The organism is Brevibacterium sp. FME37 (assembly GCF_014897485.1).
In the GTDB taxonomy this organism is placed as follows: Bacteria; Actinomycetota; Actinomycetes; order Actinomycetales; family Brevibacteriaceae; genus Brevibacterium.
In genome coordinates this window covers 230686-287271 of record NZ_JABUYE010000004.1, presented here as the reverse complement: position 1 = coordinate 287271, position 56586 = coordinate 230686, and the positions used below count along the sequence as shown (strand labels likewise).

53 protein-coding genes, 1 tRNA gene and 1 pseudogene (2 of these 55 cut by a window edge) are annotated in these 56586 nt (G+C 63.7%); 24 read left to right on the top strand and 31 right to left on the bottom strand.

The features are described 5' to 3' along the window. On the bottom strand, positions 1-841 hold the 5' portion of the coding sequence (locus tag INT29_RS07350) for an amidohydrolase (RefSeq protein ID WP_101574294.1). The gene continues 440 nt to the left of window position 1, outside the view; the window shows 841 of its 1281 coding nt (coding positions 1-841); the start codon lies at positions 839-841; the stop codon falls past the left edge of the window. A 176-nt stretch (positions 842-1017) separates the two neighbouring features. Here INT29_RS07350 and INT29_RS07345 point away from each other — a divergent pair, with 176 nt between their 5' ends. Both INT29_RS07345 and INT29_RS07340 read left to right on the top strand, forming a co-directional pair. Continuing rightward, complete coding sequence (locus INT29_RS07345) at positions 1018-1812, top strand: SGNH/GDSL hydrolase family protein (RefSeq protein ID WP_193071243.1); 795 nt, start codon at positions 1018-1020, stop codon at positions 1810-1812. Next, positions 1809-2579, top strand: coding sequence for an alpha/beta hydrolase (locus tag INT29_RS07340; protein WP_193071242.1), 771 nt, complete (start codon positions 1809-1811; stop codon positions 2577-2579). Before INT29_RS07345 ends, INT29_RS07340 begins: the two co-directional genes overlap by 4 nt. Positions 2580-2594: 15 nt before the next feature. On the opposite strand, the gene INT29_RS07335 is transcribed toward INT29_RS07340, so the two are convergent. The 4 genes from INT29_RS07335 to INT29_RS07320 are packed head-to-tail and all read right to left on the bottom strand — an operon-like array spanning position 2595 to position 5965. Continuing rightward, complete coding sequence (locus tag INT29_RS07335; protein ID WP_226831184.1) at positions 2595-3437, bottom strand: PaaX family transcriptional regulator C-terminal domain-containing protein; 843 nt, start codon at positions 3435-3437, stop codon at positions 2595-2597. A 47-nt stretch (positions 3438-3484) separates the two neighbouring features. Then, a complete protein-coding gene (locus tag INT29_RS07330; protein WP_101574383.1) occupies positions 3485-4405 on the bottom strand; it encodes a tryptophan 2,3-dioxygenase in 921 nt (306 codons plus the stop codon). A gap of 49 nt (positions 4406-4454) precedes the next feature. Next, entirely contained in the window at positions 4455-4844 is a 390-nt protein-coding gene (locus INT29_RS07325; protein WP_193071240.1) for a hypothetical protein, read from the bottom strand. Then, entirely contained in the window at positions 4841-5965 is a 1125-nt protein-coding gene (locus INT29_RS07320; protein ID WP_193071239.1) for a M4 family metallopeptidase, read from the bottom strand. The genes INT29_RS07325 and INT29_RS07320 overlap by 4 nt, the downstream gene beginning before the upstream one ends. Before the next feature lie 93 nt (positions 5966-6058). On the opposite strand from INT29_RS07320, the gene INT29_RS07315 reads away from it, so the two are divergent. Together INT29_RS07315 and INT29_RS07310 are read left to right on the top strand one after the other, a co-directional pair. Continuing rightward, the gene (locus INT29_RS07315; protein WP_193071238.1) at positions 6059-6670 is read left to right on the top strand and encodes an ArsR/SmtB family transcription factor; all 612 of its coding nucleotides are present in this window, start codon (positions 6059-6061) and stop codon (positions 6668-6670) included. After that, complete coding sequence (locus INT29_RS07310) at positions 6667-7011, top strand: hypothetical protein (protein ID WP_193071237.1); 345 nt, start codon at positions 6667-6669, stop codon at positions 7009-7011. The genes INT29_RS07315 and INT29_RS07310 overlap by 4 nt, the downstream gene beginning before the upstream one ends. Positions 7012-7027: 16 nt before the next feature. Here the strand turns inward: INT29_RS07310 and INT29_RS07305 are convergent. Then, positions 7028-8172 (bottom strand): annotated as a pseudogene (locus INT29_RS07305) (low temperature requirement protein A). A gap of 182 nt (positions 8173-8354) precedes the next feature. Between INT29_RS07305 and INT29_RS07300 the strand changes: the two are divergent. Together INT29_RS07300 and INT29_RS07295 are read left to right on the top strand one after the other, a co-directional pair. Further along, positions 8355-9629 carry an MFS transporter gene (locus INT29_RS07300; RefSeq protein ID WP_193071236.1) on the top strand — a complete coding sequence of 425 codons (1275 nt, stop codon included), beginning with the start codon at positions 8355-8357 and terminating at the stop codon, positions 9627-9629. Between the two features lie 122 nt (positions 9630-9751). Then, positions 9752-11767: an ABC1 kinase family protein gene (locus tag INT29_RS07295; RefSeq protein ID WP_226841710.1), complete on the top strand. Its 2016-nt coding sequence runs from the start codon at positions 9752-9754 to the stop codon at positions 11765-11767. Positions 11768-11788: 21 nt separating this feature from the next. On the opposite strand, the gene INT29_RS07290 is transcribed toward INT29_RS07295, so the two are convergent. The 4 genes from INT29_RS07290 to INT29_RS07275 form a co-directional block, all read right to left on the bottom strand. After that, on the bottom strand, positions 11789-12472 hold the full coding sequence (locus INT29_RS07290; protein WP_193071235.1) for a hypothetical protein: 684 nt from the start codon (positions 12470-12472) through the stop codon (positions 11789-11791). 250 nt (positions 12473-12722) lie between these two features. Further along, positions 12723-12798 (bottom strand) — tRNA-Thr (locus INT29_RS07285). Between the two features lie 145 nt (positions 12799-12943). After that, positions 12944-13816, bottom strand: coding sequence for a DsbA family protein (locus INT29_RS07280; protein WP_193071234.1), 873 nt, complete (start codon positions 13814-13816; stop codon positions 12944-12946). A 222-nt stretch (positions 13817-14038) separates the two neighbouring features. Next, the gene (locus tag INT29_RS07275; RefSeq protein WP_193071233.1) at positions 14039-16063 is read right to left on the bottom strand and encodes a serine/threonine-protein kinase; all 2025 of its coding nucleotides are present in this window, start codon (positions 16061-16063) and stop codon (positions 14039-14041) included. Between the two features lie 65 nt (positions 16064-16128). Here INT29_RS07275 and INT29_RS07270 point away from each other — a divergent pair, with 65 nt between their 5' ends. Continuing rightward, positions 16129-17676, top strand: coding sequence for an alpha,alpha-trehalose-phosphate synthase (UDP-forming) (locus tag INT29_RS07270; protein ID WP_101574368.1), 1548 nt, complete (start codon positions 16129-16131; stop codon positions 17674-17676). Further along, entirely contained in the window at positions 17673-18650 is a 978-nt protein-coding gene (otsB, locus tag INT29_RS07265; protein WP_193071232.1) for a trehalose-phosphatase, read from the top strand. The genes INT29_RS07270 and otsB overlap by 4 nt, the downstream gene beginning before the upstream one ends. A gap of 71 nt (positions 18651-18721) precedes the next feature. Here the strand turns inward: otsB and INT29_RS07260 are convergent, their stop codons facing one another. Beyond that, a complete protein-coding gene (locus INT29_RS07260; RefSeq protein ID WP_101574370.1) occupies positions 18722-19804 on the bottom strand; it encodes a LacI family DNA-binding transcriptional regulator in 1083 nt (360 codons plus the stop codon). Beyond that, positions 19801-20781, bottom strand: coding sequence for a LacI family DNA-binding transcriptional regulator (locus INT29_RS07255; protein ID WP_101574387.1), 981 nt, complete (start codon positions 20779-20781; stop codon positions 19801-19803). Before INT29_RS07255 ends, INT29_RS07260 begins: the two co-directional genes overlap by 4 nt. Positions 20782-21099: 318 nt before the next feature. On the opposite strand from INT29_RS07255, the gene INT29_RS07250 reads away from it, so the two are divergent. The 4 genes from INT29_RS07250 (at position 21100) to INT29_RS07235 (ending at position 25778) form a co-directional block, all read left to right on the top strand. Then, positions 21100-21807, top strand: a complete 708-nt coding sequence (locus tag INT29_RS07250) for an ABC transporter ATP-binding protein (RefSeq protein WP_226831157.1) — start codon at positions 21100-21102, stop codon at positions 21805-21807. 3 nt (positions 21808-21810) lie between these two features. Next, positions 21811-23079, top strand: coding sequence for a DUF4032 domain-containing protein (locus INT29_RS07245; protein ID WP_101574371.1), 1269 nt, complete (start codon positions 21811-21813; stop codon positions 23077-23079). Positions 23080-23268: 189 nt separating this feature from the next. Further along, positions 23269-24162 (top strand): SDR family NAD(P)-dependent oxidoreductase, encoded by an 894-nt coding sequence (locus tag INT29_RS07240; protein WP_226831155.1) that lies wholly within the window; start codon positions 23269-23271, stop codon positions 24160-24162. A gap of 116 nt (positions 24163-24278) precedes the next feature. Further along, the gene (locus INT29_RS07235) at positions 24279-25778 is read left to right on the top strand and encodes an amino acid permease (RefSeq protein WP_101574373.1); all 1500 of its coding nucleotides are present in this window, start codon (positions 24279-24281) and stop codon (positions 25776-25778) included. Between the two features lie 101 nt (positions 25779-25879). Here INT29_RS07235 and rlmB read toward each other — a convergent pair whose 3' ends face one another. Together rlmB and cysS are read right to left on the bottom strand one after the other, a co-directional pair. Next, positions 25880-26818, bottom strand: coding sequence for a 23S rRNA (guanosine(2251)-2'-O)-methyltransferase RlmB (rlmB, locus tag INT29_RS07230; protein WP_193071231.1), 939 nt, complete (start codon positions 26816-26818; stop codon positions 25880-25882). 78 nt (positions 26819-26896) lie between these two features. Continuing rightward, positions 26897-28348, bottom strand: a complete 1452-nt coding sequence (gene cysS / locus INT29_RS07225; RefSeq protein WP_193071230.1) for a cysteine--tRNA ligase — start codon at positions 28346-28348, stop codon at positions 26897-26899. 290 nt (positions 28349-28638) lie between these two features. Here cysS and INT29_RS07220 point away from each other — a divergent pair, with 290 nt between their 5' ends. The 5 genes from INT29_RS07220 to INT29_RS07200 all read left to right on the top strand — a co-directional run bounded on the left by INT29_RS07220 (position 28639) and on the right by INT29_RS07200 (position 34030). Next, entirely contained in the window at positions 28639-30282 is a 1644-nt protein-coding gene (locus tag INT29_RS07220) for a sodium-dependent transporter (protein WP_374701041.1), read from the top strand. 3 nt (positions 30283-30285) lie between these two features. After that, on the top strand, positions 30286-30390 hold the full coding sequence (locus INT29_RS07215; RefSeq protein ID WP_101574377.1) for a methionine/alanine import family NSS transporter small subunit: 105 nt from the start codon (positions 30286-30288) through the stop codon (positions 30388-30390). Positions 30391-30728: 338 nt separating this feature from the next. Then, a complete protein-coding gene (locus INT29_RS07210; RefSeq protein WP_101574378.1) occupies positions 30729-31820 on the top strand; it encodes an S-(hydroxymethyl)mycothiol dehydrogenase in 1092 nt (363 codons plus the stop codon). Then, entirely contained in the window at positions 31820-32491 is a 672-nt protein-coding gene (locus INT29_RS07205; protein WP_101574379.1) for an MBL fold metallo-hydrolase, read from the top strand. The genes INT29_RS07210 and INT29_RS07205 overlap by 1 nt, the downstream gene beginning before the upstream one ends. Before the next feature lie 228 nt (positions 32492-32719). Next, positions 32720-34030 (top strand): amino acid permease, encoded by a 1311-nt coding sequence (locus tag INT29_RS07200; protein ID WP_193071286.1) that lies wholly within the window; start codon positions 32720-32722, stop codon positions 34028-34030. On the opposite strand, the gene INT29_RS07195 is transcribed toward INT29_RS07200, so the two are convergent. The 4 genes from INT29_RS07195 to INT29_RS07180 all read right to left on the bottom strand — a co-directional run bounded on the left by INT29_RS07195 (position 34000) and on the right by INT29_RS07180 (position 36881). After that, on the bottom strand, positions 34000-34800 hold the full coding sequence (locus INT29_RS07195) for a hypothetical protein (protein ID WP_193071229.1): 801 nt from the start codon (positions 34798-34800) through the stop codon (positions 34000-34002). The two genes, INT29_RS07200 and INT29_RS07195, sit on opposite strands and share 31 nt — an antisense overlap. A gap of 208 nt (positions 34801-35008) precedes the next feature. Next, entirely contained in the window at positions 35009-35533 is a 525-nt protein-coding gene (gene ispF / locus INT29_RS07190; RefSeq protein WP_101574382.1) for a 2-C-methyl-D-erythritol 2,4-cyclodiphosphate synthase, read from the bottom strand. Next, a complete protein-coding gene (locus INT29_RS07185) occupies positions 35530-36387 on the bottom strand; it encodes an IspD/TarI family cytidylyltransferase (RefSeq protein ID WP_101574389.1) in 858 nt (285 codons plus the stop codon). The genes ispF and INT29_RS07185 overlap by 4 nt, the downstream gene beginning before the upstream one ends. Positions 36388-36398: 11 nt before the next feature. Next, positions 36399-36881 (bottom strand): CarD family transcriptional regulator, encoded by a 483-nt coding sequence (locus INT29_RS07180; RefSeq protein ID WP_009883639.1) that lies wholly within the window; start codon positions 36879-36881, stop codon positions 36399-36401. Positions 36882-37231: 350 nt separating this feature from the next. Between INT29_RS07180 and INT29_RS07175 the strand changes: the two genes are divergently transcribed. Further along, positions 37232-37813, top strand: coding sequence for a hypothetical protein (locus INT29_RS07175; protein ID WP_193071228.1), 582 nt, complete (start codon positions 37232-37234; stop codon positions 37811-37813). A 163-nt stretch (positions 37814-37976) separates the two neighbouring features. Here INT29_RS07175 and INT29_RS07170 read toward each other — a convergent pair whose 3' ends face one another. After that, entirely contained in the window at positions 37977-38660 is a 684-nt protein-coding gene (locus tag INT29_RS07170) for a response regulator transcription factor (protein WP_101573962.1), read from the bottom strand. Continuing rightward, the gene (locus INT29_RS07165; RefSeq protein ID WP_319020857.1) at positions 38657-40003 is read right to left on the bottom strand and encodes a sensor histidine kinase; all 1347 of its coding nucleotides are present in this window, start codon (positions 40001-40003) and stop codon (positions 38657-38659) included. Before INT29_RS07165 ends, INT29_RS07170 begins: the two co-directional genes overlap by 4 nt. Before the next feature lie 250 nt (positions 40004-40253). Here INT29_RS07165 and phoU point away from each other — a divergent pair, with 250 nt between their 5' ends. After that, a complete protein-coding gene (gene phoU / locus INT29_RS07160) occupies positions 40254-40916 on the top strand; it encodes a phosphate signaling complex protein PhoU (protein WP_193071227.1) in 663 nt (220 codons plus the stop codon). 10 nt (positions 40917-40926) lie between these two features. Here phoU and INT29_RS07155 read toward each other — a convergent pair whose 3' ends face one another. Next, positions 40927-41877, bottom strand: a complete 951-nt coding sequence (locus INT29_RS07155) for an EamA family transporter (protein WP_193071226.1) — start codon at positions 41875-41877, stop codon at positions 40927-40929. A 71-nt stretch (positions 41878-41948) separates the two neighbouring features. Here INT29_RS07155 and INT29_RS07150 point away from each other — a divergent pair, with 71 nt between their 5' ends. Next, a complete protein-coding gene (locus INT29_RS07150; RefSeq protein WP_193071225.1) occupies positions 41949-42893 on the top strand; it encodes a LysR family transcriptional regulator in 945 nt (314 codons plus the stop codon). An 8-nt stretch (positions 42894-42901) separates the two neighbouring features. Here the strand turns inward: INT29_RS07150 and INT29_RS07145 are convergent, their stop codons facing one another. Next, positions 42902-43645, bottom strand: coding sequence for a phosphoglyceromutase (locus INT29_RS07145; RefSeq protein ID WP_009883646.1), 744 nt, complete (start codon positions 43643-43645; stop codon positions 42902-42904). Between the two features lie 196 nt (positions 43646-43841). Here INT29_RS07145 and INT29_RS07140 point away from each other — a divergent pair, with 196 nt between their 5' ends. Then, entirely contained in the window at positions 43842-44921 is a 1080-nt protein-coding gene (locus INT29_RS07140; RefSeq protein WP_193071224.1) for a bile acid:sodium symporter family protein, read from the top strand. A gap of 2 nt (positions 44922-44923) precedes the next feature. Continuing rightward, a complete protein-coding gene (locus tag INT29_RS07135; protein WP_193071284.1) occupies positions 44924-45532 on the top strand; it encodes a GNAT family N-acetyltransferase in 609 nt (202 codons plus the stop codon). Between the two features lie 3 nt (positions 45533-45535). Here the strand turns inward: INT29_RS07135 and INT29_RS07130 are convergent, their stop codons facing one another. From INT29_RS07130 to INT29_RS07100, 7 genes are all read right to left on the bottom strand, one after another. Beyond that, positions 45536-45922, bottom strand: a complete 387-nt coding sequence (locus INT29_RS07130; protein WP_193071223.1) for an iron chaperone — start codon at positions 45920-45922, stop codon at positions 45536-45538. Positions 45923-45932: 10 nt separating this feature from the next. After that, positions 45933-46460, bottom strand: coding sequence for a YbjN domain-containing protein (locus INT29_RS07125; RefSeq protein WP_226841708.1), 528 nt, complete (start codon positions 46458-46460; stop codon positions 45933-45935). A gap of 31 nt (positions 46461-46491) precedes the next feature. Next, positions 46492-47943, bottom strand: a complete 1452-nt coding sequence (locus tag INT29_RS07120) for a glycosyltransferase (RefSeq protein ID WP_193071222.1) — start codon at positions 47941-47943, stop codon at positions 46492-46494. Positions 47944-47952: 9 nt separating this feature from the next. Next, positions 47953-48768 (bottom strand): alpha/beta hydrolase, encoded by an 816-nt coding sequence (locus INT29_RS07115; protein ID WP_193071221.1) that lies wholly within the window; start codon positions 48766-48768, stop codon positions 47953-47955. 21 nt (positions 48769-48789) lie between these two features. Then, positions 48790-49113: a DUF2516 family protein gene (locus INT29_RS07110; RefSeq protein ID WP_193071220.1), complete on the bottom strand. Its 324-nt coding sequence runs from the start codon at positions 49111-49113 to the stop codon at positions 48790-48792. A 169-nt stretch (positions 49114-49282) separates the two neighbouring features. After that, entirely contained in the window at positions 49283-49789 is a 507-nt protein-coding gene (locus INT29_RS07105; protein ID WP_193071219.1) for an AzlD domain-containing protein, read from the bottom strand. Further along, positions 49786-50634, bottom strand: a complete 849-nt coding sequence (locus tag INT29_RS07100) for an AzlC family ABC transporter permease (protein WP_193071218.1) — start codon at positions 50632-50634, stop codon at positions 49786-49788. The genes INT29_RS07105 and INT29_RS07100 overlap by 4 nt, the downstream gene beginning before the upstream one ends. Positions 50635-50699: 65 nt before the next feature. On the opposite strand from INT29_RS07100, the gene INT29_RS07095 reads away from it, so the two are divergent. Further along, positions 50700-51323, top strand: a complete 624-nt coding sequence (locus INT29_RS07095) for a helix-turn-helix domain-containing protein (protein WP_226841706.1) — start codon at positions 50700-50702, stop codon at positions 51321-51323. 12 nt (positions 51324-51335) lie between these two features. Here INT29_RS07095 and INT29_RS07090 read toward each other — a convergent pair whose 3' ends face one another. Next, a complete protein-coding gene (locus tag INT29_RS07090; RefSeq protein ID WP_193071217.1) occupies positions 51336-52484 on the bottom strand; it encodes an FUSC family protein in 1149 nt (382 codons plus the stop codon). An 84-nt stretch (positions 52485-52568) separates the two neighbouring features. On the opposite strand from INT29_RS07090, the gene pepN reads away from it, so the two are divergent. After that, the gene (gene pepN, locus INT29_RS07085; RefSeq protein ID WP_101573936.1) at positions 52569-55391 is read left to right on the top strand and encodes an aminopeptidase N; all 2823 of its coding nucleotides are present in this window, start codon (positions 52569-52571) and stop codon (positions 55389-55391) included. A gap of 237 nt (positions 55392-55628) precedes the next feature. On the opposite strand, the gene INT29_RS07080 is transcribed toward pepN, so the two are convergent. Beyond that, positions 55629-56586: the 3' portion of a C40 family peptidase gene (locus INT29_RS07080; protein ID WP_193071216.1), read on the bottom strand. 131 nt of this gene lie beyond the right edge of the window; 958 of the gene's 1089 nt are visible here — the last part of the coding sequence; its start codon lies beyond the right edge, outside the window; it ends in the stop codon at positions 55629-55631.

The window sequence follows — 56586 nt, the reverse complement described above, 5'->3', positions numbered from 1 at the left end:
CGGCAATGTAGTCAGCGATCTTGTGGCCCTCGGTGCCATGGTTGATGACAAGGCGGTAGCCGAACTCCTCGGACAGGCGGATGGCTGTGGCGATGTCATCGGCGCGGTGGCAGTGCTGGTCGAAGGCGAGCTTGCCGTCGAGGACATCCGCCAGGGTCTCTTTCACGAGGTCACGTTCGAAGGGTGTGCCTTCGGCTTCGGCGTGGGCCCGTTTCGCCTGGTAGTTCTGTGCATCGACGAAGGCATCGCGGAAGATCTTCGCGGTGCCCATGCGTGTGGAGGGGGTGACGTTCTTCTCGCCGTAGACGCGCTTCGGGTTCTCTCCCAGTGCGGACTTCACGGACAGGTCCTGCGTCACGAGCATCTCGTCGACGATCCGCCCCCAGGTTTTGACGAAGGCGGTGCGTCCGCCGATCGGATTGCCAGATCCGGGCTTGATGAGCGCCGAGGTGACACCTCCACGCAGCGCGTCCTTGAAGCCGAGGTCGCTCGGGTCGATGCCGTCGAGGGCACGCACGCCGGCACCGTTGGGATTCGTCATCTCGTTCGTGTCGTCACCGGACCAGCCTTCGCCATCTTCATGAACGCCGAGGTGGCCGTGGGCTTCGATGAATCCGGGCAGCACCCAGCGTCCCTCAGCATCAATGATCTTCGTTCCGGTGGGCAGATTCTGTGCTGTATCGTTGCCGGATGCCACCGAGGTGATCGTGCCGTTCGAGACCAGGATCGTACCGGATTCGATCGGTTCGACACGTCTGCCGTCGGCATCTGCGATGGGCAGAATCCGAGCATTGGTGATAGCGAAATCGGTGATCTCGGGAACCGGAACCGAACGATACATTGTGCTCCTCTTGCAGTGACCTTCAAGGACGAGATCCGTCTCGATGCGAGTCTACGCCAGGCGATCAGCACTGGTCACGACGCAGGGCCGCCCACATCTGCTGCGGTCCCACCTGAGCTCGACGAGGCCGGTTCAGTATAGTTCGGAGTCAGAGAATCAATGAGAGAGGGACACCGATGCTCGAGACCATCACGTCATATGTCGCGATCGGCGATTCGTTCAGTGAAGGGCTGATGGACCATGATCCCAACCAAGAGAACCGGTACTTGGGTTGGGCTGATCGTCTTGCCGGCAAACTCGTCGACTCCCCTATCGGCAGCCCCGAGCTCACCTACGCCAACCTTGCCATTCGCGGCCGACTCCTCGATCGGATCATCGATGAGCAGGTGCCCATGGCCCTCGATCTCAAACCCGACTTGGTCAGCTTCTGCGCCGGCGGCAACGACTGTCTGCGCCCGACGGCCGATATCGATGATCTGGCCGATCAGTTCGAACGCGCCGTCGTCGCCTTCCGCGAAGCCGGCATCGAGGTGCTCATGTGCAACGGCTTCGACACGGAGATCAGCTCACCTCTGATCCGCGCGGTGCGTCCACGCGTGGGTATCTACAACTCCCACCTGTGGTCGATTGCGCAGCGTCACGGCTGCCACATGATAGACGTCTGGGGTCTGCGCCCGCTCTACGCGGGCGACAATTGGGCCGATGACCGGATCCATCTCTCCCCCGAGGGCCACGACCTCGTCGCCGAGCAGGCATTGGCCACCCTGGAAAGCGGACACTCCCTGCCCGTGACAGGGTTTGCGATGCCGGCGAGACCGACGCGTCCGATCCGGAGCGCAGTCAGCGAGGAGTCGAAATGGGCTCGTGAGCACTTCGCCCCCTGGGTGGGTCGACGCCTGCGCGGTCAGTCCTCTGGAGACCAGCTCGACGCGAAGCTTCCCGATCTGACGCCCGTGCGCAAACCCGAATGAGTCAGGACGAACGCTTCGCAGCTCTCGGTGCAGCCGGTGCCGAGCTGGGTTCGAAGCGGACCGCCAACCGGCATGACTACGGACCCGAGCCCGATCAGTTCCTTGAGGTCCACGGCAACCCGAGCACCGCCTCGGCGACGGTGATCCTCATCCACGGAGGATACTTCCGTGAGCGCACCGATCTCGCCCATGCCCGGCCCATGGCCGTTGCCCTCGCCGAGGCGGGTGTGCTGTGCGTGCTCATCGAATACCGGCGCTCGGGTGGGCAGCCCAACTGTCTTAACGACGTCACCGCCGCCATTTCCTTCGCCTGCGGCTCGCTGAAGGAGTGGGGCGTGAACGCTGCGGCACGGAGCAATCTCGTCGTGACCGGCCACTCCGCCGGTGGCTGCCTGGTGCTGGCCTGGGCGAGCCATCTGAACGAAGACGGCCCCGAATTCCGGCTGCGGCCCCTGGCACCGATCACCGATCTGTTCCGGGAGGTTGCGCACGGCTTGGGTGACGGCGCGGTGCTCGACTACATGGGTGCGCCGCCGGAGACGGATCTGGCACCGTATCTGCGTGAGGACCCGCGCTCACGGGTGCTGCTCATTCCCTCTCGGGCGGATCTGCTCATCGTCCACGGGGACCTGGATGAGACGGTTGACATCAAATTCTCACGGACGTTCCCGGCGCGCGTCACCGTTGCCGAGGGCGCCGATCATGCGGACCTCGTCGACCCCGAATCGTCTTACTTCCCGCTGGTTGTCGAGACGCTGTTGGGCTGAGCTGGTCTGTGCGCATCAGGTGCCGGCGGCGACATTCCTGACGTGAGCGCGTGCAGGTTCTGAGTACGCGGCACGCAGACGTCCGAAGAGTGCAACGCTTCGCATGCCGGGCCAGTCTGCGGGTAGGGCGCTGGGCGGAAGGCCCGGATCGACATAGGGGATCGTCTTCCAGTCATCGACGCAGCGCAGCCACAGGACGAACGCCTCCCAAGGTCCGCAGGCCGACTGCCGTGCTGAGCCGTCGTAGCCGTCGTAGCCGTCGTAGCCGTCGTAGCCGTCGTAGCGGTCGTAGCGGTCGTAGCGGTCGTAGCGGTCGAGGAATTCTTCGTGTCGAGCGGCCAAGGTGTCCAGTTCCCACCATTTAGCGGCCGCTTGGGCGAAGGGTTCGGCCGTCAGCGGTGTCTGCGTGATGAAGATCGTCGCTCGTTCTCGGACGCCGAGGGTCTCCAGGGCGTCCTCAGCCTCAGGTTGCAGATGTCCGGGCGCGATCCACAGCCCGTCGGTGACCGCTCCGAAGCCCAGGCCGGTGAGTTCTCGGCGCAGCTGAACTCGTTTGGGCCGATCCACCTCGGGCAGGGAGTAGGACACGAGGCACCAGGGTTCGTCATCTCTCTGACCGCGGTAGGTGAAGATGCGCCGATCGCCGCGCTCCAGGTCAGTCACGGCGGCAGGGTCCAAACGATAGCCGGCCACGGTTCCCCGCTTCTCGGGAAGGAGCAGGCCCTTGCCCTTGAGCCTCGACACGGCACTGCGGACAGAGGAGTTCGAGACCTCTGCGGTGGCGAGGAGCTCAAGCAGAGCACCAACCCGGATCCACCCGCCCAGGTCACGCAGGTGGAGTCCGACGAAGGTCCGCAGCAGAGAAGTGGGGTTGCCGGGAGTGTGATCGAGAACGACGATCGGACTCAGAGCCCCGGACAGCCATTCGCGGCTCCTGATCCATTCGCGGTCCCGGGGCCGTTCTCGATACCGGTGCGGATGTCGAAGAGCTCGGGGAAGAAAGTGAGGTCGAGGGCCTTCTGCAGGAACCCGACACCGCTCGATCCCCCGGTGCCTCGCTTCATTCCGATGATCCGCAGCACCGTGCGCATGTGTCGGTAGCGCCAGAACTGGAAGTTCTCCTCCAGGTCCACGAGCTCTTCACAGCTCTCATATTCCAACCAGTAGTCCTGCGGATTCTCGTAGATGATCCGGAAGGTATCGAGGAGCTCTTCGTCGAAGGTGTGCGCCACGGACACGTCTCGGTCGAGCAGCCGCTGCGGAACCGGGAGACCGCGGCGGGCGAGTGCACGCAGGAACTCGTCGTAGACGCTCGGCTCGTGCAGATATGTCTCGAGCTGCGCCCGGGCCTCGGGCTCACCATCGAAGACCTGGAGCATGCCGGCGTTCTTGTTGCCGAGGAGGAATTCCACGGCCCGGTACTGCCAGGACTGGAAACCCGACGATTGGCCGAGTTCATCGCGGAAGCCGACGTATTCGCTCGGCGTCAGAGTCGCGAGAACCGACCACTGCTCCGTCAGGGTCTTCTGAATGTGTTTGACCCGTGCGATGCGCTTCAGCGCCGACTGCAGCTGATCGTTGGCAATGAGCCTGCGGGCATCGAGGAGTTCGTGGATGACGAGCTTGAACCACAGCTCCGTGGTCTGGTGCTGAATGATGAACAGCAGCTCGTCGTGGTGGACAGGTTCGCTTACGGGGTGCTGGGAGCTCAGCAGGCGGTCGAGGCTGAGGTAGGAGCTGTAGGTCATCGTCGACCGCAGGTCCGTATGGATCCCCTCTTCAAGATCCCGTTCGTTCTTGGCAGCAGTGGAGTCATCATGAGTCATGACGATCATCTTATTGCATTATTCGTCCGAACGGACTTAACCTGCAACATCAATCTGCTCCGGGCCGGCGCCGTTCGGGAGCGGCGATCTCGCGCACCTGCTCGACGAGGCTCTTGAACTCCCCCGGCATCTCGGCCTCGCCGAAGCGCACCAGGCCGAAGCGACTTTCGATCGCATAGACATACCGGTCGGCCTGACTAGAAGGACTCGCCCCGGACCCGGCTTCCGCGCCCGCAGCCGCCGACTGTGAGCTCGAGTCACCCTGCCACGGAAGTTCTGCCACCTGCGGTCCGATCCGGTCCCGGTGCTCGCTTGAGTCGATATCGAGATCCCACACGAGCAGGAGTCCACCGATTCCACCGCTGCGTTCGACGAGGAGGTGACCGTACCCGCCATCACCACCACGCTGGCTGCTGCCGCTCAAGCCGTCCTCGTTCACCAGCTGCTCCCCACGTTTCCTCGATTCGCGCCCCGCGTGACCCCGACCGCGCCCCAGCTTTGGACGAGCGCGTCGTGAACATCGGAACCCTCGCCGAAGGCCGCAACCGCCTCGGCGATGGTCAGGGCTGCGAAGCCCGCGAAATCGGTGCGGGTGGTGATATCGGGACCGGTCAACACTGCGAACCACACCTGCCCCACGGTCTCCCAGGCTGGACCACCGAGGGCAGTGGCGGCGAGCGCAAAGGCGCGGTTGGGGATGCCGGAATTGAGGTGGACTCCGCCGTTGTCGGACTCCGTGGTGACGTAACGGTCCATGTGATCAGGCTGCGGATCCCTTCCGAGGACATCGTCGTCGTAGGCCGTGCCGGGCTCGAGCATCGAACGCAGTGCCTTACCGGTGACCTCGGGGGTGAAGATGCCGGCACCGATGAGCCAGGTGGCATCCTCGGCGTTCTGCCCGGAATCGTGTTGTTCGGTCAACGCCCCGAACACATCGGCGCAGTGCTCGTTGAGCGCGCCGGGCTGCCCGCGGTATTCGAGGTCGGCGGTGTGGCTGATGACGCCGTGGCTGAGTTCGTGGCCGATGATCGACAGCGACCCGGTAAACCCGGTGAAGACCTCGTCGTCGCCGTCGCCGAAGACCATGAGGCGTCCGTCGAAGAAGGCATTGTCGTAGTCCTGGCCGTAGTGGACGCTGGCGATGAGGGGCATCCCCTTGCCGTCGAGTGAGTTGCGCTCAAAGGCCTCAGCGAAGAGGGAATAGGAGGCTCCGAGCCCGTCATAGGCCTCATTGACTGCCTCGTCGGACACCGCCCCCTCCCCCTCGCTGCGAACGAGGACTCCGGGCAGGGTCTCGGTGCCCTGCGCGTCGTGGACGAGTCGGTTGACTCCAGCGCCGGCACCGATGACCTGAGAGTGCATCGTACCCTGGGAGCCCTGCGCTCCCTCACCGAGCTTGGCCACCGGCGTATAGCGCAGCCCCTCGGCGCGCAGGCTGCGACACGACTCGTCGGAAACCTGACAACTGCGTGCGGCACGGGCGGCTCGAGGGAATTTCTCGCCTCCGCGTTCGGCGATCGCATCGAGCAGGTAGGGCGGAATGACATGTCGAAGACTCATATGACCAGGGTGCCACCTCCGCCCGTGCATCGAATGAGAAATTCATGCAAACTTTTCCTTGCAAAGCTTTCTTTGCAAGTGTATCTTTGCATTATGAGCAACGAGATCAACACCGGAGCAAATCCTCGGACCCTGGGAACCGCAGCACTCAAGGGGCTCGCCCATCCGCTGCGCGTGGAGATCTATGAGGCACTGACGAAACACGGCAAGCAGACCGCGACGAGTCTGGCACAAAGGCTCGGCGAATCGACGGGATCGACCAGCTATCACCTGCGTCAGCTCGCCCGCCACAACCTGATCCGCCAGGTCGAAAGTTCCTCCGGCGGACGCGAGAAGTGGTGGGAACGCTCCCCTGGCGCCATCGACATCCAGCGCCGATCGTCGAAGGAAGACCCGGCGGCGAGCGCCTCGGCTGGCTTCATTCTGCGCGAATGGGCTCGAAACGGCACCCGCACGCTTGAGGACTTCGTCGAAGTCCTCACCACGGATGATCAGCTGAGCGACGAATGGGCTGACGTCTCGCAGGTGCACACGAGCAATGTGCGTCTGACGCCCGATCAGCTGAAGGAGATCACCGACGAGTTCTACCGCATGGTCGCAACGGTCATCGACAAGTACCGCGGCCGCAACGATCCCGGATCCCGTCCCGTGCAGATCCAGTTCAACGCCTTCCCCTTGACCGATGGAGAGGAAACACCATCATGAGCACCCTCATCACCCCGATCCGACCACCGGACTTCCAGCGAGGGCCCGGCAGGATCGTCGAACGCACGACGACCATCACCCGCGAGATCTTCCTTGACGACCCGACTCCCGCACAGGTCCAGACGCAGTCGCAGTCACAAGTCTCCGATGACCCCATCCACGGAATCGACCGCGCTCTGGTCCGCCTCGGCGCGTGGCTGATCAACCTCGGCCGCAGGCATGCCCTCCACCCCTCGGCTGGAACGGCGAGCGCCACAGCAGCCCGCGCCGACGAGATCGCCCGCAGAGTCGATGACGCGAAGGCTCACGACATGAAGCACTTCATTGGTTTCCCGTACTGAGCTCAGACTCCCGGACTCACGCCCTCACCTCGGCGCCGGTGGATGATTTGTCCCCCTTGGGCGACGCCACAACAAGCGTGATGACGATGATGACCATGAAGAAGGTCGTGAGGAACGTCGGGATCGGGATGAGCGGATCGCACAGCACGAGGACCGCACAGATCGGCACGATCGCATTCACGACCCCACCGGCGCTGGGCCTGATCGCCAGCATCCACACGCCGAGGACGAAGACCGCGATCGGCACAGACACCATGAAGGTGGCGAGGTCCGGATCGATGGCACTGTTGCCCAACTGCGAGTCGACCTCGATGCCGACGCCAGCGGAGAATGCTCCTGCAGCGGCAAAGATGGCGTAGTGGCCGTAGCCGAACCGCCGAGACCGCCGATGGCCCGGTGGTGAGGCGGCCAGAAGTAGATCCACCACATGGCCGCGGTGACGATGAGGCTGAGCACGCCCAGAGACACCAGTGAAACGATGTCCTCACTGTCCTCGAAGGCCCCGAAGACCGCGTTCGCCGAGGCCAGCATGGATTCGCCGAGGACGATGATCGTGAAGCAGCCATAGCGTTCGGTGATGTGCTCCGGATGCCAGGACGTCGTTCCCCGCGCTTCCGCGATGACGGGGATGGCCACCTCAGCGAGGACGAGAATGAGAAAGACCAGCGTCGACATCATGCGATCGTCGATGATCATCCAGGCCACCCACAGCACCTGCACGATGCCGATTCCGCACGCGTAGATAACGGTCGCGCGACGGGCACGACCCGCATGCAGTGAAGCCCGCAGCCACTGCGCAATCATGACCACTCGCATGAGGATGTAGCCGATGATCAGGATGAGGAAGTTCTCGTCGGCGAAGACCGGCCCGATGCCGGCCGCCAGAATGAGCACGCCGCCCATCTGCACGATCGTCATCACCCGGTAGAGCCAGTCGTCGGTGTCGAACGAGGTCGCGAACCACGTGAAATTCATCCACGCCCACCAGATCGCGAAGAAGATCATCAGATACTTAGCCAGGCCCTCGCCGAGGTGGCCGGCCGTGACCGTGTCATGCAGGTGAGACGCGGCGATGGACACCGCGATAACGAACACGAGGTCGAAGAAGAGTTCGAGCGAACTCGCTGCACGGCCTTCTTCACCGGGGTCACGGGGCCGCATCGGGACGAGACGGAATCTGGACGGAAGCGCCGCCGCACTGGTCATGTCGATCACTTTCGCATAGGGGCTGAGTTGGGCGGGATTGGGAGCGTAGTCGGGACGAGGCCGAGGACTTTCGCTGGGGACAGTGTAGACGCCGGACAGCAACCACCCCTGCCATCTCACACGTCTAGACTGGTCAGGTGCTCAAACCGATCCTGTGGCCGATCCTCGCGCCCTCACTCCTCTTCGCCGTGGGTTTGGGCTCGATTCTTCCGATCGTGGTCCTCGGCGCGCTCGACCTGGGGTCGACTTCCTCGTATGCTGCCGCCGTCGTCGGCATCATGGGTGCGGTATCTCTGGTGGCAACGGTGCCAGCGGGAATCCTCATCGACCGCCTCGGCGATTTCCGGGCGATGCTCGTGGCCACGATCACAGCGATCATCGTCCTCGCCGGCATCGTCGCGGCATTCATCTGGGATTCCTCGGCCTCCCTGATCGTCTACACGATCGCGCTCATGCTCTTCGCCCCGGTCGCCGATGTGTGGAACCTGGCCAGGCAGGCCGTCGTCGCCGAGGTGATGCCGGCGAAGGACCTGGCCAAGGCGATGACCGCGCTGGGCGGCACGCAGCGGGTGGGCAACCTCATCGGACCCATCGTCGGCGCCGGCCTCATGCTCGTCTTCCCGCTGTGGTCGGTCTTCGTCTTCGCCGGTGCCGCGTCCATGGCCGCCATGCTCGTCATGGCCCTGCCCATCGCCCACATCCCCGGCTACTCGGACCGCGGGGCTGCTCGTTCCGGGGCGACTGCCGGTTCCGGTGCGACGGCTGTTGCGTCGACGGATCCCACCCTCGCCGAGGCGGCCCGACCGAGCGCACGCAAGCCCCCTCGTCCTCCGCTGGAGGTGAGGTGGAAGGCCGTGGTCCTCATCGGGATCTCGATCATCGCCCTCACCGTGGCCCGGTCGGCTCAGCCCGTGGTGATTCAGCTCTGGGGTGTTGAGATCGGGATGCACGAATCCTCGATCTCCCTGCTCATCGCATTCGGTGCCGGACTCGAGCTGGGCTTCATGTTCCTTGGTGCCTACATCAAGGATCACCTTGGCCGGACGACGACGCTGGTGGCCTGCCTGACGATCTTCGGCTCCGGCTTCATCGTCATGGTGCTGCGTCCGGACCTGATCGGAATGATCACTGCGGCCTCGGTCATGGCATTGGGCAACGGGCTGGGAGCTGGTGTGAACATGACGATCGGCGCAGACCTGTCACCGGCGATCGGACGCGCCCGCTTCTTAGGGATCTGGGCGATCTTCTCCAACGGCGGCAAACTGGCGGGCCCGACCCTCATCTCCTTAGTCATCACCGTCACCTCGCTGCGGGTCGGGATCCTCTTCCCGGGACTCTTCGCCGTACTCGGTGCGGTGTGGGCGCTCATCTGGTCCCAGAAGATCGGCCTGCCCAGCCGACGTCGCCGTTGATCGCGGCCACGCCGATCTGCGCCTACCGATCTGTGCCCTTCGAACACGAGCACACCGTTTAGGCTGGTGATGAACGGTCCCAGGCACTGGGAACATTTGGACACTTGGAAGGAGGGGTGGACATGGCCGCCCTCGATTTCGGAGCCTTCGTGCTGCTGAGCATTGCCGCCCTGTTGTTCCTCTTCCTCCAATCCTGGCTGGCGGCGACCGTAGTGCGACGCGTCGTCGGCGTCCCGACGGGGTGGCCGCGCACCATCGGAGTGGGCCTGGTGATGAGCGCCGTCATGGCGCTGACCGTGCAGTACCTCTACCGCGCCGGAACGGGACAGAACCCAAACGGACTCGATGTGGCCCCAGGGGTCGCACTCATGCTCCTGCTCCTGGCCACCGGGTGGATCTTCGCGCTGGGAGTCGGCGCTCTCGTCGTCATCGAGGCCGCCTTCCCGACAGGATCGGTGCCCGGCCCGCAGTCCCTGTTCTTCGGGTGGAAGGCACGCAGGCGACGCGGTCGACGCTACGCCGAGGTCGTCTCCATCGCCGTCCGTCACGGCCTGGGTTCACAGATCCGCGGCTTCGGTCGCGGTGCGGCCCCGGGACGTGAGGCGAAGACGGCCCGCGCACTGAAGAACTCACTGTCCGAGGCTGGTGTCACCTTCGTCAAGCTCGGCCAGATGCTCTCGACGCGTCGTGATGTGCTGCCGCCCGCCTACGTCCACGAGCTGGAGATGCTGCAGTCGCAGGTCTCCCCCGAATCATGGTCGATCATCGAACCGGCGATCGTCGAGCGCATGGGCAGGCCTCTGAACGAGGTGTTCTCCCGCATCGACGCAACACCGCTGGCCGCGGCCTCCGTGGCACAGGTCCATGAGGCCACCCTCCTCGACGGCACCGATGTCATCGTCAAGGTTCAGCGGCCGAAGGCTCTCACCCAGGTCAATCAGGACCTCGACATCATCCTGCGTCTGGCCAGCTGGCTGAACAAGACAACAGTGTGGGGTCAGGACTTGGGTATCGAGAATCTGGCCAAGGGGTTCGCCGCTTCTCTTGAGGAGGAGCTGGACTATCGGATCGAACTCGGCAATATGCACACCATCGAGGACACCCTGAGACGCTCAGGCAAGTTCTCCGTAACAGTGCCCCACGGCTATCCGGAGCTCTCGAGCGAACGCCTCCTCATCATGGACCGACTCCCGGGGCGCCCGGTGTCCTCGGCGAGCAAGCTCCTCGCCGAGCTGTCAGACAAGGAGCGCAAGGCCCTAGCCACCACACTTCTCGGCGCGACACTCGAACAGATCATCACCGATGGCGTCTTCCACGCGGACCTGCACTCCGGCAACATCTTCATCATGCCCGACGGTGGCCTGGGACTGCTGGACTTCGGTGCGGTCGGCCGACTCGACCCCGGAACGCAGACGGCCCTGGGACTCATGCTCTACTCCATCGACCAGAACGACAGCGCCGGAGCCACAGACTCCCTCATCGAACTGCTCGGGCGGCCGGAGAGCCTCGATGATCGGGCCGTGGAACGTGCGGTCGGTGAGCTGCTCACCCGCTACGGCGGCGGGAATCACTCCTATAACGGGCAGAAGCTCTTCGACGATCTGTTCAACCTGGTCCTGGCCCACCGGTTCTCCGTCCCGGCCCCGATCAGCGCGGCCTTCCGGGCCCTGGCGTCCGTCGAGGGCGCGCTCCTCGTCATTGATCCGAGCTTCGACGTCGTCGCCGTCGCCCGCGACGAGGGCAACCGGCTCATGCGCAGCAAGCTGAAGTCCACGAAGATCACCGAGGAATTGCAGCGACGTGCTATGCAGATCCTGCCGATGATCGACCGCATGCCTCGGCGGATCAACAAGATCACCGAGGACCTTGAGCAGGGGCGCTTCTCGATGAACATGCGGGTGCTCGAAAACACCTCCGATAGGCGGTTCCTCACCAGCCTGTTCCAACAGCTCATCGTCGCTGTCCTGGCCGGAGCCGCCGTGCTCGGATCGATCATGCTCATCACCAGCGAAGAGGGGCCTCTGCTCACCGAGGGCATCCACCTCTACGCGTTCTTCGGCTTCGTCCTGCTCTTCGGCGGCTTCGTCCTGAGCATGCGCTCACTCATGCTCGTGTTCAAACGCGGTGTCGACGGTTAGAACCGCTCGCGGTCTCACAGCCTAGGAGGCGGGGACTCCGAACTCGGATGTGAATTCCGGTATCTTCTTGTCCTCTCCGAGTACCTTGGCCTCTGGACGAATGTAGGACCCCTTGAGCTCGTCTGCGGTTTCACTCACGTAGATCGGAATGTAGCCCGTGTGGTCTCCATCGCGGCGTGGCGCGCGGTCAAAGTACTCATAACCTGCCTCTTCGAGTTCGTCTTTCGCGCTCGACGCGTAGTTGGCCTCTTCGCCTGCACTGTCGAGGTAGAAGTCCGCAGCGCTGATGGTGCCGCCATAGCTCTTCCCCGGCACGACCTTCACTTCGATATAGACCATTTCCCCAGCTGGGTTGTCGGTCGCTTCGTAGTACTCAGTGGGGTTATCGCGGACCGCAGACACGACAGTGACAACGTCTCCGGTCTCCTTATCGGTGAACTCCGCACCAACCTTGACCTCAGCGCCCTCAGCCTTGTCGCTGGCACCCTCAGCGCTGTCCGACTCCGCTGTCTCCTCCGGCGTCTGCTCTGCTTCCTCTCCTGCCTCGAGAGCTTCTTCCTGCCCTTGACCGGGCGCTGCATCGCTGGGGGCTTCATCCGCGGCCGAGTCGTCAGTGCCACAGGCCGACAATGCCAGTACGGCGGCAACGGCCAGGGCTGAAGACTGAGTGAGGAATCGGGCTGAGTGTCGTCCGGTGCGGTTCATCGGTGTCCCTTTCGAAATGATGGGCGCTGCATGAGTTGTGCGATTGACGACTCATTGGCCCTGACAAGGAAAGACTCTATAGTCGGCGACCCCGGAAGCAGGTGACGATCACAGCACACTGTGTAGCGGATCTGCCACAATTCCTCGCGACGATGCTTCGACGCCGGCTCTGACAGTGTCTGCCGCACGCTGGCTCGCAAGATGGCGCAAAAGAACCGGGCCAGACAGTTCACTGTCTGACCCGGTCCAGTGGAGCCCCCCATCGGACTCGAACCGATGACCTTCGCTTTACAAGAGCGGTGCTCTACCAACTGAGCTAGGGAGGCGTGGCGGCGAAACGATGCCGTCTGCGCCTACACGATAGTAGTCCATTCACCTTCGCCGCGACAAAACGGATTGTGGACGGGCGCCACGATCGCGCAGCGGTCGACCACCACCTCGGCGCTGGTCGACCGCTGCTCGTGAAGTCGGTCAGCCCTTGATCTCGCCGGTGGCCTTGAGGATCTCCAAGGTCAGAGCCTGCGGATCGCTGGTCTTGTCGGTGTGCTTGCCGTTGATGAGCACCCACGGGGTGGCTTCCACGCCGTTGTCCAGAGCCTCCGAGGAGGTCTTCTTGACGTAGTCCTTGAACGTCTGGTCCGTGACGCAGCTCTTGACGGTCTGCTCGGGATCGGACTTGAGCTTCTTCGACGTGTCGACACCAGCATCCTCGGCGTCCTTGAGCAGCTGCTCATCGGTGCGGCCGTTGCCCTGTTCTTCGGGCTGCTGAGCATACATCGCGGGGAAGAAATCCCTGATGGTTTCGGGCTGGGAGTCGATGACGCAGGCCGCCAGGTTGGCAGATCTAGTCGAGTACTCGTTGCCGGTGGACATGCGGTCGAGGATCGATACCGGTTTGTATTCGAGTACGATCGAGCCTTCGTCTGCGAGCTTCTCCAGCGTCGGCGCGTTGGCGTCCTCGAACGCCTTGCATCCGGGGCACTGGAAGTCGAGGTAGACGGTCACTGTGGCGGCATCTTTCTTGACGCCCGCGTCGGCAGGGCTCGGCAGATCCGACTCTTCGCCCTTGGGCATCTGCTTCGGCTGCACCACTTCGCCGTCCTTGGCCATGCTGACACCGCCGGCGACGACGTTGGCTGGCGTGATCCCCGGCTTGCTCTGCTGGAAGATGAGAACACCGACGATCGCGGCCACGACGACCACCACAACGCCGATCCCCACATAGAGGATGGTCTTGGCGGTCCTCTCCTTCTTGTTCTGAGCCTCCGCGATCCGGCGCGCGTTCTCACGGGCCTGGTTCCGCCGATTGTCACCGGACTTGTCACAGGAGTTGTTCTTCGCCATGGTTCCTCACGTTGCGATTGTCTGACGTCGGCCCAGCCTCGGACCGTGGGGAATCGGGTCGATATACGTGTCCCGACCGTCCCACCTTACCCAAACGGGTAGTGCCCCGACTCCCAGTGAAATTCAAGGATCACCGACACCGGCTCCAGCAGATGCCTGCGCCGGGTCCCGCGGACGCCGACACCGGGTTCGGTCAGCTGCCTGCGCGGACACGGCAACTTCCTAGACCGGGCCCGGCAGATAGGTGAATGGGTTGGTCGGCAGGGGCCACCAGGACATGCCGGCGCCCGACTGGATGACCATGATCGCGACGATGATGAGGAGCGCGACCGCCGACAGTGCGATCAGCCTGCCCAGCCGGTTACGGGTCACCCCGGAGACCATAAGCCGCGACCCGTGTCGCAGACTGCCCGCGCCGGGCCCCAGCCACAGCACGAGGCCACCGGCAGCACCGGCCGCCCACACCGACCACTGTTCGGAGTATCCGCTGGGCACGATTTCGGCAATGTCGAGTCGGGTGAGCACGAGCATTGCGACCCCCGCGATGGCCGGCAGGATGAGTGTTGTGATCGAGGTCAACACCGAGGCCAAGATCGCACCCGGCGCCGAGGCGAGCGAACGCAGGAATCCGCGGCCGTTCGTTCCGCGTTCGAACCGATGCTTCTGTGCCTTGCGGTCCAATCGGGTGCCGGTTCGCGCCAGTATCGACCACAGGAACACGAAGAATGTGACGAGCAGGGGACCCAGCGGCATGATCGTGATGGCCAACAGGATGAGGGCGAAGACCACCCATCCTCCGGTCCGGATCGTCCGGTAGGTCATCGGCCCCCACCCGTAGTCGGGTTGACCTGGCTGCCCCTGTTGACCGGGCTGGCGCAGTTGGCCTGGCTGCCCCTGTGGGACTCCGGTGCCATTGTGATCGGGTCGGGCGGTGCCCGGACCGGCCAGAGATCCACCCCGTCCGGCTGGAGGTCCGGCAACTCCATATCCTGACCCGCCGAGGTTGGTCCCGGCCATCGCTGAGCCCGGACCTGATTGGATGCTTCCGTTGGGATTGCGCACAGGTGGTGCGGTGCCCCGGTTCGTCACGGCCGGGCTTCCCTGCCTGCCTGGCATCTGGCCGTGCGGGGAGAAGCCCTGCCGTGGGTATGCTTGCGGATTCGTCCCACCGGGGCCTGCAGCTCCGGGGGTGGAAGCGTTCGGGTTCAGCGCCGAGCCTGGGGCGCCACCGCGCGGCGATCCGTGTCCGGTCGCGCCATAGCCCGAGACATCGTATCCGCCAGCTCCGCCATAACCACCGGCTCCTTCATAGGCCGCGGCACCGCCTGCAGCAGCACCGAGGGCCGCGGGCCCACCGTAGCCTGACCCGTTGCCGTCGACCGCGGGCATCCGCGCGGTCCCGGTCGGCGAGGCCTGGTTCCAGCTGCCTGCGGCCGGTCCGGAGCCCAGCTGCGGCGCACGCCCGGACTCGATGTCGACGAGAGCGTCGAGGATCATCTGGCCACTCGGCCTGCGCTCGGGTTTCGGGTCGAGGCAGGCTGCGATCAGGGGAACGAAGTTGCGGGGAGCGTTCTCCAGGTCGAACTTACCCATGGCCACGCGCCCCAGCACCGCTTCGAGAGGACCGGAGCCGTAGGGGTTGCGGCCGGTGGCGGCGTAGGCCATGGTCGCGGCCCATCCCCACCAGTCGGTCTTCTCGCTCGAGGTCTTGCCGTCGGCGATCTCCGGAGACAGGTATCCGGGTGTACCCATCACGAGGCCGGTCGCGGTCACCCGCACCTCGTCGGCGACCTGGGCGATGCCGAAGTCGATGACCATCGGTTCGCCGTCCATGATCATGACGTTCGCGGGTTTGAGGTCACGGTGGATGACACCGGATTCGTGGACCGCGTTGAGGGCGTCGAGGAGAGCGTGGCCGAAATGGACGAGTTCGTCTTCGGCGAAGGGGCCATTCTCTCGCACGTCATCGGACAGGGTCTGGCCGTCGACGAACTCGGTGATGATGAAGGGCTGTGCGGATTCGAGTTCGGCGTCGAGCACCTCGGCGATTCGGGGATGTTTGATCCGTCGCAGGGTCCTGACCTCGCGCCCGAGACGTTTTCGGGCGGTCTCGTCATTGGCGATGTGCGGGTGCAGAACCTTCACGGCGACAGGGTTGTTTCCGCCGTCGACACCGAGATAGACAACACCCATACCGCCCGCACCGAGCTCCTCGATGAGGCGGTAGCCTCCCAGATCCTGACCCATCACCCTGCCAAGCGTAGTCGAGCGAGTACAGTTCGTTCCAAGGACCGACTCAGGAGGAGGCGCAGATGAACACCGTCAACTCTGCCGAAACGACCACCCCATCCACGTATGGTGACAGCGATTTCGTTGTCGTTGCCAACCGTCTGCCCGTGGACCGGGACCCTGCCGAGGAAAGCCAAGGATGGCGTACCTCACCTGGGGGTTTGGTCACTGCGGTGGCGCCGGTGATGAAGGCTCAAGAGGGTGCATGGATCGGCTGGACCGGGGTTCCCGACGTCGATTTCGACCCCTTCACGATCGACGGGATGCATCTGGTTCCCGTCACCCTAACCAGTGAGGATGTCCTCAGATATTATGAAGGATTCTCCAACGCAACTCTGTGGCCCCTCTACCACGATGTGATCGTCCCGCCCGAGTTCCACCGCACCTGGTGGGACTCGTATGTGCAGGTCAATGAGCGCTTCGCGGCCAAGGTCGCCGAGGTGGCTGCCAAGGGTGCCACCGTCTGGGTCCATGACTATCAGCTTCAGTTGGTCCCGCAGCTGGTGCGCCGGATGCGACCGGACCTGGCGATCGGGTTCTTCAATCACATCCCGTTCCCACCGTTCGAACTCTTCGCCCAGCTGCCATGGCGCGACGAGATTCTGCGCGGACTCCTCGGCGCGGATCTCATCGGATTCCAGCGACCGGCCGATGCCGCGAACTTCCGACGTGCGGTGCGCGGGCGCCTCAACTTCACGACGAAGGGGTCAACGGTCGCCGTCCCCGACGGTGAGCTGCTGTCGGCGCACACTGTGCGGGCCGAAGCGTTCCCCATCTCCATCGACACCCCCTACCTTGAGGAGCTGGCGCGTGATCCTCAGATCATCGAGCGCGCGCGTCAGATCCGCGAAGAGATCGGCAACCCGAAGGTCGTCATGCTCGGTGTGGACCGGATGGACTACACGAAGGGCATCCGGCACCGCCTCAAGGCCTTCGGGGAGCTGTTGGCCGAAGGGAAGCTCGACGTCGAGGATGTCGTCCTGATCCAGATCGCGACCCCGTCGAGGGAGCGCCTGGAGCAGTACAAGATCATCCGCCACGACGTGGAACTGGCCGTCGGGCGGATCAACGGCGAGCAGGCCGAAGTCGGATCCATCGCCGTGCACTACCTTCACCATTCCTACCCCCGCGATGAGATGACCGCGTTCTTCCTCGCCGCCGACGTCATGCTCGTGACCGCTTTGCGTGATGGCATGAACCTGGTGGCCAAGGAGTACGTGGCCTGCCGCAGAAGAGATGACGGTGCCCTCGTGCTCTCCGAGTTCACCGGGGCCGCCGATCAGCTCAAGGCGGCAGTGATGGTCAATCCGCACGACATCGGCAATCTCAAGGCCGGCATCCTCGACGCTGTGCAGATGGATGAGAAGACCCGGGCCCGACGAATGAAGCAGATGCGCAAGAAGATCTCCACGGACACGGTGAGCATCTGGTCGAAGAAGTTCCTCGCCGAGCTCGAGGCCATCCATAAGAACCCCGAGGCGATCATCCCCGACCGTCCCGCAGCCCTCCCCGAGCGGCCGACAACGGCGTCCGATCGCATCACCTCCACCGTCGACGAGGATCGTCAGTGACATCGGATCCGGATGCCATGCCGCCTTCCCAGACCCGTCCAGGACAGTCCCACCCAGAGCAGAATCCGCCTGGGCGGACCGAACCTGAACAGGCGCCGTCATCTGAGGTGGTGCCGACACCACGCTCGACTCCCGGCTACACGTCCGCAGCTGCCCTCGACCTCGAACAGGCCACTAAGGCGGAGTCGGTCCTCATCGCCCTCGACTTCGACGGCGTGCTCGCTCCGCTGCAGGACAATCCCGAGTTGTCCCGGATGCTCCCGGAGTCAGCACAGGCGATCATCGCCCTCAGCCTCCTGCCCGCGACTCGCGTGGCCCTGGTCTCCGGGCGCGACGTCGCAACTCTGCGCCGTCTGGTCGACCCACCCCCTGGCGTGTGGCTGGTCGGTTCGCACGGCGCCGAGGTGGACCTGGGCTCACAATCACCTGAGGTGACGGTGACGCAGCCCGAGGTGAGCGCCGAGGAACAGCAGATGCTCACGGCGATAGACGCCCACATCGAATCCTTCGAACTCGACCTGTCATCGGGCTCAGGCTCAGCCCCCGACACCGACACCGACACCGAGGTCAGGGTCGAATACAAACCTTTCTCTCGCACTGTGCATACGCGCGGCCTCGACGCGGAGTTCGCGTCCGCTCTGCATGCTCATGTCATCGCTGTACAGACCGAATACCCCGGAATCCGGGTCATCGAAGGCCACGACATCACCGAACTCGCGGTCAAGACGGCAACGAAGGGCGACGGCCTGCGGGCCCTCATCGCCGTCGGATCACCGACAGCCGTCCTCTACCTCGGCGACGATGTCACCGACGAAGATGCCTTCGCCGAACTCGAAGATCTGAGCACGAGCCTGAGCATCAAGGTCGGACCGGCCCCGACCCGCGCACCCTGGCGGATCACGGACCCCAACGCGGTCGCCGAACTCCTCACCCGAATCGTGAACGAACGCCGCGCACACCAGCCCCGCCCCTGAGGCGCCTCCGCGGAGGCTGAGTCAGCATCGCTGGGGCCGCGTGCACCCTCGGCTCCGCTGGGTCAGCTGCGTCAGCGTCGCTGCGGCGGTACCGCACTGGCCCGCAGGACGAGATCCGGGGTCACCGAATAATCGATGGCCACCGCCTCGGCGGGATTGGCCATCATCGCCCTCACCTCGCCCAGCGCGGACACGGCGATCGCCTCCCAGTCGTAGCTGACCTGAGACAGGGGCGGGGCGATCACATCGGCATCGGGCATGTCACCGACCGTGAGCAGGGAGAGATCCCGCGGCACGTCGAGGCGAGCGCGGGCGGCGGCCTCGAGAATGCCGAACGACAGCGACGGCGCACAGGCGATGACGGCCGAACACTGCAGGTGGAGCAGCTCTTCGGCCGCGGCGACCCCAGCCATGGTGCCTCCCGCGGCTTCGACCACGGGCGCCTGATCACGGGTGGCGGGTATGTGAAGGACCCGGGCCATGGACTTGCGGAACCCGGCGATGCGACCGGCCGCGGCAGAGTCGCGGAGCACGGCCAGCCCGATGCGACGATGCCCCAGATGCACGAGGTGCTGGACCGCTGTCGCGATGCCGTCAGTGGCATCGAGGACGATGCGTGCGATCCCGTCGGAGTGCCGGGCGTTGGAGACCCTGATCTGCGGCAGATTGCGTTCGGCCAGCTTTGCGGCGAGCTCGCCGGCCGCTCCCCCGCCGAGGACGATCGCGCCCTGAACATGAGGCTCGCCTCCCTCAGAGCCGAGCAGCGACTCGGCCAGGGCATCGGCCCGGTAAGCGGCCGCCTCCACGTGCACTGCCGCGATCCCCTGAGCAAAGATCTTGCTGGTCAGAAGGTCGAACAGACGCGTATAGGGATCGACGTTGCCTGCCGGCACGGCTGGCCGCACCAGGGCCACCATCTGCCTGGAGGGTGTGTTTCGGCTGCCCGAGTCCACGCCGAGGATCGCCAGCGCCCGCCTGACCTTGGCCAGTGAGCCCGGAGACACCGATTCGGGGTCGCGCAGAGCCCGCGACGCCGTCGCCTTCGATACCCCAGCCGCACCTGCGATGGCGCCGAGACCGACATGTTTGTGTTCGCCGGGTTCAGGGGCAGTCGGCGTGCCGGGACCCGAACTCGAGTCAGCTGTCGGGCTCATTGTCTCGCCGCCGTCGTCGAGGCACGGGCCAAGAGCCGGGGACGGAACACCGGCGGAACCGATTGGAGCTCCTCGCCGGAGATCTTCAGCGTCGACAGAGTCGCAGCCACGAGTGCCTTTGAGAGTCCCTCGACGTCGATGCCGAGCACAGTGGCCGGTGGGCCGGTGAACTTCATCGTCGGTGAGTCTCCGAAGCCCACGATCGACATGTCACGCGGGACTTGCAGGTGCCGGTTGCGCAGACCGTGCAGAGCTCCGTGCAGCTGCAGGGCCGATTGCACGATCACCGCGGTGCAGGTCGCATCTTTGAGGTCGAGTGCGGCACGCGAACCGCCGGAGAAGGACTTCGGGACCTGCGAGATCCAGTCATCGAGCTTGACCCCGAAATTGCGTGCAGGGTGCTCCGCGCGGAAGCGTCTGATCAGCTGCACCGCCAGCTCACCGCTGTCATTGCAGATCAGACCGATGCGCCGGTGACCGATGGCCTGAAGGTGCTCGAAGGCCGTCGTCATCCCCCCTCCGAGGTCGAGGCGGGCGGCGATGATGTCTCCGCTGGCATCGTCGGAGTCCACCGCCGACTGTTCGTCGACGCGGATGCACGGAATATCCGTGTGCAGACTCGTCATGGTCGGAGTCACCAGGGCAACGGCACCGGCGTCGACGGCGACCTCAAGCGGGCTGGTCTCGGTTTCGACGGACGGTCGGGTGATGAGCAGACCGTGTTCCTGCAGTGCAGCGGCCACGCGAGTGCAGACTTGGACCTGCCAGTATTCGGGGTTTCCAGGCGCGCTGACAGCGACCAGCCGCCTCGGCGTCTCATGTAGGAGGGTGGAACGAGAGTAGCCCAGCGATTCCATCGCATCGAGCACTCTGCTCCGAGTCTCATCGGCCACCGCACCACGCCTGCCGAGAACGCGGGAGACGGTCGCCAGGGACACACCCGCCCGGGCGGCGACATCGTCTAGCTTGACCTTCATACCGGGAAGTCTATCGGGGTCAGCCTGCTCAGGGGCGGGCAGCACGGGGTCGAGCAGCTTGGGCCGGTGTCGACTCCGCTCCCGATGCTGATGTCAAGGTCAGCGTGCGACGATGTGTTGAACAATCGCATGATCCGCAGTTTCTCGCACAGCGTCCGCCCAGGCGTGCGGGCGTGCGCTGGCACAGTGCTGAGAATCACTCTACGCTTTGTCGAATAGACTGTCACCGAGCGCATTCAACGGCTTAGGATGAACATAACTGAGCATCCCCGCCAGGTCACAGACGACCGGCTGCTCACGAAGACTTTAGGAGGAAACATGTCAACAGTGTCGTTGAATGGCCTCAGTCATGCCTACGAGAACACCGTGTCCGCTTCAGTGCATCCGTTCAATCTCTTCATCGACGACGGCGAGTTCGTCGTCCTCTACGGCCCGTCCGGTTCCGGCAAGTCGACCATCCTGCGAATGCTCCACGGTCTCGAGGCCCCCAAGTCGGGCACGATCCTCATCGACGGCAACGATGTCACCCATGCCGCGGTCAACGATCGCGATGTCACCCTTGCCCTTGAAAGCTACGCCCTCTATCCGCATATGAGCGTGCGCGACAACCTCGGCTTCGCCCTGCGCGTCGATGGCCTCCCCGCCGAGGAGATCCGTGAGCGCGTCGAGTCCGTGACCGCGAAGATCGGACTGCGCGACATCCTCGATGCCGTGCCCGGCGATCTTTCGGCTCTGCAACGCCAGACGATCGCCCTGGCCCGGGCCGTGGTCCGTCAGCCGAAGGTCCTGATCATGGACGAACCGGTCGTCAATCTCGTCCCCGAACACCAGGCCGACACCTTGCGCCTGGTCAAGGACCTGCAGCAGGAACTCGGGCTGACCACACTCTACGCCACGGCCGACCTCGAGGACGCGAAGGTCCTCGGCGACCGCATCGCCTTCCTCGACCATGGGCGCCTGATCGGGGTGGAGAAACCTGAAGTCGCCGAGGCGCTCGTCGCCTCGATCGCGGACGTGGACTCCTGATCGGTGCCCGAGACCTCAGCACCCCAGGTCCAGGCGGTCCACAGTGCCGACCATGCTGCGATAGCGCGGCTCCCCTGGCACTTACCCCTCGCTGACTGGCCCCAGGACTTCCTCGGCGGACTGCCCCGCGGAATCTCCCGGCACGTCGTGCGCTTCGTCGAGATCGACGAGGAGGTCCTCGCGATCAAGGAGACCGACGACCGTCGGGCCCTGCGCGAATTCGACATCCTCGGTGTGCTGGGGAATCTGGCCGTCCCCACGGTCGAACCCCGCGCCTATGTGACCAACCGATCCACCACCTCGGCGACGGAACTGCCTGGAGCACTGCTCACGGCCTATCTGGACTTCTCGCTGCCCTACCGTGCCCTGTTCTCCCGGTCCCTGGCCGAGGACACGGCCGGTCGCCTCGTCGATGCCCTCGCGGTCCTGCTCGCCCGACTCCACCTCGTCGGTTTCTACTGGGGCGATGTGTCCCTGTCGAACACCCTGTTCCGGCGTGATGCCGACGCCTATGCGGCCTATGTCGTCGACGTGGAGACCGGTGAGCTCCACGACCAGCTTTCGAACGGTCAGCGGCAGATGGATCTGCGCATCGCGCGCACGAACATCGCCGGTGACTTCCTCGACCTGCAGGCCGCGGGTCTCATCGATCCTGCCGTCGACCCGTTGGCGGCCGGTGAACGCCTGTTCGAGGCCTATAACGGACTGTGGACCGAGCTGACTCGGGTCGAGGAGTTCTCCGTCAATGAACGGTGGCGCATCGACGAACGCATCCGCCGGCTCAACGATCTGGGCTTCGACCTGGGCGAGCTGACCGTGACCACCGACCTCGACGGAGTCAGCCTGCTGGTCGAGCCGAAGGTCGTCGAACCCAACCACCATTCCCGCAGACTCCTGCGACTGACCGGCATCGGCGCCAATGAGAACCAAGCGCGGACGATGCTCAACGACCTCGACTCCCACCGCAGTGCGCCCGGATTCACAGGCGGAGCACACGGTTCCGGCGAGCTGCCCGTCGAACTCGATGAGGACCAGGCTGCCCGCCACTGGCTCGACGAGGTGTACAAGCCTCTGATCTCCGCCATCCCGGAGAACCTCACCCACAAGCTGGAACCCGGACAGATCTTCTACGAGTTCGTCGAGCACCGGCGGGTGATGTCCCGAGCCAGGCAGCGCGACATTCCGACGATGGAGGCCATCGCCTACTTCATCGTCGACTACCTCGCGAACCTCCCCGACGAAGCCCTCTACGTCGACAGCCGAAAGTTCTGAGGCCAGAGCTTTCGCGCAGCAGCTGCGCGCCGGGTTTTGGCTAAGCAGGTTCGCGCTGGAATTCCACCACGTGGAACGTGGACCCCGGAGCCGCCTCGGCGGGCATATGTTTGAGAACATCAGAATCGGGTCGACGACGACCACCGTCGTTGCCGCCCTCCCCCACGAGAAACCCCGGAAGGACCTCCGATGTCGCAAACCCCGCAGAACTCCATGCCGTCGAGCCAGAACTCCATGCCGTCGAATGAGGACAATCCGTCGATCCCGTCCCTCTTCGACCTCAGCGGCCGCACTGCCGTTGTCGTCGGAGCCGGATCCGGGCTGGGCCAGGCGAGCGCGATCGGCCTCGCCGACGCCGGAGCTCATGTCGTCGTCGCCGACCTCAACCTCGAAGGTGCCGAGGAGACGGTGCGGATCATCTCCCAACGCCAAGGAGCCGAACGGGCTGGCGGCAAGGGCGGGCACCGCGCCACCTCCTCGCCGGGCGCCGAGACCGCCCGCGTCGACATCACCGACACCGAGTCGGTCAATGCCCTCGTCGCGGCCCACCCGGATGCCCAGGTTCTCGTCATCACCCCGGGCGCGAACGTGCGCAAGCGACTGCTGTCGACCACCGATGAGGAATTCGACCGGGTCATCGACATCAACCTCAAAGGCACCTATCGTCTGATGCGCGGCTTCGGCGCCGAAATGGCCGAGCGCGGCCGCGGCTCCATCGTCACCTACTCTTCGTTCCGGGCTCTGGCGATCGAACCGGGCCAGGGCATCTACGCCGCGGCTAAAGCCGGTGTCGTGCAGCTGACGAAGACGCTGGCCAGCGAGCTGGGGCCACAGGGTGTGCGCGTCAACGCGATCCTGCCCGGGCCCTTCGACACCCCGTTGACCCAGCAGATCAAGGCCGATGAGGAGTGGTGGAACGCGTATGCGGAGAAGACCGCTCTGGGCCGCTGGGGGAACCTGCATGAAATCGCCGGACCCGTGCTGTTCCTCGCCTCAGATGCCTCGACCTTCGTCACCGGTCACTCACAGCTCGTCGACGGCGGCTGGATGGCCCAGGACGGCCGATTCTCACCACGGCTGTAAAGCTCCGCTGCCGAGTAAAGCTCCGCTGCCGAGCGCAGTTGTTGCGGCGATCGCGCGAGCGGTCGTAGGGGGCAGGCGAGTGCGACCGTCGTGGCTGCACGTGCAAGAATATTCGCATGACCGCTCGAGACAGCACCACCTCCCCGACTGCGACCGACCGACCTCGGCTGGCCAGTCAGCTGGTCCGTCGCAAGTCGATCAGCAGCATGGTCGAGGACACACAGGCTGCGTCCACGGGCCGTCTGCGCAGAACATTCGGCGTCTTCCAACTGACGATGATCAGCGTCGGCGCCACCTTGGGCACGGGCATCCTCGTCATCCTCGGCGAGGCCGTGCCCATCGCCGGTCCCGGCATCTGGATCGCCTTCATCCTGGCCGGAATCACCGCCCTGCTCTCGGCCGTGAGCTATGCGGAGATGGCGGGCATGGTCCCTGTCTCCGGATCCAGCTATTCGTATTCCTACGCCACCCTCGGCGAGGGCGTGGCCTGGGTCTGCGGCTGGTGCCTCGTCCTCGAGTACGCGGTCTCCGTGGCAGCAGTGGCCGTCGGTGCCGCCGACTACGTCAATGAGACGCTGCGCATCTTCGGTCTGTCACTGCCGCCAAGTCTGACCGCCGGCCCCGGTGTAGCTGACAGCCCCGGCGGCGCCGTCAACCTCTCGGCGCTCATCGTCGTCCTCCTCGCCACGGTCCTGCTCATGCGCGGGGCCAAGGAGTCGGCCATCGTGAATACGATCATCGTGTTCGTCAAACTCGGCATCCTCGTCTTCTTCGCCATCGTCGCGTTCACGGCCTTCCAGGCCGGGAACTTCGCACCGATGCTGCCCATGGGGGCCGCCGGAGTCACAGCAGCGGCCTCGAGTGTGTTCTTCTCCTACATCGGCTTCGATGCCGCCTCGACTGCTGGTGAGGAGGCGAAGAACCCGAAGCGGGACATGCCGCGGGCGATCATCCTCTCGATGGTCATCGTCACCACAATGTACGTGCTGGTGGCAGTCGCCGCAATCGGTGCCAGGGAATGGGAGTGGTTCAGGCTGAAGACGACCGTCGCTCCCCTGGTCCAGATCGTCCACCAGCTCACACAGTCCAACCTCGCGGTCTTCATCTTCGCCGTCGCCGCGGTGCTCGCGATCTTCTCGGTCGTCATCACCGTCCTCTACGGGCAGTCACGCATCCTGCTCTCCATGTCCCGCGACGGCATGGTCCCAAGAGTCTTCGGCATCGTCTCCCCGCGCACGGGCACTCCCCTGGTCGGCACGTTGGTCACCGGCGTGCTCGTCGCGATCACCGCTGCACTGATCCCGCTGGGCGAACTCGCAAATGCCACAAGCATCGGCACACTCTTCGCCTTCTGCCTCGTCAACATCGCAGTCATCTACCTGCGCGTCAAACGTCCGGACCTGCCGCGCTCATTCAAGGTGCCCTTCGGACCGATCATCCCGGTCCTCGGCTCTCTGGCATGCGCGTTCCTCATGATCAACCTCGGCGGAACCACCTGGCTGGTCTTCGGCCTGTGGATGCTCGTCGGCTTCGTCGTCTACCTCACCTACAGCCGCCGCCACTCCCGCGTCGGCGCCCTCAGCGACAGCGACTACCGCGCCAGCATCAACGCCTGAGCGGCGGGTGCGGCTCGCTAAACCTCCCCGACGTCACAAAACCTCCCCGGCGCCGGGTGTTATTAGTGACGTCGGGGAGGTTTAGTGCGGGCAGGCCGCCCTCAGCCGCGGCGGGTGCGGGCGACTTCGTAGAGGGAGACGGCCGCAGCGATTCCCGCGTTGAGGGACTCCGTGGTCGCGGCGATCGGGATCGAGACGATCTGGTCGCACTTCTCAGCGATGAGGCGCGAGATTCCCTTACCCTCTGAACCGACGACGATGCACACAGGGTCGCGGCTGAAGGTCAGTTCCGGCAGCTCGACGTCTCCGTCCATGTCGAGTCCGACGACGAAGACGTTCTGCTTCTTGAGCTCGTCGATGGCACGAGCCAGGTTGACGACCTGGGCGACCTTGATGCGGGCTGCGGCACCGGCGGAGGTCTTCCACGCGGCAGCGGTCATCGACGCGGCACGACGCTCGGGGATGATGACGCCGTGACCGCCGAAGGCAGCGGCGGAGCGCACAATCGCACCGAGGTTCCTGGGATCTGTGATGCCGTCGAGTGCGACGAGCAGCGGCGCCTCGCCCTGGTCGGCCGCAACCTGAAGCAGATCACGAGGCTCGGCGTAATCGTAGGGAGGGATCTGCAGGGCGATGCCCTGGTGGATCGCGTCGTCGGTGAGTCGGTCGAGGTCGGGCTTGCTCGCCTCGAGCATCGAAATGCCGCGCTTGGTGGCCAAGGTGATGGCTTCTCGGACGCGATCGTCCGAATCGATCCGACCGGCGACGTACAAAGTGGATGCCGGAACGTCCTCACGCAAGACCTCGAGCACCGAGTTGCGCCCGGCGACCATGTTCGGCCCGTTTTCCTTCTTGCGTCGCTTGGCCTGCGCCGAAGCGTTGGCGGCCTTCTTGTTCGCCGATGCCTTATGTGCCTTGTGATAGACACGGTCCTCGGCCTTGGGCGTGGGTCCGCGGCCCTGCAGGCTGCGCTTGTTCTTGCCGCCGGAGCCCTTGGTCGGGCCCTTCTTCGAGCCGCCGGCACGTGGGTTGGAAACCATGTGAATCCTTAAGAATCGTTGGTGGTCACGAACCGAGGTTCGTCACCGGGAGAAATTTTTGGAGAAGAGTGCAGCGGGTCAGCTGTCTTTGACGTGGTAGCGGTAACCGTCGGCCGTGTCCTCGATGACGATCCCGGCAGAGGCCAGGTTGTCGCGGATCGCGTCGGCGGTGGCGAAGTCCTTCTGCGCCTTCGCCTCGGCCCTTTGAGCGGCGAGCGCATCGACGAGGGAATCCAATGCCGATTCCACGCTCGCGCCCGCTCCCGACTGCGCCCATGCCTCGGCGCTGGGATTGACTCCCAGGATATCGAGCATCAGCTCCACCTCGGCGACGATCTGCGTGAGTTCGTCGCGGTCCTTGCCGGAGTCGAGGAGTTTCGCACCCTCGGTGACCTTCGCGAAGACCACGGACAGTGCACGGGGCACGCCGAGGTCGTCGTCGAGTGCCGCAGCGAAGTCCGCAGGCACGTCGACGCTGCGACTGCTGTAGGCATCGCTGACATCGGGCAGTGCGGGCGCGTCGTCGCCGAGCGCCTGCCGGGCCCGCTGGAGGAAGTTCGCCAAACGGTCCAGCGAAGCCGTCTGCCGGTCCATGGCCTCGGGTGAGAACTCGAGGATCGACCGGTAGCTGGCGCCGGTGAGGAAGTAGCGCACGGCCAGCGGGCTATAGCGGTGGAAGAGCTCGGAGGCGAAGACGGAGTTGCCCAGTGACTTCGACATCTTGTCCCCGCCCACGTTGAGCAGGCCCGAATGCATCCAGATGTTGGCGAACCGGTCACCGGCCGCACGCGACTGAGCCAGCTCGTTCTCGTGATGAGGGAAGCGCAGATCCAGTCCGCCACCGTGGATGTCGAAATTCTCGCCGAGGTACTTCGTCGACATGGCCGAGCACTCGATGTGCCAGCCCGGTCGGCCTCGACCCCAGGGTGCCGGCCACGAGGCGGTGCCGGGTTCGCCGGGCTTGTGGGCTTTCCACAGCGCGAAGTCCCGGGCGTCCTTCTTACCCCGCATGTCCGCATCGTTCGCGGGTTCCATGTCATCGAGGCGCTGGTTAGTCAGTTCGCCGTAGTCGGCCCACGTGGTAGCCGCGAAGTAGACATCGCCGCTGTCGTCGAGGGCAGGGTAGGCGTATCCCGCTTCGATGAGTCGATCGATGAGTTCGATCATCTCGGTGATGTGTCCCGTAGCGCGAGGCTCGTAGCTGGGAGGCAGCACATCGAGGGCGTCATAGGCCTGGGTGAAGGCCCGCTCATATTTGAAGGCGTGGGCGAACCAAGGCCGGCCCACCTCGGCGGATTTCGACAGGATCTTGTCGTCGATGTCCGTGACATTGCGGACCAGGGTGACGCTGTAGCCGCGGTAGAGCAGCCAACGGCGAAGCTGGTCGAAGACCGAGGCGGAGCGCAGGTGGCCGATGTGGGGCTCGCCCTGCACCGTGGCACCACAGACGTAGATGCCCACGTGCCCGGCGTTGACGGGGCGCAGTTCGTCGGTGGTGCGGCTGGCGGTGTTGTACAGAGCGATAGTCACGCACACAAGTCTACCGGGGACAGGCGTGGTGTCACTGACTGAGCGGGCTTCATGACGCCGAGAGGACTATGAGGTGTCCGACATTTGATACAAGACTGTTACTCAGCTCACGTGACTTACGGCACGTTTCACAGAAAACTCCCAGTATGCTGGGGATCAAGTCAACGAGACCGCGCTTCTCCACCACAAGGAGAACCCTTGGAAGCGGTACGCTAACTTGCCGACGTCACGGTCACAGCAGACCGCCACACCGGCATCAGCCTCACAACACTGTGGTTGTACAGAAAGGAATTCCATTGTCTTCCACCAAAGCCCCCCAGAGGGAGGTCTTCGCCACCCGCGGCGCGTTCATCTTCGCCGCCATCGGGTCGGCGGTCGGCCTCGGCAACATCTGGCGCTTCCCCTACGTCGCCTACGAAAACGGCGGCGGCGCGTTCCTCATCCCATATCTGGTCGCATTGCTGACAGCCGGCATTCCGCTGCTGTTCTTCACCTACGCACTCGGCCACCGGACGCGGGCTTCTGCACCGCTGGCCTACCGCACCCTCGGCCGAGTTGCTGAGCCGATCGGCTGGTTCAAGACCGGCGTCGCCTTCGTCATCGGTGTCTACTACGCAGCGATCATCGCATGGGCCGGATGCTTCATGTTCTTCTCCCTCAGCCAAGCCTGGGGAGACGACGCAGAGGGCTTCTTCATGAACGACTACCTGCACATCGGCGATCCCGGAGTCTCACTCGACTTCGTTCCTGGTGTGCTCATCCCGGTCATCCTGGTCTGGATCGTCACCATCGCCATCCTCTACCTCGGCGTCCAGAACGGCATTGCCCGGTTCTCGAAGATCTTCATTCCTCTGCTCGTCGTCGTCTTCCTCATCATCGTCGTCCGCGCCCTGTTCCTGCCGGGCGCTGCCGAGGGCCTGAATGCTCTGTTCACACCTGATTTCAAGTCCTTGACTGATCCAGCGGTGTGGATCGCGGCCTATGGTCAGATCTTCTTCTCACTCTCGATCTGCTTCGGCATCATGATCACCTACGCCTCGTACCTGAAGAAGAGGACCAACCTCACAGGTTCGGGCCTGGTCGTGGGCTTCTCAAACTCCGCGTTCGAGATCCTGGCCGGCATCGGCGTCTTCGCCGCGCTCGGCTTCATGGCTGCAGCGCAGGGCGTGGCAGTCGGCGATGTCGCCTCCAGCGGCATCGGCCTGGCCTTCATCGCCTTCCCGACTCTGATCTCGCAGATGCCCGGTGGTGCGCTCTTCGGCTTCGCGTTCTTCGCCTGCCTCGTCTTCGCCGGTCTGACCTCGCTGATCTCGATCGTGCAGGTGCCGATCCAGGCTCTGCGCGAGAAGTTCGGCTGGGGCAACAAGCTGTCCGTCCTCATCGTCGGCGGCGCCATGGCCATTGTCTCCATCCTGCTCCTGACGACGATCACGGGCCTCTACGTCCTCGACACGATGGACGCCTGGGCGAACAACCTCGGCATCGTCGGTGCCGCTGTCGTCGCACTGCTCGTCGTCGGTTGGGTGCTCAGGGGCGACCTGGGCAAGCTGCCGATCCTGCGCGACCATCTCAACGCGGTCTCCAGCTTCAAGGTCAACAAGTTCTGGATGGCATGCGTCGGCCTGATCACTCCGGTGCTGCTGGTCTACATGCTCGTCCAGCAGATCATCACCTACGCCACCGAGGGCTACGAGGACTATCCCGCTGGCCTTCTGGGCATCTTCGGATGGGGAATGATCGGCCTGCTGGCCGTGCTGGCCATCGTGCTCACACTGGTCAGATGGCCCAAGAAATCACTCGAAAACGCGGAAAGCGCAATCGCCGATTCCGTCCTCGAGGAGAACAAGCGCAAGGCAGCGGGCATCGACCCAGAGGCCGCCGACAACAGCCCTGTCGCTGCGAACACCACCGAAACAGAAAGCAAAGGAGTCTGAACCATGGGTACCTCGGCAATCGTCATGATGATCATCGCCATCGTCACCGTATGGGGCGGCCTCGGCGCCGCGATCATGCACCTGCGCAAGCACCCGGACGAGGAGTAGTCACCGCCGACAGGCACTGATCCACACCTGAGATCCGTTCCGACGAAGGCGGTTCGACACCTGGCAACAGGCGTCGGACCGCCTTCGTCGTATCATCTGGCGTCTGACCTGGCGTATCGCCTGTCTTATCGCCTGTCTTATCGCCTGTCGGCTGACCTGGCCTATTGCCTGTCTCAATGTCTGCTATCGCACTGTCTTGCCATTCGGTGAGCGCGCTGGTCGTGAGGGCAATGCCTGGTTAGGGTAGGGCTGTACGAACTCATCGTCGGGCGCACTCACCCGTTGACAATGCGTTGTCAGCGCACAGAGCACAACGCCTAAGAGCACTAGGAGACGCAATGCCACAGACGGTCAAAGGTGTCATCTCCCGCAGCAAGGGGGCGCCGGTCGAGCTCACCGACATCGTCATCCCCGACCCGGGCCCAGGCGAGGTCATCGTCGATGTGAAGTCGTGCGGCGTCTGCCACACAGACTTCCACTACCGCGAAGGCGGAATCAGCGACGACTACCCGTTCCTGCTCGGTCACGAATCGGCCGGCACGGTCTCGGAGATCGGCGAAGGCGTCACCGACGTCGAGGTGGGCGACTTCGTCATCCTCAACTGGCGCGCGATCTGCGGCGAATGCCGGGCCTGCAAACGCGGTGAACCCTGGTACTGCTTCGACACTCACAACGCCTCACAGAAGATGACGCTGCCCGACGGCACCGAACTCGAGGCTGCACTGGGCATCGGCTCCTTCGCAGAGAAGACCCTGGTCGCGGCAGGACAGTGCACGAAGGTCCCCGAGGCTGACCCCGCTGTCGTGGGCCTGCTGGGCTGCGGCGTGATGGCCGGTATCGGTGCCGCCATCAACACCGGCGAAGTCACCCGCGGCAAGTCTGTGGCCGTCATCGGATGCGGCGGCGTCGGCTGCTCGGCCATCGCCGGTTCTGCACTGGCAGGTGCCGGCACGATCATTGCGCTCGACATCGATGACACGAAGCTCGAGTGGGCCAAGGATCTCGGAGCCACCCACACGGTCAACACCCGCGGCAAGAGTGAAGACGAAGTCGTGAAGGCGATCCAGGATCTGACCGGAGGCTTCGGCGTCGATGTCGCCATCGATGCTGTGGGACGTCCGGAAACCTGGCGTCAGGCCTTCTACGGCCGTGACCTCGCGGGCACCGTGGTGCTCGTGGGCGTGCCTACTCCGGAGATGGAGCTGAGCGTCCCGCTGCTCGACGTCTTCGGCCGCGGCGGCCGACTCAAGTCCTCCTGGTACGGCGACTGCCTGCCCGAACGGGACTTCCCGATGCTCGTCGATCTCTACCAGCAGGGACGCCTGCCCTTGGAGAAGTTCGTGTCTGAGAGGATCGGGCTCGGCGACGTCGAATCAGCATTCGAAAAGATGAGCCAAGGCAAAGTACTGCGATCGGTGGTGGAACTCTGATGACAACTATTGAGCATCTGGTCACGTCCGGAACGTTCTCGCTCGACGGCGGAACCTGGGATGTCGACAACAACGTCTGGATCATCGGCGATGACTCCGAAGTCATCGTCATCGACCCCGCGCACGATGTCGACGCCATCGCGGAGAAAGTCGGCTCGCGTGAGGTCAAGGCGATCCTGCTGACCCACGGTCACGATGATCATGTCGGAGTCGTCCGCGACTTCGCCCACCGCGTGGGCAATCCGCCCGTCTATCTGAATCCCGAGGACTATGTCCTCTGGGACATGACCTATGAGGGTTACCGGCCTGATGAGGAGATCTCCGACGGCGACACCTGGAACGTGGCCGGAGTGCGGGTCAAGGCCCTGCACACCCCTGGCCACTCCCCCGGTTCGACCTGCTTCTTCATCGAAACCGGACTGCCGATCCCAGCCTCGGCGGGAGCCGGACGTGCCGTCGGACCTGTCCTCTTCTCAGGAGACACCCTCTTCCACGGCGGACCGGGAGCAACCGGTCGCTCGCATTCGAGCTTCGAGACGATCATCGAATCGATCCAGAACGTCTTGTTCAAGCTCCCCGATGCCACGGTCGTCCTGACCGGACACGGTGAGCCGACATCGATCGGGGCCGAAGCTCCATCGCTGGAAGACTGGATCAAACGCGGAGAGTGAGATTCTTCGAGTGAGGAGGGGCCGTGGTCGCAGATCTGCGACCACGGCCCCTCTTCGTCTCCACCGCTGTGGACTCAGAACGCACCGCAATGTCGAGAGATCGAGCACGGGCGCTAGACTCGTCTGGTGCCTGAATCTCAATCACCACAGTCCCCTGTACCCGCAGACTCATCATCGGGTGCGCTGACACCTGAAGCGTCCCGGGGCGGTTCTGGCCTCAAGGTCGGAATGAAGCCCCGCCACCTGGTCATGATGAGCCTCGGGTCGGCAATCGGAGCCGGCCTGTTCGTGGGCTCGGGAGCCGGTGTCCAGGCGGCCGGACCCGCCGTCCTCATCTCCTATGTGGTGGCCGGGCTCATCGTCATCTTCGTCATGCGCGCCCTCGGAGAGCTCGTGGCCGCCGATCCGAATCCGGGCGCATTCTCCCACTATGCCGGCCGAGCCATGGGCCCAGCGGCAGCCTTCGCCGTCGGCGCCCTGTGGTGGGTCCAACTCTGCCTCGTCGTTGCCGCAGAGGCCACGGCCGCAGCACAGATCGCGGCCAGCTACGTGCCATCGATCCCACAGTGGGTGATCGCCTTGGCCATTATGGTCGTCTTCACCGCTGTCAACCTCACCACTTCGGGCAGCTTCGGAGAGTTCGAGTTCTGGTTCTCCCTCATCAAGGTCGCCTTCGTGACTCTGTTCCTCGTCCTCGGCGCCGCGTACCTGTTCGGTTGGACTCCTGCAGACCCACCGGCGGCGGTCTTCACCGACGGATTCATGCCCACCGGCCTGCCCGGTGTCGCAGCCGGACTTCTCGTCGTGGCGTTCGCCTTCGGCGGCATCGAAATCGTAGCGGTTGCTGCGGCCGAGACCGCCAACCCGAGCCGAAGCGTGACACAGGCGATCAAAACCATCGTGTGGCGCATCCTGTTCCTCTACATCGGTTCTGTGGCGATCATCGTCCTCGTCCTCAATTGGAAGGACGAACGACTGAGCGAGTCACCCTTCGTCGCGGTCCTCGACACCGCCGGTCTTCCCGTCGTCGCCTCGCTGCTGGCTGCAGTCATCGTCATCGCCCTGCTGTCTTCGATGAACGCCAACATCTACGGGGCTTCCAGAATGGCGTTCTCCATGTCCGATCGGAAGATGCTGCCGGCGGGACTGGGGCGCGCGACCAAACGCGGCGTTCCGATGGCAGCGGTGCTGGCCACCTCGGCGTTCGGATTCGTGGCAGTGGGACTGAACTACTTCTGGGCCGCCGAGGTGCTCAGAGTTCTCCTCAACGTCGTCGGTTCAACGCTCATCGTCACCTGGGTCGTGACGCTGGTGTCCCAGATCATCATCCGGCGCCGTGCCGAAGCCGCCGGCGAGGAACTGCCCTTGAAGATGTGGCTCTTCCCCTGGCTGTCATATGTGACGCTCGCGGGCATCGCCATGATCATCATCCTCGGTCTGACCGTGGAATCCGTGCGCATCCAGATACTCGGCACACTGATCTTCACGGCAGCGCTCTACGGGATCGGCTACTTGGTCACGCGCAAGCGCAAGGACTGAGCCAGTTCACGCAGGGCCGCCATATCGCGCACGGCCCCCGGTTCACGCAGGGCCGGGTGCTCTGACCTCGCCGAGGTTGGAGCCCGTCTCGCTGCTCGTCTGATCCACCCCTCGAGCATGTCCAGTGTCTGGCCCTCGTGGCGTCCGAAGTGTCGGCCCGCGTACTGGCTGACGTCGATGGGTACACATCGTTCCAAAGTGTCGAGGACGAGGCGGGCGGCTCGTGCCGACATCGGCAGCCGGATACCGATGGCGGCATTCACCGCTTCCGAGGCTGCCTGCGTAGGTCGACGCAGGTGCGATTCCAGCTCAGCCCAGTTTCCCTCACGAACACTCAGTTCGGCGACATAGGGAATGAACACTGCCGGCGAAGCCGAGATCATAACGCCCGGAACACCGACGATGAGGCCACCGAGCTCGCGGCGCAGTGCTGCCACGGTTTCCCGTCGGCCGCTGGCCATGAACACCGGTGTTCCGGGCGGATGCCAGTAACGGACGTTTCGGCCCGTGGTCCGTTCTGACAGGAGTGCTGGGGAGAAGATCAGAATCTCAGACTCGGGGAACATCGATGCGGCAATGTCCCGGTCACCGTCGACCTGGCTGGTGAGCGCGATGATAGGCGGGCTGAGAGCGACGATCGACGCGGCGACCGAATCGTCGAGGTCACCCGGCCGAGTCGTGAGCACCATCAGGTCCCACGATTCCAAACTCGCCACGGCCCAGTCAATGGCGCTGACTCGTCGCACGGACCCGCGCCCGAAGGACCTCACCCGTCGAGGGTATGCGGCGCCTCGGGTTGGCAGTGAGTCTCGGGTTGGCGGTGTGTCTCTGGTTGGCACTGTGTCTCGAGTCGGCAGTGTGTCTCTGGTCGAACTCACCGACCGTGAGACAACGACCGTTTCGTGCCGGTGGCCGAACAGTGCGGCGGCTGCGATGCCGATCGCTCCGGCGCCTTGGAACACGACCTTCATTCTGAGGTCACCGGTGCATCGGCGCTGCCGTCGACGCGTCGGCGCGCGCGACAGAATAGACAAGAGCATTCGCGATGGCCGCGACACCCTCACCGCGTCCGGTCAGACCGAGACCATCGGTCGTTGTCCCGGACACAGACACCTCGGCGCCAGCTGCCTCCGACAGCGCCCGTTGGGCATCGTTCCGCCTGGTGCCGATCTTCGGACGATTGCCGAGGACTTGGACGGAGATATTGCCGATCTCGAAACCTGCGGCACGGACTTGACGTGCCGCCTCTGCGAGGAGAGCGGCCCCGGAGGCACCGGCGAACTCGGGCCGGTCGACGCCGAAATGCTGACCCAGATCGCCGATGCCCGCGGCGGAGAACAGCGCATCACAGCAGGCATGGGCGGCTACGTCGGAATCGGAGTGGCCCTCGAGTCCGCGTTCGCCAGGCCATTTCAGTCCTGCAACCCAGAGCTCGCGAGTGGGGTCCTCGGAGTACGCATGTACGTCCACTCCGATACCGGTGCGCGGAATCACCATGGTCATCGTTGCTGCCCTCTTTCGCTCGTTGTCCCGTCGCGCTTCGCAGCGTCGCAGGTCTCTTCGTCGCGCTTCTTTGCAATGTGCTCACCGAGAACGAGGTCGAGCGGGTACGTGATCTTCAGTGCTTCCTCGTCACCATCAACGGCGACCACATCGACGCCGAGGTGCTCGACGAGTCCCGCGTCATCCGTGGCCACCGGCGACCCAGGACCTCCAGCAGCCCGATCGTCTTCGTACTTCTCGTGTGCTCGACGCAAGGTGCCTGCGGCGAAACCCTGTGGGGTTTGAACTCGACGCAGGATCGAGCGGTCGAGATCACCGTGGAGAACCTCAACGGTTGGCAGGTTCTGGCCGAATTCGGCTCCGGAATCGACCCGAACTTGCCATCCGTCTGCGTCTGCCCGACGTGTCTCCACGCGACGGACGGTGTCGGCCATGGGCAGGACGGGAACGACCGCCTCGGCACCGGCACGGACAGCCGCGACCACACGACGGAAGACATCGGGAGGTGTCAGAGCACGTGCGGCATCGTGGACCAGCACAATGTCTGCGTCACCTGAATATTTCAAGGCTAGTTGCACAGATTCTATTCGATCATTCCCACCCGCTACAGCCGTGATTCGAATATCCGAAACACTGCTTTTCGCATTTTTGGGCCGCGATTCTGAAATGGAATCGATTTCTCTGCGGGCACTCATTAAAAACTCCTCGGGAGCGGCAACCACAATTGTGGAAGCAACTCCCGAGGAGATGATCGTCTCAAGACTGCGAGCCAGAAGGCTCTTCCCGTTCAGCCGAACGAGGGCCTTCGGTTCTGCACTGCCCAAGCGTGATCCCGACCCTGCGGCCGGAACGATGACGCAGGTACTCAGGACGCGAGCACTTCGTCGAGGATGGCCTCGGCTTCGGATTCCTCTTTCTTCTCGGCCAATGCGAGTTCGGAAACGAGGATCTGTCGAGCCTTGGACAACATGCGCTTCTCGCCAGTCGACAGGCCGCGGTCCTGCTCGCGACGCCACAGGTCACGAACGACTTCGGCGACCTTGATCACGTCACCGGACTGCAGCTTCTCAAGATTCGCCTTGTAGCGGCGAGACCAGTTCGTGGGTTCCTCGACGAATTCGGCGCGGAGGACGTTGAAGACCTTCTCGACACCTTCTTCACCGACGACATCTCGCACACCGACGAGGTCGCAGTTCTCCGCAGGAACCTCGATCACTAGATCGCCATGGGCGACCTGGAGCTTGAGGTACAGTTTCTCCTCACCTTTAATGGTTCGTTTTTTGATATCTTGGATTGTCGCTGCACCGTGATGTGGATAGACAACTGTGTCGCCGACCTCGAAACTCATAATCTCTTCAAACCCCTTTCGCGGACTTCCAGTTTACCATGAGGCGCGCCACAGAAATCGTTCAGGCTGCGGATTCCTCGTGCTAGGCTCCGCTGCGCGGTTTTGCGTCCAGCACCTCATCTCGGACGATGCCGGGTTTCCCGCGTCCGTAACCGTCGCACCAGGATCCGTAACCGCACCCGCCCACGTCCGTACCCGCATCACCAGGACCGGGCGCTATCGAAGTCCCCTTTCTGAGAACCTGCTCGGCCCCGCTCCAAGAATCTGCTCGGTCTCACTCCGGGTTCTACGGCCGGTCAAAAACCGGGTAGTATACAGATTGATCTTGTATTGCCACTTCAAGGAGCAAAATGAAACGGCACAACCGCGCGGCACTCGCAGTTGCCGCACTCGCTCTCGTCATCCCAGTCAGCGGATGTGCAAGCCTGCTGTCGCCCCACCAGACCGCCGACTACACCTACAACGCAGGCGACGGTGCATGGGCATCTGTCGGAGAGGTCGAGGTTCGCGGTCTGATGCTGATCATGGATGAGACCGGCGAAGGCCCTGCCCAGCTGTTCTTCACGCTCATCAACAAGGGCGACTCCACTGCTTCGGTGTCTCTGGACGTCGACGGACAGAAGACCACAGAGTCGGTCAAGGCCGGCGAAACGTTCGTCCAGGACCCGCAGAGTTCAGCGACGTCGTCGAAGAAGCCCATCATCGTGGACGGACTCAAGGCGAAGCCCGGCGACCTGGCCGACATCACCGTCAAGGTCGGCGGTGACGAGAAGACCGTCCAGACTCAGGTCCTGTCCAATACTCTGCCGTACTACGAAGAGTACATACCAGACAAGAAGAAGTCGGATTCGCCCAGCGAGAGCGGCCAGCCCAGCGAGGGCGCATCAGCTTCCGATGAGCAGAGCGAGTCAGCCACCAGCGCCAACGGCTGAACCCAGCCCCACGAGAGCTGAGAACTTCAAGGAGCCGCCCACATGATGTGGGCGGCTCCTTCTGTCTCACCTGATCGTTGCCTCTTGGCCCTGATCTCCCGAGAGGATCAAGCATCCAGGGAAGTTCAGCCTTCCTGAGGACGCCCAGCCTTCCCGAGGATGCTCAGGCTTCAAACTTGTAGCCCAGTCCTCGCACGGTTGTGAGCAGACGCGGCTCCGATGGGTTCTGCTCGACCTTGGCACGCAGACGTTTGACGTGAACGTCGAGGGTCTTCGTATCGCCCACGTAGTCCTCTCCCCAGATCCGATCGATGAGTTGGCCGCGTGTCATGACTCGACCGGAGTTTCGGATGAGGATCTCGAGCAGCTCGAACTCCTTCAGCGGCATCGACAGCTCTTCGCCGCGGACGCTGACGACGTGACGTTCGACATCGATGCGCACTCCCCCGGCTTCGAGCACCGACTCGTCATCGAAGGCTTCGGATTCGACATTGCGTCGCAGCACCGCTCGTACCCGGGCCAGCAGCTCACGCGAGGAGTAGGGCTTGGTCACATAGTCGTCTGCGCCGAGCTCGAGCCCCACCACCTTGTCGATCTCCGAGTCCTTTGCCGTGAGCATGATGATCGGCACACTGGACTTCGCGCGCAGCTCTCGGCACACCTCGGTACCGGAGACTCCCGGCAGCATGAGGTCGAGGAGAACGAGGTCGGCGCCCTTGCGGTCGAACTCTGCAAGAGCCTTCAAACCGTCATCGGCAACTGTCACCTCATATCCTTCTTTACCGAGCAGATACGACAGGGGATCCGAGAACGAATCCTCGTCCTCGACAAGCAGAATTCGAGTCACGTTGTGAGCTTCCTTTGTTCGCTTCCGGTGTTCAGAACCTGGGGTGTCTCATTCTCCACTGCGCGGTCGCCCGTGTCGTCGACAGCGTCTTCTTCGGTGACATCATCGGCACCGGACTCGGATTCGGGTATGGCCCGCTCCACGGCATCGGCATCCGCCCGCGCCGAGTGCTCGAGCAGGACCCCATCGGGCGCCGAGGAGGATGCTTCGTCATCGGAGACGGTGCCTGCCAGCGGCAGCACGATGGTGAAGGTCGAGCCCTTGCCGAGGCGGCTCCAGACCTTCACCTGTCCGCCGTGGGTGGCGACGATGTGCTTGACGATGCTCAGCCCCAGGCCAGTTCCACCCGTGATACGCGAGCGTGCCGGATCCACGCGGTAGAACCGTTCGAAGACCCTCTCCGTGTCCTGGGTGGAGAGACCGATTCCCTGATCGGCCACGGAGATCTCGACGCGTTCGTCGACGAGTTCGACGCCGACGCCGATGCGAGTGCCGTCGGGTGAGTAGTTGATGGCATTGTCGATGAGGTTGCGCACCGCATTGACGAGAAGTTCGTAGTTGCCCTCGATGAGCATCCTGCCCGGAGGCGAGACCTCGATGTGGATGTTCTTGCCTTCGGCACGGGTGCGGGCACGGTCAGCGGCATCATCGACCACCTCGGCGGCGGAGATCTTCTCCGTCGCAGACGGGGCCGTGTGGTCCTGGACGCGGGACAGGTCGATGATCTCCTGCACCAGCTGAGTCAGCCGCTTCGACTCCCGCTGCATGCGTCCGCCGAAGCGTTCGACGGCCTCCGGATCATCGGAGAAGTCGGTGACCGCCTCGGCGAGGAGAGACATCGCACCGATCGGAGTTTTGAGTTCATGGGAGACGTTGGCGACGAAATCACGTCGGATGGAGTCCACGCGCTTGGACTCTGTCTGGTCGTCACAGAGGACGAGCACGAAGGCGGTGCCCAGGGGCGCGACCCGCGCATGGAGGAAACGAAGAATCGAATCGGTCTGTTCGCGCTTCTGTTCGAGGTCGATCTCTTCGATGAGACCTCTGGACCGGACCCGACCGACCATGCGCAGCATTTCGGGAGACGCGAGGGAATGCCCTCTGACCAGGCCGAACGTGTAGGCGGCAGGGGATGCTTTGACCACGTCATCGCCGGCGTCGAGAACGATCGCGGCCGAGGGCAGCACGGCCAGAACCTCAGCGATGCCCTCCGGGAGGTCGTCTTCGGAATGCAGATCGGCAGCATCACGGGAGCGTTCGCTGAAACGAAACGCCAGAATTCCCGCTATGCCCAGTCCCAGACCGACAATGCCGGTCAGGACCGCTACGATCAAGAGGTCCACGGCATCAAGCTTATGCGCTGTCCGCTTCGCAGGTGCACCGATTCGGGCCCAGAGCGTCGGTTTTGCCGAGGAATTCACCTCCACGTCAGATAACGTTCACCCACTGGTGTCAGGCTGAGTCAGTGTGCCTGCCCCGATGGGGCAGGCGTCCTGATGGGGCAAGCGCCCCGATCGGACGACTGTCCGCCCCGGGGCGATACGAGGCACGTCAGTCTTGCAAGTGATCCATGAGATTAAGGAACCGTTGTCAATGCGCGAAGTCTTCAGAAATGAGCTGGACGACCTGGCCACACAGCTGGTCGACATGTCCGTCAAGGTACACGAGGCGATGCGCCTGGCGAACCAGTCCCAGCGCAACAACGATCTTGAGCTGGCCGAAAAGGTGATCGAAGCCGACGCCGTGATCGACCATATGCAGTTCGCTCTCGACCAGCAGGCCGCCGAGATACTGGCTCTGCAGGCACCCGTCGCCGCAGATCTGCGCGCGGTCATCGGCTCCCTGCGCATGTCCGCTTCCCTCGAGCGCATGGGCGACCTGGCTCGCCACATCGCTCAGCAGGTGCGCATCCGCTACCCGGAGTCAGCGATCCCCGAGCACTTCGCCGACACCTTCACCCGGATGGGCGAATCGGGAGAGAAGATCGCCGAGGCGACGGAGAACCTGCTGTCGAACCCGGGACTGCAGGCCGTGCCCACGATCAACGCAATCGATGAAGAGCTCGACGAACTGCATCTGAGCATCTTCGCCAAGCTGGCCGAGGCTCCCGCCGGTTCGCTGGCACCTCGCCACATCGCCGATGTCACCCTGCTCTCACGCTATTACGAGCGTTTCGGCGACCATGCTGTGTCCGTGTCCCAGAAGGTCGAATACCTGCTCACCGGCAACTGGGAACCCTACCTGTCGAAGAAGTGACATAGCCGCATCAGCCCGAGGCCGAGGAAAGTTCGACCTCGGGCTCTTCGCTGACGATCACCTTCCGTGAGCGCCGAATCCTGCCGGTGAGGCTGCGCGCGATGGTCTTCAGCACTCCTGTCGTGACCGCGACGCCCAGGAGCAGGAGAGCGCCGCCGATGAGCTCGGGCACTGTGGGACGGTCACCGAGGACGAGCCACGCAGAGAGCACACCGACCAGCGGGACGAGCAGCGAGAACGGCGCCACCTGGGAGGTCGGGAACCGCGCGAGCAGCGAGTTCCAGATGACATAGCCGATGAGTGAGGCGCAGCCGGCGGTGTAGACGACCGAGGCCACAACACCCCAGGTGGGGTGCGTCAGTGCATGGGCCACCTCGGCGGGGCCATCGAGGAACACCGAGAGCACGAACATCGGAACCGGGACGACGAGTGCCGACCACACGGTCATCTGCACACCATTGGTCCCCTCCTTCACCCCGCGGGCGATGACGTTGCCGACCGCCCACGACATAGAGGCGCCGAGGGCGACGAGGAAGGCCGCGATCGGGACGGAGGCCTGCAGGCTGAGGCCGATGACACCCAGCCCGGAGAGCCCGATGATGATGCCGACGATCTGTCGCCGGTTCGGGATCTCACGCAGCGCGAGCGCGGCGACGAGGACGGTGAATGCCGCCTGGATCTGAATGACGATCGAAGTCAGCCCCGCCGGAAGACCGAGGGACATCGATGTGTAGAGCAGACCGAACTGCCCCGCGGACATGAAGACGCCGATGAGCAGAACGCGACGGAAGTCCCCACGCGGGAACTTCACGAAGAAGATCGCGGGGATGACGACGAAGGTGAAGCGGGCTGCGACGAGGAGCAGCGGCGGCCAGTCACGCAGGCCGAAGTCGATGAAGATGAAGTTGACACCCCAGAGGACGACGACGAGCAGGGCGAGGATGTAATGGACGGGACGCATGCTTCCAGGATCTCAGCTCAGACATCAAAATTCTATTGAACATAAGTCCCTGGTTTCGTTAAAATATTTTGATGATCGATGTTCTCGCCCTGCGTACCCTCGTCGTCTTGGACTCAGTCGGCTCAGTCACGGCGACAGCGGAGGCCCTGGGCTACACCTCGGCGGCCATCAGCCACCAGCTGCAGAAGCTCTCCCGGTATATCGGGGCGCCCGTGACCGAGCGCACCGGACGTGGAATCGCACTGACCCCCATGGGGCGTGAGCTCAGCCGTCGCGGCACCCAGCTGCTGCAGGAGCTCGAGAGCCTCGAGACCGATGCTCGGGCAAGATCGGGAGAACCGCGTGGACGGATCACCGTAGGCGGGTTCTCGACCGGCATCCGCGGAGTATTGGTGCCGTCGCTGCCGCGGCTGAAGACCACAGCACCTGAACTGTCGATCACCAACATCGAAGAGGAACCCGACGAACTCATCGACATGGTCACGGCCGGCCGGATCGACGCCTCTCTGATCTTCGACTGGCGGGAATCCTTGCCCCTCGTGCCGTCGACATTGAACTCCGAACTCATCGCCGTAGATCGTGCCGATATCGTCATGCACCGGGACCACCATCTGGCCTCACGGTCGAAGGTGACCCGCCGAGACCTCCTCGACGAGGTCTTCGTCTCGGCACCACGCAACGGCGTATGTCACCGCTGGCTCACCGCACTCTTCGACCCGCTCAACGCCGAACCGCGGATCGAATATTGGGCCATGGAGTATGACACTCAGATCGAGTTCGCACGGGCGGTCGGAGCCTTGGCCCTCGTACCCAGGCTGGGCCGACCGCACCTGCCAGAAGACGTCGCTGTCGTCGAGCTCGACGATCCCAGCATCGCCCGCTGGATCTATCTCGTATGGCGATCATCGATAAGCGCCTCCCCGGCGATCGCACTCCTCCTGAAGGAGATGAGGTCGGTCGTCGAGGAGGCACCCGATAGCGCTGGCTCGGCACCCGGTGGTGCAGGTTCTCGTTGAGGTCAGCCTCAGCGGCCCTGGTTGGCGACCTGACCGATCGCGGCCTCGGCGGCAGCAGGATCAAGGTATGTGCCACCGGGCTTGACCGGAGTGAAGTCCTCGGTCAGCTCATAGTGCAACGGGATACCGGTGGGAATGTTGAGGCCGGTGATATCGGCATCGGAGATCCCGTCGAGGTGCTTGACGAGTGCCCGCAGCGAATTGCCGTGAGCGACGACGAGCACGGTGCGTCCGACGGTGAGTTCGGGGACGAGCCGGTCGTACCAGTACGGCAGGAGACGATCGATGACATCGGCCAGACATTCCGTACGAGGCAGAGAATCGCCGAGGTTGGCGTAGCGAGGATCTCCGGCCTGTGAGAATTCGGAGGCATCGCCGAGTGCCGGCGGCGGAGTGTCGAAGGAGCGGCGCCAGGTCATGAACTGCTCCTCGCCGAACTCCTCGCGAATCTCCTTCTTGTTCTTGCCCTGCAGCGCACCATAGTGGCGTTCGTTCAGCCGCCAGCTGCGATGGACGTCGAGCCAGGACAGGTCGGCGGCCTCGAGCGCCAGGTTCGAGGTGAGGATGGCCCGCTTGAGACGGGAGGTGTACACGACGTCAGGAATGAGCTCGGCCCCGCGCAGGAGCTCTCCGGCGCGCTGGCCCTCTGCGCGGCCCTTGTCGGTCAGGGTCACATCGACCCAACCGGTGAACAGATTCTTCTGGTTCCATTCGCTCTCGCCGTGGCGCAGCAGGATGAGGTTATGCGTCATGGCACCATTTTTGCACGACCGCACACGCGAGCACAGACTCGCCCACGGACCGACCGTCTCGGCGGCTGACCGGCAGAGGACGAGCCAGCTGCTCGGCAAACGGCAGGCCACCTCACCGGCAGCGAATAGCATCGAGACGTTTCTCACTATTCGACATATCGTCTTGGCATCCGAAATGCACGGCTAACCTGAACTCATGCCCGAATCACCGACGCCACCACCATCCGGCCCACAGCATACTCCGAGCCCGCACTCGCACTCGCACTCGAGGCAGACTCCGTCGCCAGCTCAACAGCCGAGCTCCGACCGCAGTTCGATCATCGCTGTCACCGCACTGCCGGTTCTCGTCGTCCTCGCGGGAGTGTTCGGGTTCTTCTCCCCCGACACGTTCACGCCGTTGGCACCCACAATCACGTGGAGCCTCGGCGTCGTCATGTTCTTCATGGGGCTGACGCTGACCCTGCCCGACTTCGCCAGGATCGCGAAGAAGCCGTGGATCGCGGCGCTGGGTGTCGTCACGCAATTCATCGCGATGCCGCTGCTCGGTCTCCTCGTCGTCACGCTGTTCAATCTGCCGGCCGAGATAGCCGTCGGTGTCATCCTCGTCGGCTGTGCCCCCGGCGGCACCGCATCGAACGTCGTCACCTATCTGGCCAAGGGCGATACCGCGCTGTCCGTGTCGATCACGACGTTGTCGACCCTGCTCGCTCCGGTGCTGACTCCCCTGCTGACCCTGTGGCTGGCAGGCTCCTATATGGATGTGCCGTTCTGGTCGATGTTCGTCTCGATCTGCCAAACGGTGCTCGTGCCCGTCATCGTCGGTGTCCTGGTGCGGCTTGTGGCCTCGAAGCTCGTCGACGTGATCTCACCCGTCCTGCCCTGGTTGGCATCGGTCGCCATCGCCTACATCGTCGCGATCGTCGTGGCCGGATCTGCCGACTCCATCGCCTCGGCCGGACTCCTTGTCCTTCTGGCGGTCATCACCCACAACGTCCTGGGACTGGGCATCGGCTACGGTGTCGCGACCGCCTGCCGGTTGGACACCCCGACCCGGCGCGCGCTCTCATTCGAGGTCGGTCTGCAGAACTCCGGCCTCGCCTCCACCTTGGCGACGACGTATTTCTCCCCCTTGGCGGCTCTTCCCGGCGCCGTGTTCAGCGTCTGGCACAACGTCTCCGGCGCACTTCTGGCTTCACTGTTCGCACGTCGCCCCTACGGTAAGCCACCCCGTGAGCAGGTCGCCGCGAATGCTCGTGCACAGGAGTCGGTGCGGTGACCATGCAACCGACTCCATCTGGATTCTCCGTCTTCGAGGCCGAGACGATCACGCTGGCCGACAGGAGATTTCTGATTCGGCGTGCCACCGAGTCCGACGTGCCAGGCTTGGCGGCCCTGCTTCGCGATGACGCTCTCGGTGCCAGTCGCGAGGGTTCCGGCGCCGAGGAGATGGCCGGCTACCAACATGCGTTCAGCCTCATCGACTCCGATCCCAATCAGCTCCTCGTCGCGGTTGACGAGGTCACAAATGATGCCGAGTCACATGGTGCCGAGTCACACGGTGCCGAGTCACATGGTGCAGATGCACCACAGCAGTCGCCTGAAACCCGCCCGGCTGCCCTTGTCGGAACCCTGCAGCTGACGTTGATCCCGAGCCTGTCGCGGCGAGGTTCGACGCGGCTGCAGATCGAAGCGGTGAGGGTCGGGCCGAATGCTCAGGGGCTTGGTCTGGGCACGGCTGTCTTCGACTGGGCTCATGACTGCGGGCACCGGTTCGGGGCGTCGCTGGCTCAGCTGACGACCGATAAATCACGCGCGGATGCGCAGCGGTTCTATGCCCGTCTCGGATACGAGGCCAGCCACGAGGGCCTCAAGCGCGATCTGAGCTGAGCCTCACATCCACTTCACGCCGTCGACTTCGAACTCGCGGATGCGGTGAGCGATCATCTGCGCAAGCAGGTCGGTGGGGATCTCGCGATCGCAGTAGAGCTTGATCGAGCCTTTTCCAGTGTCGAATTCGCTGAGTCGATCGGCGAAGGCTTCTCTGGTGCTGGGGGTGAACACGAAGTTCGCGTGCTTGGAGCAGCCATCGAATGCGAAGAGAATCGTGTCCAGCGAATATGCTGGGTTCCCCCACTTGAGGCCCTCCTCTGCATTGGGTGCAGCGGTGTGGCTGAGGGCACGGAGGCGACGCAGAAAATCTTGCTTGCGCTCGTCCTCGAAGCCGGCGATGTATTCGTCGAGATCGGCGGGCCTGCTCGTGTCCACTCGTTTGGTCATGATCCGATCCTCACGCCTCAGGCTTCTCCAGGAATTCGTTGTCCGACCCGCTGAGGATGTCTTCGAAGGCCGCGAGGTTCCGGGTCGATTCCCCACGACTGATCCTCCAGGCCCACTCCTTCTTCATTCCGGTGAGGAAGCCGATGAGCAGGAGTTCATTGAACGAGGAGTCGGCGGTCGCCAGAATCGCCCCGAGCAGTGAGTCGAGTTCGTCGAGCAGTCGGTCCCGGGGAACGCTGGCTCCCAGATACACATCGCCGAGGGTGTCGATTCCGAACGACACCGGCCCCGGCTTCATGTTCTTGATGAGCAGCCAACGGTTGAACTCCGCGGCATTCTCATCTGGATGGCGAATGACGAACGCCTGCAGCTGCACCGTTCGCGCAGAGATGGTGATCGACACGGTCGTCTTCAGTTTCTTTTCGCCGGGCAGGACCACAGCGATCTGCGAGTCCTCAACGGCGTCGACCTCGACCTCGTTATCGTGCGCCCACTGCCTGATTCCAGCCAGGATCGTCTCGGTGTCGGTCGTCATCATGTGTCCTTCCGTCAGCGATTCGTTGACATGTTCAGCAGGTGCGCCCAACGAGGCTCGTCGTCGGATTCGATTCTTCCGTGCCCGCCAGCGTCGTGTCTGCGGTAGTCCTCAGCGGCGCGTCTGCCGTGGTCGTCCCCGTCGCGTCTGCCCGGGTCGTCAACGTCGTGGTCAGTGTCGAGTCCGGCACCTCGAGGGCGCCGAGCACCGTCGCTGCAGTGGCCGACCAGTCGAATCGGGCGGAGCGATCTGCCGCATGACCTGCGAGTTCGTGCCGCAGTTCATCATCGAGGAGTATGCGCTCGAGTGCCATAGCCCAATGCCGGGGGTTGTGGTCGGCGATGAGCACGCCCGAATACGCGTGCTCGACGATATCGGGCAGGCCGCCCACCGCCGAGGCGATGGCGGGCAGCCCCGATGCCGATGCCTCGGCCGCGACCAGTCCGAAGGATTCGCTGCGTGAGGGGACAAGCAGAATGTCCGCCGCACGATAGTAGGTGACGAGTTCGTGCGCGGGGACCGGGGGTCGCACCTCGACGCTGGGTTCGGCGGCGATCGCCGAGTTCAGTTCGTGCAGGTACGGGGTGGCTGATGTCGACGCTTCCTGGCCGGAGACTGCACCGAGGAGGATTCCCCGCGTCCGCGACGCCAGGTGCGGGTTGTTCTCCCGCAGGCCCGATATCGCATCGACGACGACGTCGGTGCCCTTGATGAACTGCATGCGCCCCACGTAGAGGGCGATGAATTCGTCCGGGTCGAGCCCCAGCTCGGCTCTGGCCTGAGCTCGATCCCCCGGGGAGAAGAGTTCGTGGTCGACGCCGGGCCTGGCCACCACGACGGTGTCAGCATCGGCGCCGAGTTCGTGGATGAGATCGCGACGTTCTGCCGGAGTGTTGGCGACGATCAGGTCCACCGCCGAGGCGATCCTGTCCTCAGCTTCCAGACGCTGAGGACGCTCGTGGCTGGTTTCAGAGTCGCGGTTTTTGACCGCGCCGATCGTGTGCATGCTCACGACGATCCGGGGGCGCTGAGCGGGCCTGGTCGCGTCACCTGTGACGTCTGCTTCCTGCAAGCGAAGTTCAGGCGGGCGAAGCTCCTGGGCACGAAGTTCCTGGGCGCGCAGTGCCGCCTCGGCGGAGATCCAATAGTGGGCCCAGATCAGGTCGGCCGAAGTGAAGCTCGGCTGGGTCAGGAGGAGCAGTGCGAGTTCGTCGATGGCGTCGGCAAGTTCGTCCTTGCTGGCCGCCTCGATCGGCAACTGGCGGAGCCTGACGTTCTCAGCAATCTGGAGGGTGTCGATACCCAGCCCGTCACGGTGTCCCAACCCGTCGATGCCGCTCGGATCGGCGGTGAAGACGTCGACCATGTGACCGGCGGCTGCTAAGGCACGCACCGACTGATCGACGTAGACATTCATACCTCCGGCATCACCCTGACCCGGCTGAGCCGCAGGCGAAGTGTGGAGGGAGAGAACGGATATGCGCACTGTGCCAGTTTAGCCAAAGAACTCGCCGAGGATCCGGCGCACTTCGTGACGACCGCGCCACAGGATCGAACCTGCAGGCAGAACCTCCAAGCGGGCCGCGGGAATCGCGGCTGCAATCGCCTCGGCGACCTCGACCGGATGTGCCGGATCATCTGCATGGGTGAGCACGAGGACCTCTCCGGGGAATCGAGCCAGAGCACTCAAGGGGTCGTTTCCTGTGCTCTCGTCGACGGCGATCTCGAGAGCCAAGCCGAGTCCGTCCGACATGTCCGTGTCGACGAGATTCTCAGCCTTGGTCTTCGTCCAGGCTCTGACTGGCAGGAGCTCGGCCACCCCTGCCGGTTCGCGCGAGAGCATGAGATCCGTGATGGATTCGACGTCGCCGGAAGCGACCGGGCCGCGCAGTTTCTCCAGGTATGCACGGTTGGCTTCGGCCACCTCGGCGGAGAATCCGGTGAAGGATGCCGGGAGCACGAGCGCAACCTTCTTCAGGTTCTGCGTTCTCGGATCAGTGGTGCTCAGCAGTCGCAGAAGTCCGCCGGCGGACATCGAGACACCGAGGGCCTGTGTCGCCGAGGTGGATGTCAGGGCCTGTGCCAGCGCCTCGGCGATCTGGCCGTAGTTCCACCCCGGGCCCGGTGAAGGTCGGCCACCGTGGCCGGGGAGGTGGAGGAAGTGTTTGGTGCCGGTGACACCGGTGCCGAAAGGGCGAGTATCACGGATCGCGCCGGCGAATCCGTGGCCGAAGAGCGTGTGAGGCTCACCGCTGCCGAAGGTGGCGATGTAGTCGGTGTCGGGGCCCGGAAGATTGAGGTCTTTCGTCATCAATGCGTGTTCGTCGCCAGCTCAGCGCCGGTAGTTCCGATTGCGATTGCGCGGGTCGATGGCTTTGATCTTCGGACGGACGTCGGTGAGGTAGACGATTCCGGCCACGAGCGCGATCAGGTTGAGGAAGATGATGCGCATGCCCATCGGCGGAAGCGCGATGACTGCGAGGGCAAGGCCGATACCCAGCAGGATGACCCAGAATTTCTTGCTCTGCTTGTCAACGGCGCGGTAGTTTTCGTCCTTGTAGCGGAGGCAGTCGATGAACGCCCACAGCTGAAGGCCGAAGGCAGCGACCGACAAGGCGAGAAAGACGATGCGCTGAAAGCCAGCAATGATTTCCATACCATCCAGCCTAGCAATCGCAGCTCTTCCGGACATGGAGCTGGCTCGGATCTTGGGCGAATCCCCACGCTCGGTTCACTCTCCACACATGAATCGCCTCGACGGTGGGAGCGCACAGATCACCGGTGGTCGGAGCGCACAGACCGCAGGCGGCCGGAGTTTCAGTCGTTCACAGGATCCCGGTCATGCGAATGCCAGCGCATACGCCCATGCCCACAACTACGCAGATGAGCATCGGGGCTCGCAGTATCGAGGCAAGGACTCCCACGCCGACGCCGATGAGCCGTGCCGGGTCTGCAATGTCCTGGCCGTCGAAGACCGCCGTCGTCGCGAAGACCGCTCCGATGAGAACGACCGTCGCGCGATCCATCCACTTCGTCACCGTCGCCGTCGAGTCGACTTCCGACTCCGCCGGCTTCTCAGAGGACTCTGCTGGACTGCCTGCTGACGCTGAGCCGCCGGCTGACGCTGGGCTGCTTCCCGCCTCTGGGCTGATTGCCCCCACCTCTGGACTGCTTCCCGCCTCTGGGCTGCTTGCCCCCGCCGAGGTGGTCGCGAGCTGTCGGCGTTTGCCCTTCGTGGCGATCGCCGCACCGAGCTTCACACCGGCGAAGCGCATGGCGTAGGTTCCGATGCTCAGCGCGGCGAGCGCGATGAGGAAGCTGACCGGGCTCATCGGCTCCCCTCCTGTCGATCGAAATCGTCCACGTCACTGCCATCGACCTGGGCTGGCCCTCCGCTGCCATCGACCTGGGCTGGCCCTCCGCTGGCATCGGTCTGGGCTGGCCCGTCACCTGTGGTCTTCTGGGCGGTGCCACCTCGGCGCTTCCTGATGGCTGCCCGGATCGACCAGCCGGCTGCCACAAACACGAACACCGACAGGGAGGTCACCGCCCCGAGGCCGAGCGGCAGGATCGGGGTCAAGAGGACCGCAATGACCATGCCCGCAACCGTGAGAGACAGCGTGGCTTTGCTCTTCAGATCTCCTCGGATGAGGCAGAAGAGGATGATCGGGAAGGCCGCGTCGAGCCCGAGCATATCGGCGTCGATGACATTGCCGAGCCACTGCCCGACCATGGCGCCGCTGGGCCACATCAGCGCGATGGCCGCACCCATGAGGAGGAACGCGTGCCACTGGGCACGGTCGGTGGTGACCGTCCGCGAGACTGCGATCGATTCGTCGTTGACCCAATGTGCGGCGATGAGTGCGCGCCAGTCCTGCGGGAAGAACCGTCCGACGGACACACCGAAAGCGAAATTCCGCGAATTGACCAGCAGCCCGGCCAGCACCGCTAGGACCGGTGCGCCACCTGCGGCGATCACGCCGACGAAGGTGAATTCGGCGGCACCGCCGAGGGCGAACATCGCCAGCAGCAGCGTCTGCCACCACGGGAATCCGGACACCGCCGAGATGGCCCCGTAGGACAGAGCGACCGCGATGATCGTGATCGTGACTATAGCGACGTCACGATAGGTCGAGCCCGGAAGCACCCGATTGATCGTGCGAAACACAGAACTCATGTTCTATATACTGCACACTCTCCACTCGTTCGTCAACTAGAACGATTTGTCGCTATAGTGAACCCATGAGTTCTCAACCACGCGATGAGACCACCGCGAACGCCACAGCCGACAACTCCGAACCAGGGGACCCCTCGTCTGCCCCAACTCCGCGCGAGCAGATCGCCGTCGCCATCAAACGAGAGCGGATGCGCGCGAACCTCTCCCTCTCCGAGGTTGCTCGTCGGGCTGGAATCGGAAAGTCGACCATGTCCGGGCTGGAAGCTGGAGCCGGCAACCCCAGCGTCGAAACGATGTGGGCCCTGGCGGCCGCGCTCGACATCCCCCTGGCCAGACTGCTCGATCCCCCACAGCACGAGGTCGCGCTCCTGCATGCCAAGGATCTGCCCAGCCTGCCGTCGAACACCGCGAACTATGCGGCGACTCTGCTCTCGGCGTCCCCATCGAATGCCCGGCGTGATGTCTACTTCATCCAGGCCGAACCGGGGCAACCGCGAGACTCACAGCCGCATCCTGTCGGCACCATCGAGCACGTGATCTTAGGGCAAGGGGCGGCACGCATCGAGGTGCTCGGGCAGGCATACGAACTCCACGTCGGCGACTACCTCACCTACCCGGGCGATCAGCCGCACAAGTTCACCGCACTCAAACCCGAGACGACTGTCGTCTTCATCGTCGAAAGCCGTTGAACCGTTCGAGGGTCACTCCGCAGGGGGCCCGCCCGAGTCTCGGGTGTCTTCACTGAGGGAGGGAAGTCGGTTCTGGGCGGCCTCGTTGGTCAGCCCGCAGGCTTCGAGCAGGTCCACGGCGACGGGGCGCAGCAGCAGGACAAGAGACTCATCATGGATGTCCCAGCTCTTCTCCGCGCGAGGATCGAGGCTGGAGGCGGCTTCGGTCAGCGCCGCTTCGGCCAGGGCACGATCGGTTCCTCGGCGCAGTGCAACTTCGAGCTTCTTCGACCCTTCGGACAGTGACCCCACATAGCCGGCGATGATCGGTTTCTCCACACCGAATTCGGTGATTCCCACGACTCTGCGAGCAATGACTCGAATGGTCCTCATGGCACGATCGGAATGGGTGTGAGCACGGGACAGTCTGGTCACCTCGGCGGAATGACGCCTGCCTCTGGCATTGATCATCGCCGCTTCCCTCGAGATCTTGAGCGAAGAGCCCCACGAGTCGATGATGTCCTGAGTTTCACGGGCCCGAGTCAGCGCCCGTTTGGCGAGTGCGACATCGGAGTCCTTGAGCGCTCGAGACATCATCTGCAGAACGGCGCTGATCTCGTCGAGCATGCTGGCAGCCAGTCCGCGTGGGACCTTGCGAGCGTCGCGCGGGAGGATGAGTGCGAGCAGGATCGCACAGATGGACCCGGTGAGGGCGTCGAGCGTGCGGGGAAACGGCATGCTGGTGGCAGTGGCAGGGACCACGACGACGTAGACGGACTGGACGGCGATCTGAGTGATGAAGATGCCACCGGAATTGAGCATCGTGCCGATGAAGAGGCCGATGGCAAGAGTGACGGTGAGCTGCCAGATCCCGGTGCCGTAGACGTTGACGAGGACCTCGCCCACGAGCACGCCGAAGGTCGCGCCGAAGCCGATCTCCATGGCTCGACGCAGACGACGATCTGCGACGGGGCCGATGCCGACGGCAGAGGCGACCGCTGCGAGAAACGGATAAGGATGGCCGAGGACATAGACGCAGAAGGCATAGGCTGCGGTGGCGGCGATCGGGATCTGGATCAGTTGCCCCGCGTTGGCCTGCACCCGTCTGAGACCCATCCGAGATCGGTGCAGCACAGTGTTGAAGGCGCGCTCGGGCAACTCCCTGACCTCGGACTTCGCCATCAGTCCCCCTTCGTGCTCGCTTTCGCTGTACCCAGCGTACCGGAATTGTGACATGCTAAAGTCTGTGCGCCGAGGAGGCTATGAATGACAACCAACCTGACCCGAGGTGAAGCGCAGAGCCGCACCCAAGTGCTCGATGTCTCGACCTACACCGTCGATATCGACGTCAGCAACGCGGAAACCGGAGCTCCGACATATCTGTCGCGTACCGTCGTGGAGTTCAACTCTCGCGCCGACTGCTCCACATTCATCGACCTGATCGCGGATTCCGTCACATACGCTGAAATCAATGGCAAGATCCTCGACCCCGCCGAGGTGTTCGACGGCGCACGCGTCGGTTTCCCCGTCCGCAGGGGAAAGAATTCCCTGCTGATCGAGGCGCAGGCCTACTACTCCACCTCGGGAGAGGGACTGCACCGCTTCAGCGACCCTGCCGACGGCAATGTCTATCTCTACACTCAGTACGAACCGACCGATGCCCGCCGCGTGTTCGCGAACTTCGACCAGCCGGACCTCAAAGCGGAGTTCATCTTCAACGTGACGGCTCCCGAGCACTTCCAGGTTCTGTCGAACCGAGCCGAGACGAGTCAGGGACCGAGCCAGGAGACGTACCCCGAGACGGTCGACGCGGATTCCCCCGCGATCACCCACCATTTCGCTCCGACGCTGCGGCAGTCGAGCTACATCACCTGCATCACCGCCGGCCCATACGAGGGCGCGACCGATCACTGGACGGATCCCGCGACGGGAGAAGTCGTCGCACTGGGCGCATGGACCCGCGCCAGCCTCGTCGACCACCTCGACGCCTCGGACATCTTCTCGATCACGAAGGCCGGGCTGGATTTCTTCAGTTCCGAGTTCGACTACCCCTACCCGTGGGGCAAATACGATCAGATCTTCGTTCCGGAGTACAACCTCGGCGCCATGGAGAATCCTGGACTGGTGACGTTCACCGACAGCCTGATCTTCCGGGACAAGGTCACCGACGCGATGTATGAGTCGCGGGCGAACGTGATCCTGCACGAGATGGCCCACATGTGGTTCGGCGATCTCGTGACCATGAAATGGTGGGACGATCTGTGGCTCAAGGAATCCTTCGCCGACTATATGGGCGGGCTGGCGCTGGCCGAGGCGACCCGCTTCACCGACGGCTGGGTGACCTTCGCACTGCGCCGCAAGGCGTGGGCGTACACGCAGGACCTGTACCCGACCACGCACCCGATCGTCGCCGACATCCCCGACGTCGAGGCAGCGAAGCTCAACTTCGACGGCATCACCTATGCCAAGGGTGCGTCCGTGCTCAAGCAGCTCGTCGCGTTCGTCGGTCGTGAGGCGTTCTTCGCGGGCTCACGTCTGTACTTCAAACGCTTCGAATACCGCAATACCGAGCTCGCCGATTTCCTCGAATGCCTCGCCGAGGCGGCTCCTGACCGGGACCTCGCCAGCTGGGCCGGTGCATGGTTGGGCACCTCCGGAGTCTCCGAGCTGTCGTTGGAGCTGACGACGAGCAGTGGATCAGGCACCGGCAGTGAATCTGCTGCCAGCAGTGCCGCATCGTCGTCACGACGCTCCGGACGAGAGACCATCACCAACGCGCGGATCACTCAGGCAGATTCAGCTCGCGGTGCCCAGCTGCTGCGCCCGCACACGCTCGAGATCGCCACGCTTGGACGATCGGGACGCAAGCTGGTCCCCATCGACACTTTCTCCTTCGACTTCTCGACTGAGTCCGCCGAGGTTGAGCAGCTTGCCGGGCGCACCCTCGGCGATATCACGCTGGTGAACTACGCAGACCTCGACTATGCACGTGTGCGGTTGGATCCGGCGTCGACGCAGGCTGCGATCAATTCGGTGTCCCGAATCGCCGATCCACTGTCCCGGGCATTGGTCTGGTCGGCATTGGACAATGCTGTTCGCGATGGTCTCCTACCCGTGCAGAGTTACCTCAAGGCCTATGCCCGCAGCCTGGGCAAGGAAAGCCATGCGGGAATTATGGCCGGGCTGAGCCAGACGGCGCTGACCTGCCTGGATCAGTGGGTTTCGGAGCGGAACTTCGAGACCGCGATCTCCGGTCTGCTGGGTGCTGCTCTCGACGCATTAGCGACGGCCCGGTCCGGTTCGGATGCTCAGCTGCATCTGGCGAATCTGGTTCTTGCCCTCACCTCGCGTACAGCACGCTGCTTTGAGTCCAGTGCTGCGATCGCGATGGGCCGCAGCTTCGCTTCGCAGATTCTCGCTGTTCCCGTCGGCGAGGAGATCGATCGCCTGTCCCCGGGCGCAATGGCCGAACAGAGAACCACTCCAACTGGTGGGAACAACAGCGGGGCCGGTTCTGCTCGAGCTGAGTCTCCGGACCATGCTGCGGCGGCACTGCCGTTCAAGGGCCTGCTCAATGATCATGCGCTGCGATGGAATGCACTGACCGCGCTCGTGTGCCTCGGCTGGGCAGACCAGACCGATATCGCTCGAGAGAACCAGTCCGATCCCAGTTCATCGGGTCGCCTCCATGCAGAGACGGCGAGTGCGGCCATGCCGCTGCCGATCGTGAAGATCCGCGCATGGGAAGTCATCAACGAAGCGGCCGCGCTGAGCAACGATGTGCTCTCAGCCATTATCTCCGGTTTCGTGGCACCCACGTCGATACCGCTGATCGAGAACTATGTCGATGAGTACTTCTCGCGGCTTGCCGGCTTCTGGAGCGACAATTCGATCGAGATCGCTCGGCGTCTGGTGCTCGGACTCTATCCTCGCTGGTCGGTGGACGAAGAGGCCACGGTTGAGAAGACCGATGCCTGGTTGGACGCGCACACTGACGCCCCAGCTGCGCTGCGCCGCCTGCTCATCGAGCGACGCGACGATCTCGCTCGGGCCATCTATCTCAAGTCGACCCAGAGCTCACGACACTGACTGGCTCCTCGGCTGGCTTGCTCTTCGGCTGGATTGATCGGCTCGGGCAGCTTATTCGGCGCGGTTAGTCCGATTTGCTCAGGTATCCCGATCAGTCGCCCGTCGGGCGTCTGTTGGCCAGGAGAATGACCACAAAGGCGAAGGCCGATCCCCGTTTCATGCGGGGAATCGGCCTTCGCTCGTCTGTGCGACGTCGATGCCGGTCGGGGACCAGCCGATCGCCTCGTCTCTGCTCGCTCAGATCACTCGGCGGGCCCCTGAGAACTCATTGCCGGTGTCCCACGACTTCCAGTCGGTGACGTAGACGGTTTTGGACGCATTAGGCGAATGGATCATCTTGCCGTCGCCGATGTACATTCCGACGTGATGGACGGTTCCCGAGCTGGTCGAGAAGAACAGCAGGTCGCCGGCTTTGAGGTTGCTTTCGGAGACCTTCTTGCCGGTTGTGGCCTGCTCTCCCGAGTCGCGAGGGATGTCGATGCCATGTGCGCGGAAGATGCTGTAGGTGAAGCCCGAGCAGTCGAACCCGTAGGGCGAGACACCGGCCCACAGGTAACGCAGACCGTCGAACTGCTTCGCGGTCTTGACGAGGTCAGAGCCGCTGGGCTTGTCCGGCTTGCCATCGGTGTCGTAGACGGCAACGTCATCGACGTCGATCCAGGCGGCTCCGCCGCCGGGGAGTGCTACGCGCACATCGTCGACGTCTTGGGCGATGAGTGGAAGATCGACGTTGAAGCTGACATCAGCGCCGGTGTCCTTGGTGAATTCGATGCCTTCGAGTTCACTCTTCTTCTTCGTGACGACCGCGCGGGGCTGGTCATCCTTGAGCTGCCCGAACCGGTCGTTTTCGACTAGTTGCTTCTTCGGCACCCAGCCGGGGTAGCCCTTCTTGTTCTTGGAGGTCGTCTGGTCTTTGATTGCGACCTGGGCCCAAGCACCCTTGGTTTTGAGGACAGTGACTTCGGAACCGTATGCGGCTTGGGTTTCGACCTTGCCGGTGAGATCGCGCCGCACTTCGGTCTTCTTGAGGTTCTTGTTCCATTTGTCGAGGTCGACAGGATGGCCGAGGGCTGGCTTGTCGACCTTCCGGGGCGCTTTCGAATCGGTCCACAGAGTGGCAACAGTGACATCGACGTAGGCCGTTTCGCCCTTTTCAATCTTGCCGTCAGTGATCCGCTCAAGCTCCTGGCCTGGG

Excerpts from the sequence above, each read along its gene's own strand:
- INT29_RS07280 (WP_193071234.1), bottom strand. The coding sequence starts at position 13,816 with ATGGCGAAGAACAACTCCTGTGACAAGTCCGGTGACAATCGGCGGAAC.
- INT29_RS07140 (WP_193071224.1), top strand. The coding sequence starts at position 43,842 with ATGCCCGAATCACCGACGCCACCACCATCCGGCCCACAGCATACTCCG.
- INT29_RS07240 (WP_226831155.1), top strand. The coding sequence starts at position 23,269 with ATGTCGCAAACCCCGCAGAACTCCATGCCGTCGAGCCAGAACTCCATG.
- INT29_RS07205 (WP_101574379.1), top strand. The coding sequence starts at position 31,820 with ATGACAACTATTGAGCATCTGGTCACGTCCGGAACGTTCTCGCTCGAC.
- INT29_RS07330 (WP_101574383.1), bottom strand. The coding sequence starts at position 4,405 with ATGACTCATGATGACTCCACTGCTGCCAAGAACGAACGGGATCTTGAA.
- INT29_RS07260 (WP_101574370.1), bottom strand. The coding sequence starts at position 19,804 with ATGAGCCCGACAGCTGACTCGAGTTCGGGTCCCGGCACGCCGACTGCC.
- INT29_RS07235 (WP_101574373.1), top strand. The coding sequence starts at position 24,279 with ATGACCGCTCGAGACAGCACCACCTCCCCGACTGCGACCGACCGACCT.
- phoU (WP_193071227.1), top strand. The coding sequence starts at position 40,254 with ATGCGCGAAGTCTTCAGAAATGAGCTGGACGACCTGGCCACACAGCTG.
- INT29_RS07090 (WP_193071217.1), bottom strand. The coding sequence starts at position 52,484 with ATGGCGAAGTCCGAGGTCAGGGAGTTGCCCGAGCGCGCCTTCAACACT.
- INT29_RS07175 (WP_193071228.1), top strand. The coding sequence starts at position 37,232 with ATGAAACGGCACAACCGCGCGGCACTCGCAGTTGCCGCACTCGCTCTC.
- INT29_RS07255 (WP_101574387.1), bottom strand. The coding sequence starts at position 20,781 with ATGAAGGTCAAGCTAGACGATGTCGCCGCCCGGGCGGGTGTGTCCCTG.
- INT29_RS07290 (WP_193071235.1), bottom strand. The coding sequence starts at position 12,472 with ATGAACCGCACCGGACGACACTCAGCCCGATTCCTCACTCAGTCTTCA.
- rlmB (WP_193071231.1), bottom strand. The coding sequence starts at position 26,818 with ATGGTTTCCAACCCACGTGCCGGCGGCTCGAAGAAGGGCCCGACCAAG.
- INT29_RS07250 (WP_226831157.1), top strand. The coding sequence starts at position 21,100 with ATGTCAACAGTGTCGTTGAATGGCCTCAGTCATGCCTACGAGAACACC.
- INT29_RS07270 (WP_101574368.1), top strand. The coding sequence starts at position 16,129 with ATGAACACCGTCAACTCTGCCGAAACGACCACCCCATCCACGTATGGT.
- pepN (WP_101573936.1), top strand. The coding sequence starts at position 52,569 with ATGACAACCAACCTGACCCGAGGTGAAGCGCAGAGCCGCACCCAAGTG.
- INT29_RS07155 (WP_193071226.1), bottom strand. The coding sequence starts at position 41,877 with ATGCGTCCCGTCCATTACATCCTCGCCCTGCTCGTCGTCGTCCTCTGG.
- INT29_RS07100 (WP_193071218.1), bottom strand. The coding sequence starts at position 50,634 with ATGAGTTCTGTGTTTCGCACGATCAATCGGGTGCTTCCGGGCTCGACC.
- INT29_RS07345 (WP_193071243.1), top strand. The coding sequence starts at position 1,018 with ATGCTCGAGACCATCACGTCATATGTCGCGATCGGCGATTCGTTCAGT.
- ispF (WP_101574382.1), bottom strand. The coding sequence starts at position 35,533 with ATGACCATGGTGATTCCGCGCACCGGTATCGGAGTGGACGTACATGCG.
- INT29_RS07210 (WP_101574378.1), top strand. The coding sequence starts at position 30,729 with ATGCCACAGACGGTCAAAGGTGTCATCTCCCGCAGCAAGGGGGCGCCG.
- INT29_RS07135 (WP_193071284.1), top strand. The coding sequence starts at position 44,924 with ATGCAACCGACTCCATCTGGATTCTCCGTCTTCGAGGCCGAGACGATC.
- INT29_RS07180 (WP_009883639.1), bottom strand. The coding sequence starts at position 36,881 with ATGAGTTTCGAGGTCGGCGACACAGTTGTCTATCCACATCACGGTGCA.
- INT29_RS07295 (WP_226841710.1), top strand. The coding sequence starts at position 9,752 with ATGGCCGCCCTCGATTTCGGAGCCTTCGTGCTGCTGAGCATTGCCGCC.
- INT29_RS07105 (WP_193071219.1), bottom strand. The coding sequence starts at position 49,789 with ATGAGCCCGGTCAGCTTCCTCATCGCGCTCGCCGCGCTGAGCATCGGA.
- INT29_RS07095 (WP_226841706.1), top strand. The coding sequence starts at position 50,700 with ATGAGTTCTCAACCACGCGATGAGACCACCGCGAACGCCACAGCCGAC.
- INT29_RS07110 (WP_193071220.1), bottom strand. The coding sequence starts at position 49,113 with ATGGAAATCATTGCTGGCTTTCAGCGCATCGTCTTTCTCGCCTTGTCG.
- INT29_RS07320 (WP_193071239.1), bottom strand. The coding sequence starts at position 5,965 with ATGAGTCTTCGACATGTCATTCCGCCCTACCTGCTCGATGCGATCGCC.
- INT29_RS07200 (WP_193071286.1), top strand. The coding sequence starts at position 32,720 with ATGAAGCCCCGCCACCTGGTCATGATGAGCCTCGGGTCGGCAATCGGA.
- INT29_RS07215 (WP_101574377.1), top strand. The coding sequence starts at position 30,286 with ATGGGTACCTCGGCAATCGTCATGATGATCATCGCCATCGTCACCGTA.
- INT29_RS07125 (WP_226841708.1), bottom strand. The coding sequence starts at position 46,460 with ATGATGACGACCGACACCGAGACGATCCTGGCTGGAATCAGGCAGTGG.
- INT29_RS07275 (WP_193071233.1), bottom strand. The coding sequence starts at position 16,063 with ATGGGTCAGGATCTGGGAGGCTACCGCCTCATCGAGGAGCTCGGTGCG.
- INT29_RS07340 (WP_193071242.1), top strand. The coding sequence starts at position 1,809 with ATGAGTCAGGACGAACGCTTCGCAGCTCTCGGTGCAGCCGGTGCCGAG.
- INT29_RS07115 (WP_193071221.1), bottom strand. The coding sequence starts at position 48,768 with ATGACGAAAGACCTCAATCTTCCGGGCCCCGACACCGACTACATCGCC.
- INT29_RS07130 (WP_193071223.1), bottom strand. The coding sequence starts at position 45,922 with ATGACCAAACGAGTGGACACGAGCAGGCCCGCCGATCTCGACGAATAC.
- INT29_RS07315 (WP_193071238.1), top strand. The coding sequence starts at position 6,059 with ATGAGCAACGAGATCAACACCGGAGCAAATCCTCGGACCCTGGGAACC.
- INT29_RS07150 (WP_193071225.1), top strand. The coding sequence starts at position 41,949 with ATGATCGATGTTCTCGCCCTGCGTACCCTCGTCGTCTTGGACTCAGTC.
- INT29_RS07310 (WP_193071237.1), top strand. The coding sequence starts at position 6,667 with ATGAGCACCCTCATCACCCCGATCCGACCACCGGACTTCCAGCGAGGG.
- INT29_RS07145 (WP_009883646.1), bottom strand. The coding sequence starts at position 43,645 with ATGACGCATAACCTCATCCTGCTGCGCCACGGCGAGAGCGAATGGAAC.